Here is a 48967-nt window from a genome sequence, read left to right on the forward strand (position 1 = left end):
CTAGGGTATATCCATTAAATTCACCACTGTTATGCAGACTTTTTAGGCTAATATTTTCTGGAATATGGGGATTTGGGGATACCGGTATCCGGTCCCGGTCATACAGGTCCCAGTATTTCTTGGGCGCATTAAATGGAAGATGTGGCTTAAAAAATCCTACCCCCATAAAAAAGGGGCGTTCGCTTTCCTTGAGTTCCCTGAGTTTTGCAATGGCAAGTTCGGTGGTCAATCCATCAGGATAACCTTCGTCGTTTACTTCCCCTGCCTCATAAGGTTTTACCTGTTTCTTTAAACTTTGGCGATTTTCTCCGTTCGCATAGGCAAAGAAGGCATTCCATCCTGTGCCCCATTTGCCGGGATCGAACAAGAGTTCGTCCCAGCTATAGGGCAGTTCTCTTTTGGTAGAGACCGGTTCTTCGTAACCGTAGACCAAGCCATCGGCAGAATGGCTGATTTTGCCTATCCCTACGGTGTAGTAACCGTTTCTTTTAAAATGGTGGATAAAACTTTCGGGAATATCTTGTTCTTCATTGGCCGATATTTCATGTATTATGGCATCATTTTTCAAATGTATGGGTTTGGTGGGACGCATCCCGGTCAATAGGGCGTAACGCGAAGCCCCACATGTAGGAACCTGTACATAGTGGTTGGTGAAAACAGAACCTTCGGAAGCTATGGCATCCATATTGGGCGACTTTACCACGGGGTGGCCATATACGCCCAATTCGGTTCTTAGGTCATCAACGGAAATGAAGAGGACATTGGGCTGTTTTTGCATCTGCCGGCATTGCAGGTTGCTCGTTAGGAAAACAAGGATTGTAATTGTGGAAAATAATTTTTTAAAAACTTTCGGCATGGTAAAACGTGGTTGAAGGATTATTTTTTTCAAATATAACGGCTATTTCAGTATTAGCTCAAGAGGTCCGAATCTTTGAGGAAATCGAGAATCAATTTATCAGCTTCCGGGATGTTTTTTCTATCCCGGTACTTTAGCCAGACAATTTCCCCCAATTCAGGGTCAATGGATATCTCCCCCTTATATTGGGAGGAGTAAGCGGTTTTTCGAACTAAAATTCCGGGTGCTGCACTATCGCCCCGTGCTTCAAAAATACCAATGTATATAAAAGAGGAAATATCCAGGGCAATGTTCCAACCTTCCTTTATTTTTTCGGAAAGTGTCATTGCGTCGGACACTTTTGGCTCCTTTTTTGCTCCGGGAAGCATAAATCCGGTCTTTCCCTTGGGCCTATAGGCCAAAAGCTTTTGGTCCACAATATGGATCCATACCAATTGGTCCAAAATTTCATCTGAAGGTTCAATATAATAGTCGATTGAATTCAAGGAGTGGTTTTTGTCCAAGAAATCCAGGAGCTTGTCAATTGCACCGCCAAACTTGGTAAGTGTTCCCAGTTGGTTGTTTCTGCCAAGGGCACTGGAAATGGTCTCGTCCCTATTTCCAAATTTATAGCCCCCTTTTTTGATCCACAGGACGTTTAAAAGATGTTGCATCCCTACATTTCCCAATTGATCTATTGAGATGGCTATTTTTAACAAATACTCGCCCAATCCTACGATGCCCTTTTTGAGCAGTCCATGAAAAATACCGTATAAAAAGCCAATGGGTAGGGTGAATATGAACAAGAGGATGGAGATGAGGAACAGAAGGATCCCGATCAGTGGGTTCACCTTTTTGTCTACCTTATAGACCTGTTTTTTTAGAATCATCGGCTTTGGTTGGTGGTTTAAAGATATAAATTTATTTTTCCCGGAGGGAAGGGTTATGTAAAGGGGGTTGGAAATTGAAGAAAATGAAATATTCCCCAATAATTAAATATCGAACCATTAAACAATCAAATAAATGCTATATTTGGAGAATTCAAAATTTTGGGATGGCTCTGTACAACGAGGTTTGTTCTTTAGTTATTTTTGCTTCCAATAGTACTATGTATAATTTAAGCTTCTCCATTAAATCCAAATAAAATCCTTTTAATAATTTATTTTGATGAAAAATTACATTACCCTTGTTCTTGGTGCGTTGATTATTTTCTTTTCCTCCTGCACTGGCAATAAAAGAGAGGGTGAACCGCGAATTTTGGTTTTTTCCAAGACAATGGGCTTTCAACATTCTTCCATACCCATGGGCATGGAAGCGATCCAAAAGTTGGGAGCGGAAAATAACTTTCTTGTAGATACCACCAAGAACTCCGAAGTCTTTACCGATGATGACTTGGCAAAGTATTCGGCCATAGTTTTTTTAAGTACTACCGGTAATATTTTGGACGCCGGGCAAGAAGCTGCATTTGAAAGATATATTCAGGCAGGGGGTGGTTTTGTAGGCGTACATGCGGCCACCGATACCGAATATGATTGGGGTTGGTATGGAAGATTGGTAGGGGCTTATTTTGAAAGTCACCCGGCAGGCGCACCGGAAGCCGACCTTATTATTAAGGACAATACTTTTGCGGCTACCGAGATGTTCCCGGATTCCGTTTGGCACCGTGCCGACGAACTCTATAATTTTAAAAAAATAAACCCGGAGGTCAACGTTTTGATGACGGTAGACGAAAAGTCTTATGAAGGGGGTAAAAACGGAGACCATCATCCCATGAGTTGGTACCACGAATACGATGGTGGCCGTGCTTTTTATACGGCCTTGGGCCATACGGAGGAAAGTTTCTCCGAGAATCTGTACTTAAAGCACCTGCTGGGAGGCATAAATTACGCCATTGGGAAGAACCAAATCCTTGATTATTCAAAAGCAACAACACAGATTCCTCCGGATACCGATCGTTTTACAAAGGTTCCCTTAAAGTATGGCGAATTTTTTGAGCCTACAGAAATGGCCATATTGCCGAACAATGATGTTTTGATTTCCCAAAGAAGGGGTGAAATATTGCTTTACAAGGCAACCACCAAAGAGTTGTCGCAAGTGGGTTATTTGGATGTATATAACAAAACCTTAAGAGGAAACGCCAATGCAGAGGAAGGATTAATGGGTTTACAGAAAGATCCCGATTTTGAAACCAACCATTGGATCTATTTGTACTACAGTCCAACCGGGGATAAATGGGTAAACCGTTTGTCCCGATTTAAGTTTGAGAACGATATTTTGGATACGGCCTCGGAACAGATTATTCTGGAAGTGGAAAGCCAGAGGGAGATATGTTGCCATACCGGCGGGTCAATAGCCTTTGGTCCGGATAATATGTTGTATCTGTCCACCGGGGACAATTCTACCCCCTTTAGCGAAAAAGGAGTGAAATATGTTAACAGTGGTTATGCTCCTTTAAATGATCTCCCTGGAAAGGAACAGTACGATGCCCGTAGATCCTCCGGGAATACCAATGACCTCCGCGGCAAGATTTTGCGAATTAAGGTAAATGAGGACGGCAGTTATAGCATTCCGGAAGGGAATTTGTTCCCAAAGGGCACCCCCAAGACCAGACCCGAAATATTTACCATGGGACATCGAAACCCGTATAGGATTTCGGTAGATCCCAAAAAGGGATATGTGTATTGGGGAGATGTGGGGCCTGATGCGAGAGTGGATAGTCTGGATACTAGAGGGCCTAGGGGATATGACGAAATGAACCAGGCCAGGGAAGCCGGAAATTTTGGTTGGCCATTGTTTGTTGCGGACAACAAACCATACCGCAGTTATGATTATGCTACAGGGGAGAGCGGGGAAGCCTTTGATCCGGAAAGACCTATCAACGATTCGAGAAACAATACAGGACTTAGGGAGCTTCCAAAGGCAATGCCGGCCTATGGTTTTTATCCGTATGTGGCATCCCAGGAATTTCCGCAGACCGGAACCGGTGGCAGGAATGCTATGGCGGGACCTGTATATTACTCCGATCTTTACCATGGTCCCAATGCCCTGCCAGTATATTACGATGGCAAAGTTTTGGTCTACGATTGGATACGGGGCTGGATGATGGCCGTTAGCTTGTTTCCCAATGGGGAATTTAATAAAATGGAACCTTTTGCCGATCAGATTAAAGTAAATAACCTGATCGATATGGAGGTAGGTCCGGATGGAAGGGTCTATCTCTTGGAATACGGTAGCGGTTGGTTTTCAAAAAATGACAATTCGGCCCTAAGTTATATTGAATATAATGGAGGCAACAGGCCTCCTGTAGTAGAGCATGTTACTATGGACAAAACCTCTGGAAAATTGCCGCTCACCATTACCGCCAAAGTTGAGGCCAGTGATAGGGAGCAGGACGCCATGACCTATACCTGGGATTTGGGGAATGGGGAAACCAAGGAAACCACCGGTCCGGAAATTACCTATACCTATGAAAGTGCGGGGGACTATTTTATATCGACTACCGTAATAGACAGCAAGGAAGCTTCGGTTACAAGCGAACCCATTAATGTAGTAGTAGGAAATTCGAGGCCTGAGGTATCCATAGATATCAGTGGGGGCAACACCTCATTTTTTATGCCGGGGACGGCTCTAAAGTATAAGGTTTCCGTTTTGGACCCGGACGGTTCCCCCATTGATGAAAATAACATATTTGTCTCCGTAGATTATTTGGAAGGCATGGACGAAGCCTCCCTTTCTTTGGGGCATCAAGAGGTTTCCGCTGCCGTTACCGGGAAAGCTTTGACTTTGGCGTTGGACTGTAAAACCTGCCATAAGGAAAAGGAAAAGTCCGTAGGACCTACATATAGGGATGTTGCCGAAAAATATAAGAATGAAAAAAATGGATTAAGCTATTTGCAAGGAAAGATAATTGCCGGGGGAAGTGGTGTTTGGGGAGAGGTTACCATGCCTGCCCATCCCAATCTTACCAAGGAGGAATCCAAGCAGATTGTTATATATATTCAATCTCTGGCCAGTAACGCGGTACAGAAGAAATCCTTACCGGCTACCGGAACCATAATGCCAAACCCGGCCAAAGGGGCTAGCGTAATGGTAATAACCGCCAGTTATACGGATCAAGGGGGGAACAATGTGAAACCTTTGACCGGGAGTAAGTCCGTTGTATTGCAAATGGATGGCGGTAAGGATAGTGCCGAAACTAATTAATATTTATTTTTGGTTGTTGGCGTTTTTGAAGTTACAAGCTGGTGTTGTTGACCTGGAGTTATTGATTATGGATGAATTTTATGTCAGTGATTCATCCAATTTTTAAATTCGGCGGCTTTCGCCTTGCTTACAATTAGCTGTTCTTTATGGGGTGGCATTACATTAATGGTTAGCTTCCCGTTAAAGTATTGCTTTATTCCTGCAATGGAATCCCTATGAACTATGAACTGCCTATTGAGCCTGTAAAAGTTGGACGGGTCCAGGTCGGTTTCAATGTCCTCCAATTTCTGGTCGATTATATGGGCCTGCCTGTCCTTTGTTACGGCTTTAACTATTCCGTTTTCTATAAAAAAATAGGCAATCCCATCTGTTTTCAATGGAATTAGTTCATCCCGATAACTCACTAAATATCTGGATTTATAGGTCTTTTTCTGATCCTTTATTAGGCTCAGGAGGCCTTCCACCTGGTTGGTGATGAGCCCTTTGCCCTTTAATAGCCCTTTGTATTGTGACAGACTTACTTCCAATTCATCCTCATCTATCGGTTTTAATAAATAATCAATACTATTTAGTTTGAAAGCTTTCAGGGCATATTGGTCATAAGCAGTGGTGAAAATAATGGGAGCATCAATTTTAACCGCATCAAAAATTTCAAAGGAAAGTCCATCTGCGAGATGAATGTCCATAAAAATAAGGTCGGCTTCCCAATTTTTTGAAAAATAATCAATAGCGGTTTTCACCGAATCCAAAACGGCCAATACCTCAAGTTCATCCTGTAGGTTTTTTAGCATATAGGCCAGATTTTCACTTGCCGCCAGTTCATCCTCTACAATTACTACTTTCATACGTTTAAATTTTTTTAATTATTTGGAAATAAACTAATTAAAAAACCCGCCTGAATGGCCAGTCGGGCAGGTTGAGAACGTATGTAACCGCTACGCTCTCACATTAAACCTGCCTGCCGGCAAGGCAGGAATTTTAAACATTGCCTTTTGTGAAGTAATTTTTAAAATTTATTAATGTTCGTTTCATCTGTTGCTATTTATTGTCCGCCCGGTGCCGGTGCGGACGGATTTTTAATGGGTCCGACCTGCCCGACTTTTTCGTTCCCGTCCGTACCGGAACAGGCGGACAGGCGGGTGTAATTACTCACATCAATTCTATCATTAATGAGTTCGTGAACCTTTTCGGTTTCACCTATCAATATTTCGGTGGATATCCAGAATTGTTATGGCTCATTTCATATCATTTTGTTCAAGGGGAGTTTTACTCTAAAAATATCACTCTTTTTGTCTATAATAATCTGTTGTTTGCGAATCATATAGTAACGTTTGTACAAATTTAGAAGTCCTGTCCCGGTACCCTCGGCCAGGGTAGTGCGGGTACGTACTTTATTCTCCACGTAAATACAATCATCTTGGAAATAGATATTGACCTTCAAAGGGTGTGTTTCCGAAATTTCATTGTGTTTCACTGCGTTTTCTACCAATAATTGCAATGCCAAGGGAGGTATTTTTCTATCCAGATAACCATCGTCTATGGCAATTTCAATTTGAAAGCGGTTCCTGTACCTGGTCTTTATCAAATACGTATAACTGTCGAGGAATTTAAGTTCTTCCTTTAGGGCAACCAGGTCCCTGTCCCCGCTCTGCAATATATAGCGGTACATAAAGGAAAGCTTTTTAACGAACATGGTAGCCTCCTTGTTGTCTCGGATAAGGGAATTTAGGGAGTTGAGGGAATTAAAGAGAAAATGGGGGTTAATTTGATTTTTAAGGGCAGAAAGTTCATTTTGAAGGTTCTGCTGTTTCAAATGTTCGTTTTCCAATATGTTCTGACGCTGAACAATCTGAAGCCTTAAAATTCTGGAAATGAAAATAATGATAACAAGGACAACGATGAAAATAAAAACTTGAAAGTCCTCTTCCCTACTGGAGATGTTCTTGTCCACCAAATATGGATATATGAAATCTAAAAGTAGAATGGTGGAGACCAAAATTCCCATATTGCCTGAAATCCACAATAGCCAAACAATTAAGCGTTTCCTTTTTGGAATACGATATATCCAATTGGTGTTGAATTGCAGTACCGACCATGAGAAAAGGAAGAAAAACCAAAACTTTAAATCTAGATCTACAAACAGGTCACTGGAAAAGATGGCCTTGTTGAAACCCGTTGTCCCGAAAAAGGATATGGTTAACGGAAGGGTCACCAGAACAGCGATCAGTAGGGCAATCTTAATAATTTCAAGCTGTTTTACCGGTTTTATTGTATCCATGTCAACTTTGTTGTTTTAAATATACTTCTTTACAACTCCCTATCATAGCTCTTTGGAACGATTTTGATACTCTCCCGGATGGGAGTGAAACAAAAAGCCCCTGAAAGAATCAAGGGCTAGTGTATAATATACCTAATGTTGCTGTAGCTATTTGGCATAGGCATCGAATCCTTTGGGCAAATAGTTCATAACATCAAAACCCAAATGGACTTCTTCCTCCAATTCCTCAACAACTATATCGTTCAGGTCCAGTTCCATGCCCGTATAGGCATTGAAGCCAAGGGGAAGGTATTGGGCCGGATCAAAGCCCAGGACAATTTCTTCTTCCAATTCCTCAATAACAATTTCGTCAAGATCCAATCCCATCCCGGCATACGCGTTGAAATGCAACGGTAAATAGGGGGCAGGGTCAAAATTTAGGACAATCTCTTCCTCTATTTCAATAAGGTCTATATCCTCCAGACTTAAATTCCTGACTTCTTCATCCATAAGCAAGCCTTCCTTAAATGGGTTACGGGGGTCGTATGAATTAGTTGTTGGGCAATCGCTATCTAAAATATTAGGACATCCGCCGGTTCCTGAAAAGGAAAGCAGAAAAAAAGAGGTGAGTACAGTACCCAATAATAGAACTGAATTTCTCATGATGTTTAACTTTTGTATTATTTTGATTTGCATTTAATTTAATTTCTTGTGCAAATATAGTGGCCGCGATGGGGCATAACCGGCAAATTTCAAGTGAAGCGGACAAAATTGGAGGTGAAGTGTCCTTGGGAGCTACCCAACTGAACAGGACACTAGTGTCGTGTCAATGCTACTGTGTCGTTTAAGTTATGGTTATTTTTTATCTGGGCAAGGCGCAAAAAAAATGAGCATGGCCATAGCTACCTGAGATTTTTTGCAACGCAGGCCAGGTGAAAAAGAACAAGACTTGGGATGGCTAAAGTAGGGTTAACAGGAAACTATATTGCCCGTTGAATTACCTCGAATACCTTGTTGCCATCACATTTCAGGGTTTTGGAGGGATATTTTAGAATAAGGGCATAGTCGTGGGTGGCCATAAGAATGGTCCTTCCCGTTTTATTGATATCCTGAAGCACCTTCATCACCTCCACGCTGGTCTGGGGGTCGAGATTTCCAGTGGGCTCATCTGCCAAGATTAGATCCGGGTCATTGAGCAGGGCCCGGGCAATGGCAATACGCTGCTGCTCCCCTCCGGAAAGTTCATGGGGAAATTTGAAGCCCTTTGTTTTCATACCCACTTTATCCAGGACATCCTCAATCTTGGCGTTCATTTCACTAAGGTCTTTCCAGCCGGTAGCCTTTAGTACAAAAAGGAGGTTGTTGTTTACATTGCGATCCGGTAATAATTTAAAATCCTGAAAAACAACGCCCAGCTTTCTTCTCAAATAGGGTATTTCCTTTTCCTTCAAGGTAGTAAGATCGAAATCTACAATATGGCCGCTACCTTGTTTTAATGGCAGGTCGCCGTATAAAGTTTTCATAAAGCTGCTCTTTCCACTGCCCGTCTTTCCAATAAGGTATACAAATTCCCCTTTCTTTATTTCAAGGCTGATATCGTTCAATACCAAATTCTCGCCCTGAAATACGGCTACATCCTCCAACTTCAATATGCTTTCGCCCATAGTTTTTAATGTTGATATAAAAGTAATAAGTTCCTTTGGAATTAAATCAAATCTTCTTTAAAAATCTTTTTCTTTATCATATACTTAGGGACAATATTTATCGTTATATAATTTAATTACGGTAATTCTTAACTTTTAGAGAACACTATGCTAAGAAAAAAAACCGCTGTAATACTGTGTTTTGTCGGGTCTTTATTTTACGTAAACGCCCAAGAATCGGAAATCTATACTTTTGACCAAAAGGACTATCAGGAAGCTTTGGCCTTGTATAACAACAAACAGTATCAAGCAGCCCAGACTATCTTTGAAAAAGTAAAAAATAGTACCAGGGATGAAGAGACCCAGGCCAATAGTGCGTATTATGCTGCTACAGCGGCAATTCGCCTTAACCAATTGGGGGCCGACAGGTTAATGGAAGACTTTGTTGAAAAGTATCCAACTTCCACCAAACGCAATTCGGCCTACCTCGACGTTGCCGATTATTATTTTGCGACCGGAAAATATCCCTATGCCCTAAAATGGTATACCAAGGTAGATCAAAGCTCCATGTCCAGAAAGGATAAGGAACGTTTCAATTTTAACAATGGTTACGCCTTGTTCTCCTCCAATAAGCCGAAAGAGGCCGAGCGGTATCTGAACCAGGTGACCACCTCCCCTACCTACGGTTCCCAAGCCAAGTATTACTTGGGCTATATTGCCTATCAACAAGATGATTATGCCCAGGCCAATCAGCGTTTTGATCAGATCACCGACCAGGAGTTGTTGGAGGAAAAGCTGTCCTACTACCAGGCCGATATGAACTTTAAATTGGGCAAGTTTGAAGAGGCCATTGCCTTGGCAAAAAAACAATTGCCAAAATCTGATCGAAATGAAGTTTCGGAACTCAACAAAATAATAGGGGAGAGTTATTTCAATCTAGAACAATACGCCAATGCCATTCCTTATTTAACCGAATACAAAGGGAAAAGGGGAAAGTGGAGCAATACGGACTATTACCTTTTGGGCTATTCCTATTATATGCAGGGCGATTATGCCAATGGGATACAGCAATTCAACAAAATAATAGACGGTAATAACGATGTTTCCCAGAATGCCTATTATCATTTGGCGGAATGCTATCTAAAGCTGGATAAAAAACAGGAGGCCCTGAACGCCTTCAGAAATGCGTCCCAAATGGATTTCAATCCGGAAATTCAAAAAGACGCCTATTTAAATTACGCCCGATTGAGCTACGAAATAGGGAATGCCTATGAGCCAGTACCCAAGGTATTGACCAATTATTTGGAGAAGTATCCCAATGATCCCAATACAGGTGAGATGCAGGAACTTTTGGTGGATTCCTATATCACTTCCAAAAATTTTGCCGGGGCTATGGAACTTTTGGAGAAAAATAAAAATTTTGCCAGTAAGGCTACCTATCAAAAAGTAGCGTTTTACCGCGGTGTGGAATTGTTCCTAGAAATGAATTATGAGGAAGCATCGGCCGTCTTCAAGAAATCTTTGGAGAATGCCGAAGACCAATACTTTAAGGCCAGGTCCAGCTATTGGAAAGCGGAATCGGATTATAATATGAACCATTTTGAAGAGGCCGTTGCCGGATATCTTCAATTTAAATCAAATCCGACTGCCAAGGCAACTCCGGAGTTTAAGGACGTGGACTATAATCTGGCTTATTCCTATTTCAAATTGAAAAATTATAATAACGCCATAGCGGCATTTTCTGATTATGTGGAAGCCAACAACGGGGATAACGGAAAACTAAATGATGCCTACCTGCGCCTGGCGGATAGTTATTTTGTTAGCAGCAAGTATTGGCCTGCCATAGAAACGTATAACAAGGCAATAGCACAAAACAGTAGTTCGAGCGACTATGCTGCCTACCAAAAGGCGCTGAGCTATGGTTTTGTGGATAGGAGCGCTACCAAAATAGAGGAGCTTTCCAATTTTGTCTCCAGGTATCCCAACTCCACATTAAAGGATGACGCCTTGTTTGAACTGGCCAATTCCTACGTGAGGGCCAATAATACGGAAAGAGGGTTGCAACTTTACGATCAGCTTGCAATGGACTATAAGGGCAGCTCCTTGGTACCACAGGCCATGTTGCGCCAAGGATTGGTATATTATAATGCCAGCCGAAACGAACAGGCCCTGGCCAAATTTAAAACAGTAGTAAGGGACCACCCAAATACCCAGGAAGCCCTTCAGGCAGTAACCACGGCCAAGCTAATCTATATGGACCTTGGCAGGGTGGACGAATATGCGCAATGGGTTAAGGGCCTTGATTTTGTTGAGGTGACCGATACCGAACTGGACAATGCTACTTTTGAATCTGCGGACAAACAATATATAGAAGGCAATAAGGATGCGGCCATAAAGGGATATGAGGCCTATGTTAAACAATTTCCAAACGGCTTGAATACCTTAAAAGCCAATTTTAATTTGGCGCAATTGTACTTTGGTAAGGGCGAGAAGGATAAAGCTTTGCCGTATTTTAAGAATGTGGCAGCCAAAGGGGCCAATGAATATGCCGAGCAGGCACTCACCAGGGTATGCGAGATCTATGTAGGTAAAAATGATTATGTTACTGCCGTTCCCTACTTGGAAGAATTGGAAGCCAAGGCGGAAATTCAGCAGAATATCACCTTTGCCCAATCCAATCTTATGAAGGGTTATTATGGGCAGTCAGACTACACTAAGACCATCCAATATGCCACTAAGGTACTGTCCAGTCCCAATATTGATAACCGTATAAAAAGTGATGCGCAAATAATGATAGCCAGATCTGCCATTAAGACCAAGGATGAAAGCAGGGCGGAAAAAGCGTATTCGGAAGTAGTTAAAATTGCCACAGGCGATTTGGCGGCAGAGGCACTTTATTACGATGCCTATTTTAAGAACAAGGCCCAAAATTATGAGGCTTCCAATGTTTCGGTCCAAAAATTGGCCAAGGATTATGCGGGCTACAAGGAATGGAGTGCCAAAGGCTTGATCATTATGGCCAAGAACTTCTATGCCCTGGGCGATGCTTTCCAGGCCACCTATATTTTGGATAGTGTTATCGCCAATTTTGGGGATTATCCAGAAATAGTGGCCCAGGCCAAACAGGAATCTTCCATTGTCAAAGCAAAAGAAGCCCAAAGCAATTCCTCCATTAATCCAGAGGGAAATTAAAATTTCCTTGCAAAAAGAACACAGTATGCACATGCACATTAAAATATCCATATTTGCTATTCTAGGTTTTCTACAGATCGGATCGGCACAGGAAGATAAAAAAGACTTAGGAACGGAAACGGTGACAGTGGTTAAGGCCTATGCACCTACCATTTCGGACGCTTTCAAGCTGAAGTCGGTACCTACTTTGAACGACTCCATAGTTCTGCAAAAAAAACCGATCGATTACAGCATATTTTCCGTTCCCGTTGCCTCCACTTTTACTCCTTCCAAGGGGAAGGCTTCCGGGGTGAAAAAGCTTCCGCCCGAAAAAATATATAATTCCTATGCATCCGTAGGCCTGGGCAACTACAACAACGCCTTGGCAGATTTTTATACCAGTAGCGCCCTTAACAGGGATGAACGGCTGGATGTAAGCCTAAACCACCATTCCTCTAGGGGGGAAATAGACGGTACCGCTTTGGATAACATATTTTACAACACCAAATTGGACGCCAATTATACCAAAAGTGACAGGGATATACGTTGGGGAGCCAATATAGGGGGGCAGCACCAAATGTATAATTGGTACGGAATTCCCAATGGGTATTATACGGAGGAATTGGTGAACGGCATAGATGAAAAGCAGAACTATTTTAATGTATATGCCGGGGGATCTGTGGAAGTGGAAGATTCTTTTTTTAAAAGTGCCGAGCTATGGTACAGGCGGTTTTGGGATGCTACCAAATCTGGAGAAAATAGGGCAGTGCTAAAACCTGCCTTCCAATTTCCTTTGGGCGATGAATTTTTGATACTCAAGGCCAAGGTAGATTATTTGGGAGGTAAGTTCAAGAATGGCCAGGTAGGGAACGACTCCAACCTGCCAGGAATAGATTATTCGCATTTGCAATTTGGGATAAATCCCAGCATCAACATTCTAGGGGACGATTTTTCGCTTAATCTGGGCGCAAATTTGGTGTATGGTATGGATTTGGAAAACAGTGAGGGCAATTTCTATATTTATCCTACTATAATGGCATCCTATCGTTTGTTGGATGAGGTGGCCATTGCCTATGGTGGGGTAGAAGGGGAGTTAAAGCAGAACTCCTTCTATGGTTTTGTGGAAGAGAACCCATATGTTTCCCCCACCTTGGACATGCAACCTACAGACCAACAGTACGATGCCTATATTGGCATAAAGGGACAGCTGCTGCCCAATCTTAGCTATAATGTTAAGGGATCCTATATGGCGGAAAATAGAAAACCGTTATTCTTACTAAATCCGGAAAACACCTCCAGGACAGATGAAAAAGGATATTATTACGGAAATAGCTTCCAGGTGTTTTATGATGATGTAAAGACCTTGGGAGTTTTTGGAGAATTGAACGTAGATATAAACCGTAATTTTAGTTTAGGGATAAATGCCCAGGTCTATGATTACGACACGGAAACCGATAATCCCGCCTGGAACCTGCCAGGTCTTACCGCTTCTATGTTTATGGATTATCAAATAGGGGAGAAGTGGTTTATGGGTGCCAATCTATTTTATGTAGGGGAGCGTGATGATCTATACACTGTGGCCTCCCCGGGAACTTTACCGGAAGACTATGCAATGACCCCGGTGACTTTGGATAGCTATTTTGATGCCAATGCGCATATTGGCTATCGTATTAATGAACAATTGTCCGTTTTTGCAAAGGCAAATAATATTGCCGATCAGAATTATATGCGCTGGAACAATTATAGGGTACAGGGTTTTCAAGTCTTGGCCGGAGCCACCTACAAATTTGATCTATAGATAAAAACAATATTTGGATTTAGCGGTTGGTCATGATCTACCAAAAACCCCGTGGTATTTTATGGTCGCCTTAAATGTACCTTCTGCCTTTAAACTTCCCGACAAGAGAGGCAAAAAGGCAGCAAGGTATTTTTGATTTAAGGAGTACATGTCCCATTCGTCACGCATTGGGGCATTTAATCACAGAATGGAAAAAAAGGATACTTTTTGTTGTTGATTAACCTAATTTTGTAGATCACTTCAATTATAAACTATTTGGAAATGAAAAATTTTGGAAAATTGATTTGCGCTTTTACTTTTTTTGCTTTCAGTAGTATGCCACTTTTGGCTGTAAACTTGAATAATGGTACTTATGGTTCCATTGATCCGATCAATATAGCTGAAATCATGTACCGTTCACCAATTGGAACATGGGAATATACCGTGGAGGATGTTCCTTATGAATATAGTTCCGGAGTGTTGATTATTACCAAGGAAAAAGGGGAATATGCGGTTGTTGTAAATGTCAATAACAATAAACTTACGGCTTCGGATGTTACGGTCAAGGATAATACGGTGAGCTTTTCGGTATATATTGAAGGGGGAAAAGTACAGGTTTCCCTACAGGTGAAGGATGATATTATAAATGGCAGGGCAAATTCTGTGGACGGTTCATTTTTATTAAAGGGAAAAAGAAACAAATCATAAGGGATATAGACCTTAGGGCCGTATTTGGCTGCAGGGGTTACCATTATCCCTGATTATATGGGTGTTTATTTATTTCCAGTTAAAGGTTAAAACTGTGTTCTCGATCGCTTTAGGGATTTGTTGCTATAATTTATAGGTATCTAAAGTCGGTAGTGGCTGTTTGCAGTCGGCAAAAATGTTCATCACTGCTGTTTAATGTCAACCGTTAATTGTCGACTTGGCTCCCAGTCCTTGCCAAGGAATTCCATTCCGGCAGGGATGTAATTTAATTGCAGTAGTTTAGTTTTGATAAAATATACCTAAACCTTTTGCTCGTTTGGAATGGTTTTGGTCTCCAAGTTTTACCCATTAATTTACAACTCTCAAGTATTTTGAACATTGAAATCAATGGATAATAGGACAATTTGGGTACTTTTTCCTACAAAAAGAACCTCGCACAATGGGATCGTGCAAATAGGTGTACTGAATTGGGTTTGGCCGTACGGAGAATTGGCTGGAATAGATATGGAGCAGCGCAACCTATGGGAAATAATGGGGATGAAGAGGGTAGGGCACCTAATGGAAGCGTTGGGTTTATAATTTCCAAACCCCTTGAAAAGTAGGCCTTTAAAGGGATAATCGAGTTTTTTTTTGATACTTGTTAAAATTGTTGGCTATAAATGATTGTGGTTCAAACTTTTGGAACTATATTTGACTTATAATAAGTAATTAATTTAAATTTTAGTAATGAGTAGAGGAACAGTAAAATTTTTCAACGATGCCAAAGGATTTGGGTTCATCACAGAAGAAGGTTCTAACAAAGAACATTTTGTACACATCTCTGGTTTAATCGACGAAATTCGCGAAGGCGATGAAGTTGAGTTTGAACTAAAAGAAGGAAAAAAAGGATTAAACGCAGTAAACGTTAAAGTTATTTAATATATACTTTTTTAATTTCCTAAGACCTGAGGCCTATCGAATGATAGGCTTTTTTTATTCGTAAGACCCGGATTTCAAAAGCCGATGGCGCATTGAAATACGTTGGTCGAACGAACCCCGCCTTTTGGCGGGGTTTATAGTTTAACGCCCCGAGTCTTGAGACGGTTTAACGCCCCGAGCTTCAGGTATGTTCCATATAGAGGGATACAGTATTTGGTTTAGGTTTTAATGCATATATTGCCTTATGCAATTAGAAATTAGGGCTCCGCAGGCTAATGATGTGTCCTTAGACTTTTATTCATTATATTGTTTCATATAAACATGTATAGTAGATTGGGAAGGTTGCCCCAATATCCATTTAGTAGTTTCATTATTTAGCTTATATGCATTTCTCCCTATGTTCGAATACTTGGATAAAATAAGTTTACTGATCAATAAAATGGCTGCAGACCAGAAGGATAAATTGGTCAGTGCCGCTAAAATTGTGGCCGACGTTATCAAGAACGATGGTATTATCCATACCATAGGTACCGGCCATTCCCAAATGATCGGAATGGAAATGTTTGGTAGGGCCTCCAATTTGGCCAATGTAAATGCCATTATGGACGATATGGTCCTTATGGCCAATGGGGCAAGAAGATCTGCTGAAATAGAGCAGATCAGTGGACTTGCAGAAATACTTTGGAAGAAGTACCAATTTAATAAAGGGGATGTATTGATCGTTGTTTCAAATTCGGGAAGGAATACCTTGCCCCTGGAGATGGCCATGAAAGCAAAGCAGCAGGGTTTAAATACCATAGCGATCACTTCCATGGAGCAGTCCAAAAAGTACCCTTCCAGACATTCTAGCGGGAAGAAATTGTTCCAGATTGCGGATTTGGTAATTGATAATTGTGTTCCTACTGGAGATGGGGTGATGTCTATTAACGATCTACTTATAGGTCCGGCTTCCTCGGTCTTGGGAATGATCATTGTAAACATAATCTCGACCGAAGCCATCAAGATTAATTTGGAACAAGGTGTGGATGTCTCTATTTTTCAGAGTCAGAACATAGACGGGGCAGACAATGAAGCGCTATATCAAAAATATGAATCCAGGGTAAAACACCTGTAGCAAATGGGGGAATCGAAGGACCTTTTCTTTTTTTTAACGCCTCTATTTTATAATTTAGGAAGTTTACGCAACGAAAGGTCTTTTATAGGCCATGGACAGAAGTTTAAATGGGTTCATAATCAATTGAACTTGAAACCACCACTTATGAACTTAAAGTATAGGCATTGTATTTTTCTTTTAATGATTTTGGGGCTCACTTCCAGCGGCTATGCACAGAAGGATAAACGTCCCAATGTAATTTTGGTGATTACGGATGATCAGGGTTACGGGGATTTGGGATTTACTGGAAATCCACATGTAAGGACACCGGTCATTGATGCCTTGGCACGCGAAAGTGTTAGGTTCAACAATTTTTACGTTTCCCCAGTTTGTGCACCCACCAGGTCCAGTTTAATGACGGGGCGTTATTCTTTGAGGACGGGTATGAGGGATACGTACAATGGGGGTGCCATTATGGCTTCCTCCGAGGTAACCATTGCCGAAATGTTGAAACAGGCAGATTATAGCACAGGGGCATTTGGAAAATGGCATTTAGGGGATAATTACCCCAGCAGGCCCAGTGACCAGGGCTTTGACGAGTCCGTTATCCACCTATCGGGCGGTATGGGGCAAGTTGGTGATATTACTACCTATTTTAAGGGGGATAGAAGTTATTTTGACCCTGTGCTTTGGCACAACAACCTACAGGAATCCTATAAAGGGTATTGTTCCGATATCTTTACGGACCAGGCCATTAATTTTATTGAAAAAAATAAGGAATCCCCTTTTTTTTGCTATTTGGCGTTTAATGCCCCGCATACCCCCTTACAGGTGCCGGATTCCTATTATCAAAAGTATAGGGATGTAGATCCTTCTGCAGGGTTTGGCAAGGACGGGAAGCCATTTTCAAAAATGAGCGAAAAGGACAAGGAGGATGCCAGAAAGGTGTATGCCATGGTAAACAATATAGATGACAACCTAGGGAAGCTCTTCAATAAATTGGATGCTTTGGGGATATCTGAAAATACCCTTATAATTTTTATGACCGATAATGGTCCCCAACAGACCAGGTATGTAGGTGGTATGCGGGGACGTAAGGGCGATGTGTACAATGGGGGCGTTCGCGTGCCATTTTACTTGAAATATCCGGCATTTTCCAAAGACAACAAAGAGGTGGAGACCATGGCGGCACATTTGGACGTACTGCCTACCCTTTCGGAAATATGCGATGTGGACATGCCCAAGGACAGGGTAATGGACGGTAAAAGTTTGGTTCCATTAATACAGGGCCGGCCAGTGGATTGGGAAGACCGTTCCTTATTTTTTTATTGGTCACGTAGGTACCCCGAACTATACCATAATATGGCGATTCAAAAATCCGGGTATAAGTTGGTGGGAAAAACGGACTACAATGCCGGGATAGAAGATTTTGAACTGTACCAGCTTACCAAGGATCCCTACGAACAGCACAATGTATTAATGGAAAACAGAGCATTGGCCATAGACCTAAAAAAAGAGCTGGATAAAATATATAAGGAATTGATCGTTTCCGAAAACCTGGTCGACCCTCCAAAAATTTTGGTCGGTACGCCTCATGAGAACCCTATTATTTTAAATAGGAACGATGCCGGGGGGGAACGTGGTATTTGGAATCAGGAGGAAGTTTATGGCCATTGGGACACTGATGTTGAAGAGGGCTATTATAATATTACCTATAAGTTTGTTAGGCCGGTGGCCCCTGAGGGGAGAATGGTTTTGGAAGCCAATACCCTTGTTTGGCAAATGGAGAACAAAAAAGGGAATACCGATATTATCCGGATGGAGAAGGTTTTTTTTCCAAAAATGACAGCTAAACTTATACCCTTTTATGCAGTGGACAACAAAAATATCTTTCCTTTTTGGATGGAAATGGAAAAAGTGGATTAGGATCCAACGGGTTTTTTAGTCACTCGTTTTCAAGAAAATGAATGATTTTTTAGGCTTGTAATTTTCCTGATGAGGTACATTAAATAATTGTTGTACAAGACCATTATTGATGTACATTCGCACAAAATTTTAATGTCCATGGAAAGCAGGGTAAGAGCAGTTGAGGCATTATTTGCCGGTTTGGATAGGGAGATAGCTATCTTTCAATCCGAATCGGGTCTTGGCTGTAAAGCAGGATGCGGCAAGTGCTGTACCTATCCGGATATTGAAGCTTCCCCGCTGGAATTTTTGCCATGGGCCTTTTATCTTTTTTTAAGCGGGAAGGCAGAAACTACTTTGGAGGAATTAAAGGTGGGCAATAATTCCATTTGCCATTTATATCGGCCATTGTCCGTTTTGGATAGCAATAGTGGCAGATGCGGGGATTATAAGTACCGCGGACTAATTTGTCGTCTATTTGGTTTTGGGGCAACTAGGGATAAAATGGGAGAACTCCGTTTGGCCACCTGCAAGATTATAAAGGAAAACCAGGCGGAGCTTTATGAAAATTCCAAGGTTGCCATGAAGAATGGATTATACGTGCCCATTTTTACGGACTACTATATGAATTTAAATCAGATAGATTTTAGGATGGGCAATAGTATTCTTCCTATCAACAAGGCTTTGAGGGCCGCCATTGAGGAAGTACTCCAGTATTATGCCTACCGTCCCTTCCCGGAAGGACATAAGGTTATTGCGTAACCTTAATTATGAATTTTATAGCCTATTTTTAAACCTTTAGATCTATTTCTTTAAGGTTTTCGATTCTGTTGCGTACCAAGAAGGCATCTATGGTCTCAAAATGTTCTATAACGCGTTTGTCCTTAAATTCGAACACCTTTTGGGATAGGCCTTGAAGAAAATCCCTGTCGTGGGAGACCAATATCAAGGTGCCGTCAAAGGAAAGCAAGGCCTCCTTAAGTACGTCCTTGGATTTTAGGTCCAAATGGTTGGTAGGTTCATCCAAGATCAACAGATTCACCGGTTCAAGAAGTAATTTAACCATGGCAAGACGGGTTTTTTCCCCTCCAGAAAGTACGCTCACCTTTTTTTCGAGGTCGTCCCCGCTAAACATAAACCTGCCTAGAATATTTTTGATCTGTGTACGAACGTCCCCTTCGGCCACTTCATCCACGGTCTGGAAGATGGTGAGTTCAGGGTCTAACAGGGAGGCTTGGTTTTGCGCAAAATAACCTACTTTTACATTGTGTCCCAACCTGCATTGGCCCTCTACTTCAATTTCGCCCAAAATAGCCTTGATCATCGTAGATTTTCCTTCGCCGTTCCTTCCTACAAAAGAAACCTTTTCCCCTCGTGAAATAGAGAGATCGGCATCCTTGAAAACCACATGGTCGCCATAACTTTTGGACAGCCCTTCTGCGGTAACCGGATAGTCGCCCGAACGTATGGAAGGAGGGAACCTCAGTTTTAGGGCCGCTGTGTCTACCTCATCAATTTCTATGATCTGTAATTTTTCCAGCATCCTTTCACGGGAAGTTACTTGGTTGGTTTTGGAATAGGTGCCCTTGAACCGGTCTATAAAGGCCTGATTGTCCGCAATAAACTTTTGCTGTTCCTGGTAAGCTTTTATCTGGTGGCTACGTCTGTCTTCCCTCAACTGCAGGTAGTGGGTGTAATTGGCCTTATAATCATAGATTCTACCCATGGTCACTTCTATGGTTCTGTTGGTAATATTATCTATAAAGGTCTTGTCGTGCGAGATGACCACCACCGCCTTGGCCTTGTTCAGCAGGAAATCCTCCAGCCAGATTACGGATTCGATATCTACGTGGTTGGTTGGCTCATCCAAAAGGATGAGGTCCGGTTTTTGCAATAAAATCTTGGCAAGTTCTATTCTCATCCGCCACCCCCCGCTAAACTCACTGGTAGGTCTATGGAAATCCCCGCGTTTAAACCCTAGGCCTCTCAAGGCTTTTTCTACCTCTGCCTCATAATTTATTTCTTCCAGGGCATAGAATTTTTCTCCCAGGTCCGATACTTTTTCAATGATGTTCATGTAAGCATCCGATTCATAATCGGTACGGGTTTCCAATTCCTTGTTCAGGCGCTCCATTTCATCGCGCATGCTAAAAATTTCCTTAAAGGCTTTGGAGGCTTCTTCAAAAACGGTACTGTTGTCATCTGTAAGCAAATGCTGGGGCAAATAGGCAATTACCGCGTCTTTGGGATAGCGGATATGGCCCCGGGTAGCTTTCTGCTCCCCTGCGATTATCTTCATCATGGTAGATTTTCCGGCCCCGTTCTTTCCCATCAGGGCAATCTTATCGTTTTCATTGATAACGAAGGAAACATCGCTAAACAAGGTGTCACCACTAAATTCTACGGCAATTGCATCTACAGAAATCATATTTCAATTTTAAGTCTGCAAAACTATAAAAAAAGCCGTTCAATTAGTTTGAGACGGCTTTTTTAAAATCTTGTTCCGAAAAAGACCTGCTTTTCCAGTACTCCATTATTATTATTTAATTTTCTATATGCAGATAATTTTCCTTAAAAGGTAATTGGCAGGGATACCCTTGTGTTTCCCCATCCCAATACCATATGGGTGCCATTGTCCACATCCTTATAGGCAATGGAAAAGGCGTCCAATGTTTCGGATACATTGCTGGCACTGGCAGGTACTCGAACTACATCGGCATCTTCCTGGTACGAATAGGCGCCCCATTGATTTAAATTTTTGTTCAATATTACGGTCCATTCCTTATCACCTGGGATGGTAAATAGGGAATAGGTGCCGGCGGCCACCGCTTTGCCACCCACGGTAGCGTCCTTATAAAAAATGATTTCAGGGGCCTCATTGGCTCCGGTTCTCCATACCTTCCCTGCCGGGGCAAGCTCCGAAATGGAACGTCCTTTTAATTGTGGTCTACTGTAAGTTACCCGAACCAATTTTTCCGAAACCTTATAATCGGTAGGATAGGATGCAATGTCCGCAGGACTCTTGTCCAAGCCGCTGAATTTCTGTGCAATAGCTTTGGAGCTAAAGGTCAAGGCAATGACCATAAGTGCAATCGTAAATAAATTTTTCATTTTTTTTAGTTTTAGAGATTGTCAAATTTAAGTAGTATTCCTATTAATCCGAATTAAAAGTCGGTAAATTTTAGACTCCTTACAAAATAGCGAGTTGATGTGAGCGAAATCATTTATATGATAACAGTATATTAGTATTTTACTATTTATTGTTTTAAATTATAATTAATTATACATTTTATGTTTTGTTGTATTAATATTAAATGGATATTTGCTTTAAAATTGACATAAATATTATAGTATGTGTGGAATTGTATGTGCCTTTGATGTAAAAGAGAGTACCGAGGTGTTAAGGCCTCAACTGCTGGAAATGTCCAAGAAGATTAGACATAGGGGTCCGGATTGGAGTGGGATATATGCTGATGGGAAGGCTATTTTGGCCCATGAACGTTTGGCGATCGTTGACCCTGCTTCGGGAAAACAACCTTTGTTCAGCCCGGACAAGAAATTGGTATTGGCCGCTAATGGTGAAATATATAACCATAGGGAATTGCGCAAGCAATTTGCCGGCACCTATAATTTTCAGACAGAGTCCGATTGTGAGGTAATTTTGGCCCTATATCAGAAGAAAGGAGTTGATTTCTTGGATGAAATGAACGGTATTTTTGGCTTTGCCATCTACGATTCTGAAAAGGATGAATATTTTATAGCAAGGGACCATATGGGAATTATTCCGCTATATGTAGGTTGGGACATTAATGGTACCTTTTATGTGGCGTCCGAGTTAAAGGCATTGGAAGGAACCTGTACCAAGATACAGTTGTTTCCTCCGGGACATTACTTGCACAGCAAGGATGGCGAATTTAAAAGATGGTATTCCCGGGATTGGATGGAATACGATGCGGTAAAGGACAATGAGACTAGCATACAGGCCATTAAAGAGGCTTTGGAAGCTGCCGTTCATAGACAATTAATGTCCGACGTACCTTATGGGGTATTGCTTTCCGGGGGATTGGATTCTTCGGTAACTTCTGCCATAGCAAAAAAATACGCCCAGAAAAGAATTGAGTCGGACGACACTACCGATGCCTGGTGGCCGCAATTGCATTCCTTCTCGGTGGGACTTGAAGGTTCCCCGGATTTGGCCGCTGCCCAAAAGGTGGCCAAGCATATCGGTACCGTGCACCACGAAATAAAATTTACCATTCAGGAAGGTTTGGACGCCATTAAGGATGTGGTCTACAACTTGGAGACCTATGATATTACTACTATTAGGGCTTCTACCCCCATGTACCTTATGGCCCGGGTTATAAAATCTATGGGTATAAAAATGGTCTTGTCAGGGGAGGGGGCGGATGAGCTTTTCGGGGGCTACCTATATTTTCACAAGGCACCAAGTGCAAAGGATTTCCATGAGGAAACGGTCCGTAAATTGGACAAACTTCATATGTACGATTGTCTAAGGGCCAATAAATCCTTGGCCGCTTGGGGTATAGAGGGAAGGGTTCCATTTTTGGACAAGGAATTTATGGACGTGGCCATGAGAATTAACCCCCAGGATAAGATGATCAACGGGGAGCGCATGGAGAAATGGGTGGTTCGTAAGGCTTTTGAGGATATGCTGCCCGAAAGTGTTGCATGGAGACAAAAGGAACAATTTTCCGATGGAGTTGGTTACAGTTGGATAGATACCCTAAAAGAAGTGGTTAAGAAGGAGGTTACGGACGATCAATTGGCTAATGCCAAGTACAGATTTCCATTACAGACCCCTACGTCCAAAGAAGAGTTCTATTACCGTTCTATTTTTGAAGAGCACTTTCCATCGGATGCGGCGGCATTGTGTGTTCCCCAGGAACCATCCGTGGCATGTAGCACCAGAATTGCCTTGGAATGGGACGAGGCCTTTAAGAACATGAACGATCCGTCCGGTAGGGCGGTATCCAAGGTACATTCCGATGCTTATGTAAAGTAATGCTGCCGGAAGAGTCAATAAGGTATTAAGATTTAGTTTTAGTTTTAGTTTATTTGTGCATAGGAGGCATTCTTTATAGGGTGCCTCTTTTATTATTTAGTTAAAGGTTAAAACCCCGCCTGAACGTAGTCGGACAGGCCTGCCTTTGTCGACAGGCCTAAGATTTCATTGTAGTTACTTTGGTTTTTATAAACCTTGGGTGTCCACAGTTGACAAAAGCCAGAGGGCATAAAATTCATTTTTTTGTCTATAGCCTATAGCCTATAGCTTACAGCTTACTGCCAACCTAACCATCCAGTCCGTTTCAAGATATTTATTATGTTTTGTAAGATAATTTAGTGTCCTTGTTTCCTGTTTGTTTTGAGCTGTTAACGGGGTAGGTGGATGTTGGAACCGGGCTCCCTGAAATCAATTATATCGATTGGTATTTTTTCCACAATTTTTGTTGATAACTTAGCGACTTATATTGGCTACAAACCCTATATTTCATGGGGTATTGCGTATATTTGTAGGATTGCTAAAATTATAATGAAATAAGTATTTATTTATGAGCGAAGAAGCAAATAAAGACGAGCAAAAAAAGAACAATTATTCCGCAGATAGTATCCAGGCCCTTGAGGGTATGGAACATGTGCGTATGAGGCCTTCCATGTACATAGGAGATGTAGGGGTACGTGGTTTGCACCATTTGGTCTATGAGGTGGTGGATAACTCCATAGATGAGGCAATGGGCGGCCATTGTGATGAAATTACCGTAACGATAAATGAAGACAATTCCATTACTACCCAGGATAACGGTAGGGGTATCCCTGTAGACCTTCACAAAAAGGAGGGCGTTTCGGCCCTGGAGGTCGTAATGACCAAAATTGGTGCCGGAGGTAAATTTGATAAGGATTCCTATAAGGTGTCAGGTGGTCTGCACGGGGTTGGGGTATCGGTAGTGAATGCACTATCCAACCATTTGAGGGCTACGGTTTACAGGGATGGAAAGATATGGGAACAGGAATACAGTAAGGGCAAAGCGCTTTATCCGGTAAAAAGTATCGGGGAAACCGATAAGAGGGGTACCATCGTTACCTTTACACCTGACGATACCATATTTACCCAGACAGTGGAGTACAGCTACGAGACCTTGGCGAATAGAATGCGCGAGCTTTCTTTCTTGAACAAGGGCGTGGCCATTACCTTAATGGACAGACGGCAAAAGGATAAGGACAGCGAAAGTGGTTTTGCCACCGAACGTTTTTATTCCGATGAGGGACTAAAGGAGTTTATCAAGTTTTTGGACGGAAATCGCGAATCCCTAATTCGCAGCGTAATTTCCATGGAGGGGGAGAAGAACGATATTCCTGTGGAAGTTGCCATGGTATACAATACTTCTTATACGGAAAACCTGCATTCTTATGTGAACAATATTAATACCCATGAAGGTGGAACACATTTGGCCGGATTTAGAAGGGGGTTGACAACCACTTTGAAGAAGTATGCCGATGCCTCCGGAATGTTGGAAAAATTAAAATTCGAAGTTCAGGGGGACGACTTTAGGGAAGGTTTAACGGCTATTATCTCCGTAAAGGTTGCGGAGCCACAGTTTGAAGGACAGACCAAGACCAAATTAGGGAACAGGGAGGTGTCTGCGGCAGTGAGTCAGGCAGTCTCGGAAATGTTGACCAATTATTTGGAGGAGAACCCGGATGATGCCAAAACGATTGTCCAAAAGGTAATTTTGGCGGCCCAGGCCCGACATGCAGCTACCAAGGCCCGTGAGATGGTGCAGCGTAAAACGGTGATGAGCATTGGTGGCCTGCCCGGAAAGCTATCGGATTGTTCGGAGCAGGATCCCACCTTGTGCGAAGTGTTTTTGGTAGAGGGAGATTCTGCGGGAGGTACCGCCAAACAAGGAAGGGACAGGGCTTTTCAGGCCATTCTTCCTTTAAGGGGTAAAATTCTGAACGTGGAAAAAGCTATGACCCATAAGGTTTTCGAAAATGAGGAAATCAAAAATATATATACGGCCTTGGGCGTTACTATAGGTACCGAGGACGACAGTAAGGCTTTGAACCTCGACAAGTTGCGCTATCACAAAGTAGTGATTATGTGTGATGCGGATGTGGATGGTAGCCATATCGAGACCCTGATATTGACCTTTTTCTTTAGGTATATGCGCGAACTGATCGAGGGAGGGCATGTCTATATAGCTACCCCACCACTATATTTGGTGAAAAAGGGAACAAAGAAACGATATGCCTGGACGGATAAGGAACGCGATGAAATTGCCGAGAGTTTTAATGGTAGTGTGGGGATTCAACGTTATAAGGGTCTTGGAGAGATGAATGCCGAGCAGTTGTGGGATACTACGATGAATCCGGAATTTAGGACCTTAAGGCAGATTACCATAGATAACGCCACAGAGACGGATAGGGTGTTTTCCATGTTGATGGGGGATGAGGTTCCACCTAGAAGGGAGTTTATTGAGAAAAATGCCGTCTATGCCAACATTGATGCATAAAAAATAGGGTTTACACAACAAAAACTCGCTCCATTGGGGCGAGTTTTTTAGTTTTAACAAAAATCTATATGTTATGAAGTATGTATCTTTAGTAGGTGTTTTGTTTATAAGTGTAACTGGATTTTCACAATCCAACCTCAATGAGCTATTTGCCGCAGGGATCAATGATGCGGAAAAATTTTCGGACAGTTATTTTGGTCCGGTGTCCGAGGGTGCCATATACAGTTTGGCCAATGGCTGGTACAATTCGGCCGATTCCAAACCCTTGGGAGGTTTCGAGATTTCCATTATAGGCAATATGACCTCTTTTAAAAATAGGGAGGATAAAAAGACGTTTGTTCTAAATACAGCAGATTATGAAAATCTGCAGTTTTTGGATGGAAGTACCTCCAAACCGGTCTCCACAGCTTTGGGGGATCTGGAAGGCATACAGGTATTTGTAGAAGGGGAGGTAGGACCCATTACCTCCAGGCAGGAAATTGAATTACCTACCGGATTGGCTTCGGAAAACATCAACTTTATTCCCTCGGCCTTTTTACAACTAAGTGTGGGTTTAGTGAAAGGGTTGGAAGTCAAGGCCCGGTTTTTGCCCAAAATTAATACGGAAGATGTGGCCTTGGGGTTGTACGGAGCAGGGCTTCAGTATGATTTTTCCAAATTACTGCCAGCGGACAAAATATTACCTGTGGCCCTATCTGCCGTGGTTGGGTATACTCATTTAAATGCCTCCTATGATTTTACTGACAGTAATATTGTGGATGGTAGCGATCAAAAGATAGAAGTGGATATGAATGTCATATCAATGCAGGCCGTGGCCTCTACTAAGCTTCCGGTCATTAATTTTTATGGGGCTATCGGCTATATATCCGGAAAATCCACAACAGATGTTTTAGGTACCTACCAGGTACAATCGGGACCATTTCAGGAAACCTATATAAATCCTTTTTCTTTGTCCAAAAAGGCCAGTGGAGTTACGGGAACCTTAGGGGCCAAGCTGAAACTTGGTTTCTTTAGGTTACATGCGGATTATTCCCTGGCAGAATTCAACAACTTAACGGTGGGTGTAAATTTTGGATTTAGGTAAACTACCTCGGGGCAATCCCACGAGGCATTGAAAGGAAATTCAAGTTTGATTTCGGCGCCCGCCTGAACGGAACGGGCAGGCAGGCGTCGGAGCACCTGCCTGCCACAGGCAGGTTTAAATCTTGATTATCGAGTAGATCCTATTCCCTTATTGCCAATACGTTGCCATCGTAGTCGGCCAAAAAAATCCCTTGATCGGACTCGCTCATGAGTACTATGTCCTCCTCTTTGTCAAGACCGGGATAGGAAATAATGTAGGTACTATCCTTATGGACCCATTTAAAATCTGAAATTACCGTTAAATTATTGTTGTGGTAGGTATGGTATCTGCCCAGGTAGGCATCATTAAATATCCACTCCTGCCTAACGGTGATATCCTGTTTTTGGGCAAGGCCCCCTCCATCAGAAGAGATATGGGACCATATCCCGATAACCGGATCGTTGTTCTCTGTAATTCTGGTGCAATTACTGGCCAGTAGGATGCCAACTATTGCCAAGAATGAAAGTAATTTTTTCATTTTGTAGGATTTTTCTTAGATTTGGATACTACCTATCTAACGTACGGTTTCAATTTACTATTGTATAAATTCGATGTATGGAACAGTATTTTAACTTTTTTCGATAAAAGGGCTTTTTATTACGTTCGGTACACACTTGGATCAGGCTTTAATTGCAGCAGCTTTTTGGAAATCCAAAAAAAAAGGACAATGTCTTGCTCCAGATAAAATTTAGCGGGTTTCTACGGATGTGGTGATATTGTTCTGTTAAAAATCAGTACTTTTGAACGATAAAATTTAACTTAAAATAACCTTATAATGAAAGTTACCGTTGTTGGAGCAGGTGCTGTTGGCGCAAGTTGTGCTGAGTACATTGCTATTAAGAATTTTGCATCTGAAGTAGTTGTGTTGGATATTAAGGAAGGTTTTGCCGAGGGCAAGGCCATGGATCTAATGCAGACCGCTTCATTGAATGGTTTTGATACCAAGATAACAGGAGTTACAAATGATTATAGCAAAACAGCAGGAAGCGATGTAGCTATTATAACTTCCGGTATTCCGCGCAAACCGGGCATGACCCGTGAAGAGCTGATAGGTATAAATGCAGGAATCGTAAAAACGGTTTCTTCCAATTTATTGGAACATTCCCCCAACGTAATTTTGATCGTAGTCAGTAATCCGATGGATACCATGACTTATTTGGTACACAAGACTACCGGTTTGCCGAAGAACAGAATTATAGGGATGGGCGGTGCTTTGGACAGTGCAAGGTTTAAATATAGATTGGCCGAGGCATTGGATGCTCCAATTTCCGATGTGGACGGTATGGTCATTGGCGGTCATAGTGATACAGGGATGGTACCTTTAACTGCACATGCGACCAGGAATAGTATTAAGGTATCCGAATTTTTATCCGAGGATCGCCTTGCCCAAGTCTCCGAGGAGACCAAGGTAGGAGGGGCCACGCTTACAAAATTATTGGGTACCAGTGCTTGGTATGCACCAGGTGCTGCCGTTTCTTCCATGGTGCAGGCCATTGCCTGTGATCAGAAGAAGATGTTTCCATGTTCCGCATTTCTGGAAGGAGAGTACGGTCTTGATGATATTTGCATTGGGGTACCCGTACTTTTGGGCAAAAATGGGATAGAAAAAATTGTAAAAATAGATTTGGCCGAGGCAGAAAAAGCAAAAATGCAGGAAAGCGCGGAAGGTGTAAGGAAAACAAATAGCTTATTGACCCTATAGTTTATTGGGGCTAACAAATTTTAAAGGCATCCGCCCCTATTGTTTCCGAGTACCATCGGAGCGGGGCGGATGCCCTTATTTTATAAAACTGATAAATATATTGTTAGTTCCTATGGGAAATAATATATTTGCACGCTATTTACGAATACCATTTAATTAATATATAACCAATGCAAAATAAAGGACTTATAAAGCTTTTCGCTTTTTTGTTTGGGCTAGTCAGTATTTATCAGCTATCCTACACATTTATTACCAATAAAGTAGAAAAGGATGCCACTGTCTTTGCTACCAATAAAATTTCAGAATCCGAAGAGGATTACCTAGCCAAAAGGGAAGCACTGGAAGCACAATATTTAGACTCTATAGGGGGTAATTCCATTTTGGGATTTACCAATTATGACGAAGCCAAGAAAAAGGAACTGAATAAGGGTCTGGATCTAAAGGGAGGGATAAATGTTACCCTTCAAATCTCTGTAAAGGATATTTTAAAAGGCCTTGCCAATAATAGCAAGAACCCGGTTTTCAACAAGGCCCTGGCAGATGCCGATGCCGCTTCCAAAAATAGTGATGCAACCTATATAGACCTTTTCTTTGAATCTTTTGACAAAATAAAGGGAGATACCAAATTGGCCTCTCCGGATATTTTTGCCAATAAGGGATTGAGCGATGTCATTAATTTTCAAATGACCGATGATCAGGTAAAGCCAATAATTAGGACCAAGATCGATGAGTCCATCGTTTCTGCCTTTGAAGTACTTCGCGAGCGTATAGATGGCTTTGGTGTTACTCAGCCCAATATTCAAAGAGAAGGAAATTCTGGCCGGATTTTGGTGGAATTGCCAGGCGCAAGGGATATAGGGCGTGCTCAGGATTTATTGTCCAGTACGGCCCAATTGGAATTTTGGGAAACCTACAAACAAAGTAACCCCAGTTTAAGTAATTTTTTACAGGCCGCCAATGAGAGGTTAAAGACTTTGGTAGAGGTTGAGCAGCCGGAAGAAGTAGTGAAACCGGAGTCCGAATTGGATTCCTTGCTGTCCGATGTTGCACAGGATTCATTGGATTTTTCACAGGATGTAAATCCGCTTTTCAGTTTGCTTATCCCCGCAAATCCCAACGGAAATGCCTTGGTCAGTGCAGCTGTTCAGGATACTGCCAAAATTGGGGAATACCTAAGAATGAAGGAAATCCGCAGATTGATTCCAGCGGATATCCAATTTGTCAAGTTTGTTTGGGAGCGGCCTACCGAAGGTTCGGAAGTTGTTGAGCTGTATGCCTTAAAATCCAATAGGGACAATACCCCTAGAATTAGTGGGGACGTTGTTTCAGATGCTTCGGATACTTTTGATCAATACAATAAGCCTGCGGTTACCATGACCATGAATACCAAAGGGGCAAAGGAATGGGAAAAATTGACCGGGGATGCCTTTAATAACCAGACAGGTATCGCTATAGTATTGGACAATAAGGTATATACTGCGCCGGGTGTTTCGTCCGGGCCAATATCCGGTGGCCGCTCAGAGATTACCGGTACCTTTACCATTAACGAGACAAAGGATATTGCCAACGTACTAAGAGCTGGTAAACTGCCTGCTTCCGCTGAAATAATTCAATCGGAAATCGTAGGACCTTCCTTGGGGCAGGAAGCTATCAATAGTGGTTTTTTCTCCTTTATGATCGCCATGGCCATTGTATTGTTATGGATGGTATTTTACTATGGTAAGGCGGGTATTTTTGCCGACATTGCATTGCTTTTGAACATCCTGTTGATCTTTGGGGTATTGGTTAGTTTAAATGCCGTTCTTACCCTGCCGGGGATAGCGGGTATTGTATTGACCATTGGTATGTCCGTGGATGCAAACGTACTTATTTTTGAACGTATAAAAGAGGAATTGGCAAAGGGCAAGGGGCAGAGCCAGGCCATTGCGGATGGTTTTGGAAATGCACTTTCTTCCATTCTGGATGCCAACATTACTACTGGTTTAACTGCCTTAATTCTATTTGTCTTTGGTTCCGGACCTATTAAAGGTTTTGCCACCACTTTATTGATAGGTATAGTTACTTCCCTGTTTACGGCCATATTCATTACCAGACTTTTGGTGGATTGGTACGTTAGTGGAAAGGGAAGAAAATTGGATTTCTCTACGGCACTGACCAAGAATTTGTTCAAGAATATCAATATCGATTTCTTGGCCAAAAGAAAGATTGCCTATATTGTTTCTTCCATTTTAGTGGCAATAGGCCTATTTTCATTATTGACCCAAGGGTTGCAACAAGGTGTCGATTTTATTGGTGGCCGTTCCTACACGGTACGATTTGAGAAAATGGTAAATCCGTCGGAGATCGCTTCGGAATTGAATACCGTTTTTGGAAGCGGTACCAATGTTAAGACCTATGGGGAGGCCAATCAAATAAAAATTACCACTCCTTATAAAGTGGATGTAGAGGGGATAGAGGTGGATAGTGAGATACAGAACAAACTGTATACTACCCTCCAAAAATATCTGCCGGACGGTACCAGTTTTGAAGATTTTACCATAGGTAGCGGTGAAAAATCCATAGGCATCCTTCAGTCAGTAAAGGTAGGTCCTACCATTGCGGATGATATTAAAAAGAATGCCTTCTTGGCCATTATAGGTTCTTTGGCGGTAGTCTTCCTTTATATCCTATTTAGGTTCCGCAGATGGCAGTTCTCCTTGGGAGCCGTGGTAGCCGTATTCCATGATATTATGTTGGTGTTGGGCGTGTTCTCCATCTTTGGAAAACTAATGCCATTTAATATGGAGATCGATCAGGCCTTTATTGCAGCTATATTAACGGTTATCGGTTACTCCTTGAACGATACCGTGGTAGTGTTCGACCGTATTAGGGAGATTATTGCAGAAAAAGGGTGGAAAGCGGGCGAGAATACCAATTTGGCCCTTAACAGTACTCTGAGTAGAACGCTTAATACCTCCATGACTACCTTGGTAGTGTTATTGGCCATATTCATCTTTGGGGGCGAATCCCTAAGAGGGTTTATGTTTGCCATGATCATAGGGATTATTGTGGGAACCTATTCCTCTTTGTTCATTGCCACTCCGGTAATGTACGATACCTTGAAGAAGAAAATTCAAACAGGTAAGCAAGAATAATCACTTACCAACTATAGTATAAAGGGCCGCTTAATAGCGGCCTTTTTTATAGTACTATTCCACGGGATCCTTCCGGGGATGTCTGTAGCTCATAGATATATTGGGGCTCCAATCCCGGTTCCTTCCTATGGGAAACAAAGACAATGGCAGATTTGCTTTCCTTGGCAATTTTATTGACAAGGGATATAAATAGCAAGGCACTTTCGTCATCCAGCCCGGCAGTAGGTTCATCCAAAATTAGTAAGGGAGGGTGTTTTATCATGGCCCTGGCGGTCATAACCATACGCTGTTGCCCGGCCGATAGGTCGGCAAAAAGAACGTCCCTAAGGTGCCACATATCCAAAATTACCAACCATTCCTTGGCCAGGGCCTTCTGGTTTTCGGTAGCCCTGAGATAAAGTCCGACCGAATCGTTCATCCCTGAAATAACCATGTTATGGCAGGAGTGCAGACCCGAAAATTTGTCGGTCATTGCCGGGGTATAGTACCCGATCCTTTTCTTGATATCCCAAACACTCTCGCCGGTCCCCTTGCGTTGGCCAAATAGGTACAGATGCTGTCCGTAGCCTTTATGATTGTCACCGGTTATCATTGAAAGCAGTGTAGACTTTCCACTCCCATTTGGTCCGATAAGTTGCCAAAACTCCCCTTTTTTAATGGTCCAGTTAATTTTATCCAGAACTTTTTTGTCCCCATAGGTTACACTTATGTCCTTGCACTCTATCAGGGTGGAGCCTTTATAATCCTCAGCCATGATGGGCATGGGAATGCTCCCGGTAAAAAAGGAACCTATGGGCGGATCGTCCTCCTTATTTGCTTGATTTCCACTGGCAAGCCGCCTTATGGTGGATCCTTCCAAAATCATCTCCTGGCTTATAAACGGTAGAATATCCTCTTTTCTACTTATAAGCTGAATAATAAAAGTGTTCTTTGAAATAGCATCCAGAGTGGTTTTTAAGTCTTTTTGGGCGTCCTTGTCCAGATTATCGAAGGGATTGTCCAAAACAATATAATCGGGCCTTAAATGGAAGATATGTTTCAACAGGGCCTTTTTTTGTTCACCACTGGACATGGTCTTGAGCGGTTGTTTGGAATTTTTATTGATAATCTGTATCCCATGCCTTTCCTCTTCGTCTATAAACTGGTTTAAGGTTATTTTGGAAAATAGGGCCCCGTTCAAGTTCTTGAGGACGTCAAATTCTCCAGGGAGGGGTCCTTCCAATATATTTTTTATAAACTGGTCCTTTCGGGAACTGTTGTTGATAAATACGGCCCAGTGTATTTTGTTGTTCATGATGAATGGTGTTTTTAAAATTCAAGGGCAAAATATGATGAATTTGATTTTTTACAAATTTTGGCCTTATTTATTGAACCAATAAGTGAATTTTAATGTCAAGGCCCAATTTCTTCCTTCCAGGGGTTCAATAAGGTAGTTGTTGCTGTACACCAAAAATAGGTCGGAGGCCGGTTTATATCGCCACTGGAACCGCGAATTTAGATTAAAGTTTTTGGATTGTTCATTGTATTGGAACAAGGTGGCGAAGAATAATTTATTGGTAAAGGTAACATCTATCTCCGAGCCGATCAGCCAAAATTCTGTATTGTTCCATGGCGCAGGTAAATGGATATGGTTATAACTTAAATTACTGCTTAAACTTACAAATGGTTGAAAACGGTATCCCAGTTCACTGATTAGGCTCGTTCTATTGCCTTCGGAATAATATCCGCCAAAACGCCCGCCAACAGAATAGGTAAACATACTTTGCGGCTTCGAAATAAAATCGAAGGTATAGGCGTTCCAATGGTGTCTGGTTCCAACATCCAAGGATTCCTTGCCCGATACGGTAGGGTCAAAAGGGGATAATAGTTCCACATACTCATCGGTTATCCCAAGGTTTAATTTGGAACGGTCCCTAAAATCGAACAGGTATTCAAAAAGATTGATATTGTCCGTGCGCTCCATTTTTTCATTAAAAAAATAACTGGTACTAAATTTGGGCCCATGGCTCAAAACCGTACTTTTTTTTGGAAAGAACAGATGTCCTATATAAGAGGTTATATTGACATATCCATTTCTAGGAACATATCCAACTTCGGCGGTATAATCGTCTTCGACCGATTCTTCCTGTATACGCCAATTCCATTTGCGGCTTTTGTATTCCAAATGGGCCGCCTGGGTAAAACCGTTACCGTTTTTGTTGGGAGCGAAGGATTTTAAGAAAAACGCTTTCCCTGTCCATTGGTTATTGGGAGAGGCCAAATTGTATTCCAACCCTACATTCCGATTAAACTTTGGAAAAATGGTTCTTAAGGAATCCGTATCCTGGGGGTAATTAATAGATTCTTTGTTTACGAACATCAGCCCAATGCTGGATCGGGCAAAAACTTTTCTTTGTAGGGAGAGTACGCCAAAATTCTGACTGGGCAGGCCTGTTTCGTCAATGCTGGCCGTTTGCATATCCATGAGTCCCAAACGCCATTTTTCATTAAGGTTTCCGCTAACCCTGGCCCCTGCCCTTATGGGTACGCCCAGCCCAATTCTCCTAGAGAAGAAGGGGCGTATGGTGGCATAACCAAAATTGGCGAACAGATCCCCGTTCTCTAAAAAGAATTGTCTTTTTTCAGGAAAAAAAAGCTCAAATCGGTCAAGGTTGGTTACTTGGCGGTCTACTTCCACCTGTGAGAAATCCGGATTAACGGTGAGGTCCAGATTCAAGGAAGTACTTAGGCTAAACTTAACATCGCCACCAATTTTTTTGTCATATCGGGTACCGGAGTTATTTTCCCTGTCCTCGTTAATGCTGCCCAATACATAAGGGATAATGGAAAAATTTGTTTTAGGGGAGGGCGGCGGGGAATCCCAGACCAAAGTCCCGGTATAGGCCAGGGAAGCGGTAGGGAATTGTCGTGGAATGGGCGTCCAACTCGATTTTTCCCCCGACTTTAAATCCAGTCGACTAAAGTTGATTCCCCATTCGTTAACCCCGTCTTCATAGCGTATGGATTTGAAGGGGACGGCCATTTCAAAGACCCATTTTTCATCATCGTTTGTTACTGCCGAGATCCATTTACTGTCCCAATTTAGGTCTACGCTTCCTCCACTGTGCATAGTGCCGTCCCATTGGGCACCTGCTGCGTTGGAACCAAAAGAATAGCCGGTAGTTTGGTTGTTAAATGGATCCATAAACAATAAAAAGTTATCGTTTTTCCCAAAAATGAAATCGCGCCGTAATGATTCTACATAATAAGGTCCTTTAGTGGCGTTGTAAAATGTGGCCAAAAGGTAGAGATTGTTATCGTCATAGGTCATCCGGATTTCAGAGGGTTCATTGGCCATGCCAGTATCCATGGGCAAAACCATGTAGAAGTTGGTGGCTACATCCGTTTCCTGCCAGGCCATATCGTTCCCTATTCCATCTATTTCTATAGTTGCGGAAGTCTTGCGTATATGAAGTTGAAAGGATTGGTTTTTTTTTTGGGCCGCAAGGGGTAGGCTCAAGGTCAGGGCCAAAAGAGCTAGGGCCACTTTTTTATGGGCAGACAATGGAATGGTTTTTTTTGGTGGTTGAACTCACTGAAATTGGTATTTTATCGGGTGTGCACCATTTGGTGTATCTTTCTTTTAACCCTGACTACATGGATCATATCCTATAATTATGGTGTTTTCCTGTAGATAACGGAATCCCCTACGGATAGGGACCATTTGTCCGCCATACCCGCATTTACTTCCAGAACGTATTTTACGGGAACTTTTGATGAAAGACTATTTTCATTCATGGGCCGGGCATTTTTTTGAAAACTGGCAATCTTCCTTTGGTCGTCCACAAAAATGAGGTCTAAGGGAAACTCCGTATTTTTCATATAAAAGTAATGCATGGAAACATCATCAAACACAAATAGCATGCCTTGACTTTGTTCCATGGAACTACGGTACATGAGTCCGGTTTCCCTTTCGTAGTCGGTATCCGCTATTTCAATATCCAGGGTGGTCAAGAGTGAATCCGATTCTTTTTTCAGGATGCGCAGATCTCCTTCCTTTGTAAAAGTGACCGGAGCTGTTTTTATAGCTTTTTTAGGTTCTTCCCTACAGGAAAACAGGATAGCTAAACAAACAACAAAGAGGAGATAGATTTTACAATTTCCCATTTTACAATTTATGTTTGGTGTTGGTTCCTTTAATTGTTGCCAACATACTATTTTGGGACGCCCGATTTTGGTCTAAGGATATAATAGAACCCGACCAAAATAAACGGTATGCTCAACCATTGACCGGTGGACAATAGACCGAGCGACTCTTCAAATCCGCCCTGACTTTTCTTTACATATTCCACAAAGAAACGGACCGTCCATAGCAGTACTAGGAATACCCCAAAAAGATACCCAAGTTTATTCTTCCTATCGGTTTTCCAATATAGATAATACAAAATGGCAAAGACAAAAATATAACAGAACCCTTCATAGAGTTGGGCCGGATGCCTATAAGGGATGGCTTCCAGATACTCGGAAAACCGAGGGTCTTTCTCAATAAGGTTATAAGCGGCATTCACTGTTTTTTCTTTGGTAATGGATAAGGCCTTGTATGCCGGCATGTCGTCCGAATCGCGCACGAACCTAGTGGCAAGGGCAAAAGATTTTTCTACCGGTTTCCCGTTGATCTCCGAATTGAAGAAATTGCCCAGCCGAACACAAAAAGCACCTATGGACACCGGAATAACAATGCGGTCCAGAATCCAAAGAATTTTAAATTCGGGATATTTTCTGGTGTAAAGGTACATGCCAATGATAATTCCAATGGCCGCTCCGTGACTTGCCAAACCGGTAAATCCTGTAAATTCATAGCCATTGATGAATCCAAAAAGGGTGCTATCGGCACTTTCCCTGATGGGCAATAAAATTTCCAATAAATGGTTTTGGTAATAGTGCCAATCATAAAAGAACACATGGCCCAATCTTGCTCCCAACATGGTAGCCAGAACAGTATATATGAAAAGGGAGTCCAACTGCTCCAGGGATTTGTTTTCCTTTAGAAATATTTTCTTCATGAGATACCAGCCCAATGCAAAAGCGATTATCCAAAGAAGATTGTAATATTTTATTTGTATTACCCCAATTGTAAAAAGGGTATCGGCGGGATTCCAAGTAAAGCCTAAAAAGTACATCTCAATTTTTTAAGGGACTAAGATAAGTAAATACTGTAAAGAATAGCGGACTGGAATAGGTTAATTTGGAAATGTGCTAATGTACCAATGAATCAATGTGCCAATGTATCAATGTACCAATGAATCAATGTATCAATGAATCAATGGGCCAATGTACCAATTGTAGCTATGAGGAAATAAGAAACGAGAAAAAGAAGCCAATAGCCAATGGCCATAAGTTATATGCTTTAAGCCATAGGTTATAAGTTGTAGAAAAGAGTAAGGACCATCAAGGAACCGGGTCATAACCTTTCCCTCCCCACGGGTGACAGCTAAAAATTCTTTTTAAGGCCAACCAGCCACCTTTGAACAGGCCATGTTTTTGTAGGGCTTCCAAAGTGTAATGTGAACAGGTGGGGGAATAACGACATGCGGCAGGAGTAAGTGGGGAGATAAAATTTTGGTAAAACTTCACCAACAGTACAAAAGGGGCAATTAATATTTTCTTCATCTCTTCAAAAATTCGGTATTCATTTGAAAATGAACTCAATAAAAATTTTCCGATAGATAAAACGCTATAATTTGGAATTAAAATAGCATTATTATGATTATTTCCATTCCATAAAGGCCCAACTTAGTTGAGATTGAAGGTAGTGCCATCTTTTCCATCATTCAATTGAATGCCCATCATTGCCAGTTGGTCCCTTATTTTGTCCGATGTGGAAAAATCCTTATTGGCCCTTGCCTCGTTGCGCAACTGTATCAGAAGTCCGACTACACTGCTTAATTTGTCGGAATTATGCAATGCATTACCTTGATTTTCCAAACCTAATATATCAAAGACAAAACTTTTCATGGTTTCAATAAAAAGTTCCTTATCCTTTTCGGTAATAGTGTCCTTGCCCTCTTTTATTAAATTGATGCGTTTCACCGCTTCAAATAAATTGGCCGTGAGCATAGGGGTGTTGAAATCATCGTTCATAGCATCGTAGCCTTTCTGTCTCCACTCCTCCACGTTATAGCTGGATGTTGCAGCCGTACTCAGTTTTTCCATACTGCCAATGGCATCCATCAATTTTTGGAACCCTTTTTCAGATGCCGAAAGGGCTTCGTCACTAAGGTCCAGTATACTGGTGTAGTGTGCCTGCATCATAAAAAAGCGTACCACAGATGGTGTATAGGGTTTGCTGAGTATGTTGTTCTCCCCGGAAAACATCTCATTGGGCAAGATGTTGTTTCCGGTAGATTTGGCCATTTTTTTGCCATTCAGGGTCAGCATATTGGCATGTAACCAATATTTTACGGGAGCATGTCCGTTGCAGGCTTCTGCCTGGGCTATTTCACATTCGTGATGTGGAAATTTAAGGTCCATCCCGCCACCATGTATGTCAAAGGTTTCTCCCAGATACTTGGAGCTCATGGCGGTACATTCCAAATGCCAACCGGGAAAACCGTCTCCCCAGGGGGAAGGCCAGCGCATGATATGTTGGGCCTCCGCTTTTTTCCACAACGCAAAGTCCTGCGGACTCTTTTTTTCGTCCTGAGCGGACAATTCCCGGGTATTGGCGATCATATCCTCCAATTTTCTGCCGCTTAATTTACCGTACTCATAGGTCTTGTTGAATTTCTCCACATCAAAATAAACAGACCCGTTAATTTCGTAGGCATACCCTTTTTCGAGAATATTCTTTATGATTTCAATTTGTTCAATAATATGTCCGGTAGCGGTAGGTTCTATACTTGGCGGCAATAAATTGAACTTTTGAAGTATACTGTGGAAATCCAGGGTATATTGTTGCACCACCTCCATGGGTTCCAATTGCTCCAATCTCGCTTTCTTGGCAATCTTGTCCTCCCCGTCTTCCGCATCGTTTTCCAAATGTCCGGCGTCCGTAATATTCCTTACATACCTCACTTTGTACCCCAAATGTTTTAAATATCTGAAGATCATGTCGAAAGACATGAAGGTTCGGCAGTTGCCCAAATGTACATTGCTGTATACGGTAGGCCCGCAGACGTACATGCCTACGTGCCCCTCGCTTAAAGGTTCAAAAACTTCCTTTTCTCCCGTTAGGGAATTGTAGACTTTTAATTTTTGGGTTTGGTACAAAGACATTTTTAAGCGGGACAATTAGAATTTAGTATCGATATTTATATAGTCCAAAAATTCCCGTCTAACGGCCTCATCCTTAAATTTCCCCCCGTATTCTGCCGTTACGGTACTACTTTCAATATCGCGGATACCCCGGGAATTTACACATAAATGTTTGGCATCTATAACACAGGCAACATCTTCGGTACCCAGTACCTCTTGGAGTTCCCGTACAATCTGAATATTCAATCGTTCCTGCACCTGTGGTCTTTTAGCGTAATAGTCCACTATCCTGTTCATTTTGGATAATCCTACAACGGTACCTTTGGAAATATAGGCCACGTGGGCCTTCCCCACTATAGGTAATAAATGGTGCTCACAGGTAGAATAAAGGGTGATATTTTTTTCTACCAACATTTCCCCGTACTTATACTTATTGTCGAAGGTGGAAGATTTTGGTCTTTTTTTAGGATTTAGACCTCCAAAAATTTCTTGAACAAACATTTTGGCTACCCTATTGGGAGTTCCCCTTAAGCTGTCATCATCAAGGTCAAGTCCCAAAGTCAGCATTATTTCATTTACACTGCCCCTTATACGTTCTATTTTTTCTTCATCACTTAACACAAATGCATCCTTACGTAAAGGTGTGTCCTCGGCAGCTGAGACGTGATCGTCCCCCAACTCTTCAAAATGCTTTTCCAATGCGTTGTCGATTTTCATTAAAATATTGCTTTTTAAGGCAGCAAAGATATACATTATATGCCACTTTATACCAAGTTTGCCCCATTACACAACATAAATTAGTGTTAACTAAAGTGGGTCGCTAATTTTGATATTACCAAATTTTATAGGTATTCATGAACAGGTCGACCCTCATTTTTGCTGTTATTTGCTGCCTGTGCATTGCCTTGGCCAAGGCCCAGGTGGCTCCGGATTGCTCAAATGCGGTACCTATTTGCAACAATACCCCGGTAAATGGAGGTACTAATGACTATGGTTCCGATGATTTTAAAGGCGCCGATAAATCCGGTTGTTTGGAAAAAACGCTTTCCGGAGCAATCGAATCCAATGCTGCTTGGTATAGATTTAGGACAGGGGCTTCGGGACAACTGGGATTTAATATTGGTTTCAACTCCAATGAGGATTGGGACTTTGCCCTGTATAGATCCAGTGATTGTAATTCCTTGGGCGACCCCATCCGTTGTAATTTTTTTGACAATAGGGATGCCAATAGCTTTATTGGTGTTGGAGTAGATCCCCAGGGGACTGCGGATAATGTTCAATATGAGGACTGGTTGGAGGTTTTGCCCGGGGAGGATTATTATTTGTTGGTGAACAATTTTAGTAACAATAATTCCGGATTTTCCATACAGTTCAAAGGGCAGATCTTCTTTACCAACCCTTATGACGCATTGGATTGCTCTATTGTCAACAATCTTTTGGGACCCCCGGTTGCGGCTTGTAGCAATGACAATATAGTTTTGGATGCCACCACTGCAGATGCGATAAGTTATGCCTGGTATAGGGATGTAGGATATGGTTATGCCGTAATTCCCGGGGAAGTTTCCGCTACGTTACAGGTACTGGAAGCTGCTTTTTACCGAGTGGAGGTGATAACCCAGTCCCAGAATAATATTATAAGTGATGTGCAGGTGGGTTTTTCCCCAGCGCCAACAACAGCTCCTGTAGGTGATGAATTCCTTTGTCTGGATTCTGAGTATTATTATTTAAGTGACAAGGATGAAGAGGCCTTGGGCGGACAATCCGGAAACGAAGCAATTATTTCCTACCATTCCAGTTTGGCCGATGCGGAGGCAGGGGTAAACGCCCTGCCTACGGAATATAAGTTGCAAATTGGGGAACAACGGATTTATATTAGGGCCAGCTCCGCACAGAACCCCAGATGCTATGATGCTTCGGAAAATTTTAAATTAACCGTCCACCAGCCTCTGATTCCCAATTTCCCCTTGGAGGTTTTTCTTTGTGAAGGGGAAGTAGGTGCAGAAATAGGGGAGATGGTCCCGGACCCAACATATAATTATCTGTGGGATACCGGCGAACCCACTTCCCATATCACCGTTGTCCAAAAAGGGGAATATACCTTAACTATTAGCGATGAGCTTGGTGTTTCCGTATGTGACAATACCTTTGTCATTAAGGTCTACGCCTCAAGGACACCCCATATAAAGGAGGTGTTAATTGAAGATCTTCAAGATAGCAATACCATTACGATAGTTCCCGATGGGGAGGGCGATTTCGAATATCGTTTGGATGAAGGCGCCTATCAGTCGGTTAATACATTTTATGAGGTACCTCCCGGGGTGCACAGGGTTACCATGAACGATTTGAATGGATGCGGAATGGCCATGGAAAGCATAGTTGTGGTAGGGTTCCCTAAGTTTTTTACCCCCAATGGGGACGGGGCAAACGATGTTTGGAACATAGTTGGTATTTCTACTTTGGAAGAACCTATATTAACGGTTTATAACAGGTATGGAAAGTTGCTTAAACAATTTTCCCAAAACAACATAGGTTGGGACGGCACCTATAATAGAGTGGCATTGCCCTCGGACGATTACTGGTTCAAATTAAGTTATAGGGATCAGGATGGGCAGCGGATAGTGGCCAAGTATATCAATAATCATTTTGCCCTAAAACGATAAGAATAGTTTACATTTTGGTTATAGCAACGTATCGCTACGGATGTAACTGGCCAAGACTTCTTTAAATGCCCTGGTAAAGGTTCGGCCAATTATGATAAAATATACCCCTATTATACTAAATCTTTTTCCTAAGAGTTATTATACTTGATTTAAGTATATATTTAGCCTCAATTTTTATGCGGACACCTATCATTGCTATATGTGTTATGTTGCTGTTTGTCAGTAATATATTTGCGCAAAATTCACCCGATTGTAGGAGTGCCATTCCCGTTTGTGCCGATGCTCCCGTTATGGGTACTGCGGACGGTGGCGGCATCGATGATTTTGATCCGGATGTAGTTCGCCAAACGGGCTGTTTGGAGAAAGGGAGCAATATTTCCGCCAATATAGAGAACAATAGCTCATGGTACGTGTTCAGGGCCGGAACGGACGGACAGATCGGCTTTGATATTGAGGCCCTGCCGGTTACCGGCAGTACTATTACTGCGGAATGGGATTTTGCGGTCTACGGCCCGGATGTGGATTGTTTGGGAATAGGAACCGGTAGTATTGAGCCCATTCGGTGTAATTACGAAACCAATAGTACCCGTTTTACGGGAATAGGTATTAATCCGGAGAACGGGCAGGTGGGAGCTCCATTTTTAAAACAAAGTCAAAACACCTACGATGAATGGTTGGATGTTAGGGAGGGTGAAATCTATTATATTCTCATAAATAACTGGAACACCAATTTTGATGATGATGCGGAATCCTTTATGTTGACCTTTACGACCAGATCTGTAGATGATGATCCAAACGATGTTTTGGATTGTACGCTTAGGGATGAGTTTTTGGGATTGGATATTATAGCCTGCGAAGATGACCCCGATATTGTTTTGTCCGCTTTGAATTCTACTGCCGGACCCAATATTGCCAACATTACATGGTCCGTTGATTATGACGATGATGGTGTTTTGGATGATCCCAATTTGGCTTCAGGCCCTACAGAATTTGAATATACGGTAACAAGTCCCAATTCCGGAAGATATTTTGTGGAGATTACCACCTCCGAGACTCCTTCGAGAGTGATAGAGGATGATATTTTGATCACCTACTTCGGAACTCCGGTTTTACAGGAAGTAATCGTCAGGGACGATCTTTCGGATAACAATATTGTGGAAATAGTGGTGGCCGATCCGGACGGTAATTACGAATACGCCATTAACGGGGGGCAATTTCAGGACGACCCTGTTTTTAATAATGTACCTCCAGGGGTAAATACGGTGATCATAAATGATAAAAATGGTTGTGGTATTACAGGGCCCATCGAGTTTTTGGTGGTAGGGTATCCAAAGTTCTTTACGCCCAATGCCGATGGAATTCATGATCGTTGGAATGTGTATGGTATCTCTACCTTGATAGATCCTGTAGTATTTATATTTGATCGTTACGGCAAGCTCCTAAAACAGATCGATGAAACTACCATTGGGTGGGACGGCACCTTTAATGGAAGGCCTATGCCTTCTTCGGACTACTGGTTCAGGATGGAGTATTCGCGTGACGAAGTTGGAATTATAGTGGCCCGATCCGTTAGGACCCACTTCACCTTGAAGCGATAATCGAATTATTCTAAAATAACGTGAGTTCGATATATATTGTATTTAAAATCAGTTTTTTATATAATACCTGTGTCCGGTCGAGCGCAGTCGAGACCTCATTTTAAAGGCGTTATGGTACAATAGCCTCTCGACTCCGAGGGGACAGTAGCATTTTTTTAATTTACACGAAATCAATATCTTGTAATTATTTTTATGACGAACTCACGTTAAAATACAAAGGAGACGGGTAAATCCCGTCTCTTTTATTTATTAAATTATGTACTTTAAAAGTTAAGGGTGTATCCCAAACTTACTACGGAGTTCTTGTTGGTAATATTGGCCGGTGTTGGTAGGCCAACATCGAACAATTGTTTGTTTATGTCCTGAGTGGAATAGTTATAGGATAGGTCCAGCCTACTTCCTCCAAAATTATAGCCTATACCCCCCGAATAACCATTTAGATCGCCAATGGTCCCCCCATTGGCATACGGACTCTGTTCAAATCTGTACCCTGCCCTTAGGCTCAGGGCCTCAATACGGTATTCCCCGCCCAATCTAAATGTTGACACTGTACTTAAGGTATTGGAGATATAATCGTTCTCGGAAGCAAAACTAGGATCCGAACCTGGTCTTAACTCTGCTTTGGACATGTCCTGATAGCTATAGTCGAAACTAATAAGGCCGTTTTGGCCAAAAATCATAGCTAGGCTTCCCGTTAATTTTCCGGGGATTTTAATGGTATAATCCTCAAAAACATTAATGATATTAAAATTGATAAAGGAAATATCGCTATCAGCCAGATCGGAATAAATTTTTTGGGAAGTTTCATCCGATAAATTGTACCAAGTAGGGGATTGATAACTACCTCCTATTCTAAAAAATTCAGTTAATTTACCGATGGCTCCCAAACTAAAGGAAAAGCCATTTCCCTGGGTCCTGAGCAAATTGTCGAAGCTTATACTTTGAATTTCGGAATCGGTATCAAATCCCCTTTCGGACAATTGGGTAAGTTTGTCCAGGAATACGCTGTGTATGTTAAGGGAGGCTCCCAAATATAAATTGTCCCCGTACTGTGTGGCCAGGTTGGCGGTAAATTTACCGTTATACCCTGAGGTGGTCTGGGAGTAATCCTGGATGACATTACTGTACTTGGCGTTGGAGATATAGTCGGTATTGTTGTCATCTTCGAAATCCACAGGGTCTATTATGCCCCCGTAATATCCCAAAAATGCTTGTTGGTCCACAAATCCCAAATTGGCCCCTATATCCAAATAGGCTTCCTCTATAAATTCGTCGTCCTGTATTAGGAGCGGTCCAAACGGTACGCCATTGGCCAAATTTAAAAAGTAGTTATCTATGCCCTGATCACTATTGCCGGTGACAAAAAGATCATCGTCAAAATTATTGATCATATCATAGTTGAATGCCAAAGCAAGTTTTTTCCATGGGGAACCGTTACTGGTGCTTTTAAATACAAACACACCTCCAATCTGGTTAAGGTCCAATGAGTTTAGGGAGGTACTGCCGCTACCGTTAAAATAGCGGGAATCATTTTTAACATTGTAATTGGACCCCGTTAGGGATAACAAACTGTTATTGAAAACGGCCGACCCTGCAGGGTTTATATTTAAGGAGGATAAATCCCCGCCCAAGGCACCAAATGCGCCATTTAATCCTTGAAAACGTGCGGTACCATAGGAACCCTCTCCGCCCAGTCTTAAAACATCATTGATGTTCTGAGCGCTGGCAAAGGCACATAACAATAGTAGAATGAAAGTGTAATTCCTTTTCATTTTATTCAATTTTGAAAGTTTTTATTAAAATATGGGACCATGTTTTTAGTTGCGCCTACCACTACTTCGGCTGCCGGAGGACGATGATCTTGAAGAAGAACCGCCAGAGCTTCTTATGCTGCCACTGGAACTGCTGGAACTGCCCGAACTTCTATAGGTGCTGCTCGATGATCTTGTTGGGGTACTACTGGAGCTGCTTCTGTAGTTTCCGCTAGAGGACCTTGTTGGAGTTGAGCTCCTATAGGTACTGTTGGAAGACCTTGAAGAAGCGCTACTTCTATAAGTAGAGGTTCTTGGAGCAGTGCCTCTATAGGTTCCGCTATTGGACGAACTGCTCCTGTATGTTTGATTGCTTCTGGAACTGTTGTTGTAATTGGGTACCGCCCTAGTACTTCTGCTGGTCCGGTACGATCTGTTTCTTTCCAATGCATCCACACCAACATTACTGCGTGCGGCGGAACTTCTATATCGGCTACTGCCTGTTCGGTCTGCAGTAATGTTCGACCTTCCGCTCAGGGCAGTGCTCCTAAGCCTGGTATTGGAGTTGTAGACACCTCTTCTGCTGGCATTGTACGCGTAGCTCCTATTGTAGAAATTGCCAAACCTGTTGCGGGAATAGTGGTAAGGGTAGTAGTATCCGCCCCATCCGTAGCCTCCCCAGCCCCAATTATTCCATCCATAGCCTCCCCAGCCCCAATTGTTCCATCCGTAGCCTCCCCAGCCCCAGTCGTTCCATCCATAGCCATATCCAAAGCGGTTCCATCTCCAGGGATTGTAAAATCCTCCGTAGAGACCGCCATAAAAACCACCATATCCCCATGTAAAGGGAGCGCCTCCCCAACCCCAATCGTCATAAATATTGATATTCACATTGGTGGCATTGTCCCCCCATGATCCGTATCCATTATAGTCGTTGTTGGGGGCGTTATAACTTAGATCTTGGTCATAGTTAAGGCTGTCGGTTTCCATATCGCTATAATAACCATCAACATCTGTGAACACCTCACTATCCAAAATTTCTCCATAATCATTGGCCTTTTGGCCAAAATAATCGCCATAGGCATTCGGTTTTGGGGCGGGCTGTTGCGCTCTTGGCCGTTGTTCGGTTACCCGAACCTGTTCTGAATTATTGGAGTAGATGCCATCATTATCGTAATATGAGGCTTGCTGGTAGGACCCGCAAGATATCAATACGGAGATAAGGAGTACAACAGTTGCTGCTATATGTATTCTTCGGTGGGGTAGAGAATGTATCATCGCTGTAAATTTAATTGTTGAACATTGTAAAAATAGTTAGTTTTGCCGAACTATTTCATTTAAATATAAAGTCGCAAGTTTTGTGCCAAACTTACTGGTATGGGTAAAAATTTAACGAAAAGAGCAGAGGATTATTCCAAATGGTATAATGAACTTGTTGTAAAGGCGGATTTAGCAGAAAATTCGGGGGTTAGGGGTTGTATGGTCATTAAACCTTATGGTTATGCCATATGGGAAAAGATGCAGGCCCAATTGGATAAGATGTTCAAGGAAACGGGACATGAGAATGCCTATTTTCCATTGTTCATACCCAAGTCCTACTTGAGCAAAGAGGCCAGTCATGTGGAAGGTTTTGCAAAGGAATGCGCTGTAGTGACCCATTATAGGTTAAAAAATGCCGACGACGGCAGTGGTATTATTGTGGATCCCGATGCCAAGCTGGAGGAGGAACTAATTGTTAGGCCAACATCGGAAACGATTATTTGGGATACTTATAGGAGGTGGATTCAATCCTATCGTGATTTACCTTTGCTTATCAATCAATGGGCCAATGTAGTGCGTTGGGAAATGAGGACCCGACTTTTTTTGAGAACTGCGGAATTTTTATGGCAGGAGGGGCATACTGCCCATGCTACCGAAAAGGAAGCCATTACGGAAGCGGAGCAGATGATGGAGATATATGCCGAATTTGCAGAAAATTATATGGCGGTACCCGTGGTAAAAGGAACCAAAACGCCTAGCGAACGTTTCGCCGGTGCCCTAGAGACCTACTGTATAGAGGCCTTAATGCAGGACGGTAAGGCTTTGCAGGCCGGGACATCCCATTTTTTGGGACAAAATTTCGCCAAGGCTTTTGATGTGAAATTTGCTAACAAAGAAGGGGTGCAGGAGTATGTTTGGGCAACTTCTTGGGGGGTCTCCACAAGATTGATAGGGGCCTTGATCATGGCCCATAGTGATGATAACGGATTGGTATTGCCGCCTAAATTGGCGCCAATACAAGTAGTAATCGTACCTATTTACAAAGGAGAAGATCAATTGGACGCAATTTCTGAAAGAGTGGCCCCTCTTGTAAAGGAATTACGTTCTAAGGGAATCTCGGTAAAATATGATAACAGGGATACCCAGAAACCGGGATTTAAGTTTAATGAATACGAACTGAAGGGGGTGCCTGTCCGTTTGGCAATAGGGCAGAGGGACATGGATAATGGGACCTACGAAGTAGCGCGAAGGGATACCTTTGAAAAGGAGACCGTAAAGGGTGATGAGGTAGTGTCCAAAATTGAGTTTTTGTTGGAAGATATACAGGCCAATATTCATAATAAGGCCTTGGAATATAGAAAAACACATATCACCGAGGTAAATTCCTATGAGGAATTTAAGGAGGTTTTGGAAAGCAAGGGGGGGTTCCTATCCGCGCATTGGGACGGTAGTGTAGAAACGGAAGAGTTGGTGAAAGAGCAGACAAAAGCTACCATTCGCTGTATTCCCATAGATGCCAAAGAAGAGGCCGGAGCCTGCATGGTAACGGGAAAACCTTCCTCTAAAAGAGTGCTTTTTGCCAAGGCATATTAAAAGATTTTAAAAAAAATAATTTAGGTCTTGCGATAGTAAAAAATAATTGTATTTTTGCATCCGCAATTATGCAATTTAATGGTCCGTTCGTCTAGGGGTTAGGACGCCAGGTTTTCATCCTGGTAACAGGGGTTCGATTCCCCTACGGACTACTAAGGTTATTTTGAAATTTTGGGGTACCGATAGCATCTTAAAAATGGTGTCCGTACCTGAAACCAAAAAATGGTCCGTTCGTCTAGGGGTTAGGACGCCAGGTTTTCATCCTGGTAACAGGGGTTCGATTCCCCTACGGACTACACAGTAAATTTAGGGGTATATCCCAATAAAAAAATTAATTAAATAGAAAATGGCAAATCATAAGTCAGCATTAAAGAGGATTAGAAGGAACGAAGCGGTAAGATTACGTAATAGGTACCAGCACAAAACGACCCGTAACGCTATCAGAAAATTGCGTACCGAGGAGGACAAGAAAGCTGCTGAAACTTTGTTGCCAAGCGTAGTAAGTATGATCGATAGATTGGCCAAGCGCAATATTATCCATTCCAATAAAGCTGCAAACTTAAAGAGCAAGCTGACCAAACAGATAGCTGCATTATAGGTTTTATAATTTATATAAAGGAACGCCCCTCGAAAGAATGGGCGTTTTTTTGTTTTTGCTATCCGCTATATTTGGTATGATATAGGATCATGACTAATTGTTGTGTTTATTCAAAAAATCGGAAATAATTAGAATAGACATGTTTTTTGATTTTTAGTTTTTTATACAAAGTAGTATCTACGAAGATCAATGATCAAATTATTCTTTCATTTTACTCAATTGGTTTCTATTGTTTTTTAACGGTTTTCGTGAATCTTCGATTTCTTTGCTTGT

Annotated in this window: 37 protein-coding genes and 2 tRNA genes (1 of these 39 only partly in view); 20 read left to right on the plus strand and 19 right to left on the minus strand. The window is 42.2% G+C overall.

The window, feature by feature from the left end; translation table 11 throughout:
• Positions 1 to 778: the 5' portion of a sulfatase gene (locus D0S24_RS15990; protein ID WP_251795807.1), read on the minus strand. 626 nt of this gene lie to the left of the window's left edge; 778 of the gene's 1404 nt are visible here — the first part of the coding sequence; its start codon is at positions 776 to 778; the stop codon falls past the left edge of the window.
• A 131-nt stretch (positions 779 to 909) separates the two neighbouring features.
• Complete coding sequence (locus D0S24_RS15995) at positions 910 to 1725, minus strand: NUDIX domain-containing protein (protein ID WP_117020871.1); 816 nt, start codon at positions 1723 to 1725, stop codon at positions 910 to 912.
• A gap of 277 nt (positions 1726 to 2002) precedes the next feature.
• On the opposite strand from D0S24_RS15995, the gene D0S24_RS16000 reads away from it, so the two are divergent.
• Complete coding sequence (locus D0S24_RS16000) at positions 2003 to 5038, plus strand: ThuA domain-containing protein (protein WP_117020821.1); 3036 nt, start codon at positions 2003 to 2005, stop codon at positions 5036 to 5038.
• A gap of 83 nt (positions 5039 to 5121) precedes the next feature.
• Here D0S24_RS16000 and D0S24_RS16005 read toward each other — a convergent pair whose 3' ends face one another.
• From D0S24_RS16005 to D0S24_RS16020, 5 genes are all read right to left on the minus strand, one after another.
• Complete coding sequence (locus D0S24_RS16005) at positions 5122 to 5883, minus strand: LytTR family DNA-binding domain-containing protein (RefSeq protein ID WP_117020822.1); 762 nt, start codon at positions 5881 to 5883, stop codon at positions 5122 to 5124.
• Positions 5884 to 6080: 197 nt separating this feature from the next.
• A complete protein-coding gene (locus tag D0S24_RS21175) occupies positions 6081 to 6242 on the minus strand; it encodes a hypothetical protein (RefSeq protein ID WP_181938120.1) in 162 nt (53 codons plus the stop codon).
• 36 nt (positions 6243 to 6278) lie between these two features.
• Positions 6279 to 7316: a sensor histidine kinase gene (locus D0S24_RS16010; protein ID WP_117020823.1), complete on the minus strand. Its 1038-nt coding sequence runs from the start codon at positions 7314 to 7316 to the stop codon at positions 6279 to 6281.
• Between the two features lie 147 nt (positions 7317 to 7463).
• Positions 7464 to 7958 (minus strand): hypothetical protein, encoded by a 495-nt coding sequence (locus tag D0S24_RS16015; protein ID WP_147321472.1) that lies wholly within the window; start codon positions 7956 to 7958, stop codon positions 7464 to 7466.
• 317 nt (positions 7959 to 8275) lie between these two features.
• A complete protein-coding gene (locus D0S24_RS16020; protein WP_117020825.1) occupies positions 8276 to 8959 on the minus strand; it encodes a cell division ATP-binding protein FtsE in 684 nt (227 codons plus the stop codon).
• Between the two features lie 147 nt (positions 8960 to 9106).
• On the opposite strand from D0S24_RS16020, the gene D0S24_RS16025 reads away from it, so the two are divergent.
• From D0S24_RS16025 to D0S24_RS16060, 8 genes are all read left to right on the plus strand, one after another.
• On the plus strand, positions 9107 to 12130 hold the full coding sequence (locus D0S24_RS16025) for a tetratricopeptide repeat protein (protein WP_117020826.1): 3024 nt from the start codon (positions 9107 to 9109) through the stop codon (positions 12128 to 12130).
• Between the two features lie 25 nt (positions 12131 to 12155).
• A complete protein-coding gene (locus D0S24_RS16030; RefSeq protein WP_117020827.1) occupies positions 12156 to 13907 on the plus strand; it encodes a TonB-dependent receptor in 1752 nt (583 codons plus the stop codon).
• Positions 13908 to 14168: 261 nt separating this feature from the next.
• Positions 14169 to 14594: a hypothetical protein gene (locus tag D0S24_RS16035; RefSeq protein WP_117020828.1), complete on the plus strand. Its 426-nt coding sequence runs from the start codon at positions 14169 to 14171 to the stop codon at positions 14592 to 14594.
• A 387-nt stretch (positions 14595 to 14981) separates the two neighbouring features.
• Entirely contained in the window at positions 14982 to 15173 is a 192-nt protein-coding gene (locus tag D0S24_RS16040) for a hypothetical protein (protein WP_147321473.1), read from the plus strand.
• A 147-nt stretch (positions 15174 to 15320) separates the two neighbouring features.
• Positions 15321 to 15512, plus strand: coding sequence for a cold-shock protein (locus D0S24_RS16045; protein WP_031442744.1), 192 nt, complete (start codon positions 15321 to 15323; stop codon positions 15510 to 15512).
• Between the two features lie 397 nt (positions 15513 to 15909).
• Positions 15910 to 16626: a sugar isomerase domain-containing protein gene (locus D0S24_RS16050; RefSeq protein WP_117020830.1), complete on the plus strand. Its 717-nt coding sequence runs from the start codon at positions 15910 to 15912 to the stop codon at positions 16624 to 16626.
• A 144-nt stretch (positions 16627 to 16770) separates the two neighbouring features.
• Positions 16771 to 18531 carry an arylsulfatase gene (locus tag D0S24_RS16055; RefSeq protein ID WP_117020872.1) on the plus strand — a complete coding sequence of 587 codons (1761 nt, stop codon included), beginning with the start codon at positions 16771 to 16773 and terminating at the stop codon, positions 18529 to 18531.
• 138 nt (positions 18532 to 18669) lie between these two features.
• Positions 18670 to 19272, plus strand: coding sequence for a YkgJ family cysteine cluster protein (locus D0S24_RS16060; RefSeq protein WP_309545104.1), 603 nt, complete (start codon positions 18670 to 18672; stop codon positions 19270 to 19272).
• A 28-nt stretch (positions 19273 to 19300) separates the two neighbouring features.
• On the opposite strand, the gene D0S24_RS16065 is transcribed toward D0S24_RS16060, so the two are convergent.
• Together D0S24_RS16065 and D0S24_RS16070 are read right to left on the minus strand one after the other, a co-directional pair.
• Positions 19301 to 20938 (minus strand): ABC-F family ATP-binding cassette domain-containing protein, encoded by a 1638-nt coding sequence (locus D0S24_RS16065; protein WP_117020832.1) that lies wholly within the window; start codon positions 20936 to 20938, stop codon positions 19301 to 19303.
• A gap of 143 nt (positions 20939 to 21081) precedes the next feature.
• Entirely contained in the window at positions 21082 to 21621 is a 540-nt protein-coding gene (locus D0S24_RS16070; protein WP_117020833.1) for a DUF2911 domain-containing protein, read from the minus strand.
• A 241-nt stretch (positions 21622 to 21862) separates the two neighbouring features.
• On the opposite strand from D0S24_RS16070, the gene asnB reads away from it, so the two are divergent.
• From asnB to D0S24_RS16085, 3 genes are all read left to right on the plus strand, one after another.
• Positions 21863 to 23533: an asparagine synthase B gene (gene asnB, locus D0S24_RS16075; protein ID WP_117020834.1), complete on the plus strand. Its 1671-nt coding sequence runs from the start codon at positions 21863 to 21865 to the stop codon at positions 23531 to 23533.
• A 547-nt stretch (positions 23534 to 24080) separates the two neighbouring features.
• On the plus strand, positions 24081 to 26042 hold the full coding sequence (gene gyrB, locus D0S24_RS16080; protein WP_117020835.1) for a DNA topoisomerase (ATP-hydrolyzing) subunit B: 1962 nt from the start codon (positions 24081 to 24083) through the stop codon (positions 26040 to 26042).
• A gap of 73 nt (positions 26043 to 26115) precedes the next feature.
• Complete coding sequence (locus tag D0S24_RS16085; protein WP_117020836.1) at positions 26116 to 27126, plus strand: DUF6588 family protein; 1011 nt, start codon at positions 26116 to 26118, stop codon at positions 27124 to 27126.
• A gap of 139 nt (positions 27127 to 27265) precedes the next feature.
• On the opposite strand, the gene D0S24_RS16090 is transcribed toward D0S24_RS16085, so the two are convergent.
• Positions 27266 to 27643 (minus strand): hypothetical protein, encoded by a 378-nt coding sequence (locus D0S24_RS16090; RefSeq protein WP_117020837.1) that lies wholly within the window; start codon positions 27641 to 27643, stop codon positions 27266 to 27268.
• 297 nt (positions 27644 to 27940) lie between these two features.
• Here D0S24_RS16090 and mdh point away from each other — a divergent pair, with 297 nt between their 5' ends.
• Positions 27941 to 28867, plus strand: a complete 927-nt coding sequence (gene mdh / locus D0S24_RS16095; protein WP_117020838.1) for a malate dehydrogenase — start codon at positions 27941 to 27943, stop codon at positions 28865 to 28867.
• A 170-nt stretch (positions 28868 to 29037) separates the two neighbouring features.
• The gene (secDF, locus tag D0S24_RS16100) at positions 29038 to 32001 is read left to right on the plus strand and encodes a protein translocase subunit SecDF (protein WP_117020839.1); all 2964 of its coding nucleotides are present in this window, start codon (positions 29038 to 29040) and stop codon (positions 31999 to 32001) included.
• A gap of 46 nt (positions 32002 to 32047) precedes the next feature.
• Here secDF and D0S24_RS16105 read toward each other — a convergent pair whose 3' ends face one another.
• The 7 genes from D0S24_RS16105 to folE form a co-directional block, all read right to left on the minus strand.
• Positions 32048 to 33295, minus strand: coding sequence for an ATP-binding cassette domain-containing protein (locus tag D0S24_RS16105; protein ID WP_117020840.1), 1248 nt, complete (start codon positions 33293 to 33295; stop codon positions 32048 to 32050).
• Positions 33296 to 33361: 66 nt separating this feature from the next.
• The gene (locus D0S24_RS16110) at positions 33362 to 35545 is read right to left on the minus strand and encodes a DUF5916 domain-containing protein (RefSeq protein WP_117020841.1); all 2184 of its coding nucleotides are present in this window, start codon (positions 35543 to 35545) and stop codon (positions 33362 to 33364) included.
• 110 nt (positions 35546 to 35655) lie between these two features.
• Positions 35656 to 36147: a DUF192 domain-containing protein gene (locus tag D0S24_RS16115; protein WP_117020842.1), complete on the minus strand. Its 492-nt coding sequence runs from the start codon at positions 36145 to 36147 to the stop codon at positions 35656 to 35658.
• Positions 36148 to 36194: 47 nt separating this feature from the next.
• Positions 36195 to 37160, minus strand: a complete 966-nt coding sequence (gene lgt / locus D0S24_RS16120; RefSeq protein ID WP_117020843.1) for a prolipoprotein diacylglyceryl transferase — start codon at positions 37158 to 37160, stop codon at positions 36195 to 36197.
• A gap of 268 nt (positions 37161 to 37428) precedes the next feature.
• Positions 37429 to 37650: a membrane protein insertion efficiency factor YidD gene (gene yidD, locus D0S24_RS16125; RefSeq protein ID WP_117020844.1), complete on the minus strand. Its 222-nt coding sequence runs from the start codon at positions 37648 to 37650 to the stop codon at positions 37429 to 37431.
• Between the two features lie 123 nt (positions 37651 to 37773).
• Positions 37774 to 39255 (minus strand): cysteine--tRNA ligase, encoded by a 1482-nt coding sequence (gene cysS, locus D0S24_RS16130; RefSeq protein WP_117020845.1) that lies wholly within the window; start codon positions 39253 to 39255, stop codon positions 37774 to 37776.
• A gap of 15 nt (positions 39256 to 39270) precedes the next feature.
• Entirely contained in the window at positions 39271 to 39951 is a 681-nt protein-coding gene (gene folE / locus D0S24_RS16135; protein ID WP_117020873.1) for a GTP cyclohydrolase I FolE, read from the minus strand.
• A 137-nt stretch (positions 39952 to 40088) separates the two neighbouring features.
• Between folE and D0S24_RS16140 the strand changes: the two genes are divergently transcribed.
• Both D0S24_RS16140 and D0S24_RS16145 read left to right on the plus strand, forming a co-directional pair.
• Complete coding sequence (locus D0S24_RS16140; RefSeq protein WP_117020846.1) at positions 40089 to 41894, plus strand: T9SS type B sorting domain-containing protein; 1806 nt, start codon at positions 40089 to 40091, stop codon at positions 41892 to 41894.
• A 176-nt stretch (positions 41895 to 42070) separates the two neighbouring features.
• Entirely contained in the window at positions 42071 to 43492 is a 1422-nt protein-coding gene (locus tag D0S24_RS16145) for a T9SS type B sorting domain-containing protein (RefSeq protein ID WP_117020847.1), read from the plus strand.
• A gap of 263 nt (positions 43493 to 43755) precedes the next feature.
• Here D0S24_RS16145 and D0S24_RS16150 read toward each other — a convergent pair whose 3' ends face one another.
• Together D0S24_RS16150 and D0S24_RS20950 are read right to left on the minus strand one after the other, a co-directional pair.
• Positions 43756 to 45264 (minus strand): OmpP1/FadL family transporter, encoded by a 1509-nt coding sequence (locus D0S24_RS16150; RefSeq protein WP_117020848.1) that lies wholly within the window; start codon positions 45262 to 45264, stop codon positions 43756 to 43758.
• A gap of 45 nt (positions 45265 to 45309) precedes the next feature.
• Complete coding sequence (locus tag D0S24_RS20950) at positions 45310 to 46521, minus strand: hypothetical protein (protein ID WP_147321474.1); 1212 nt, start codon at positions 46519 to 46521, stop codon at positions 45310 to 45312.
• A gap of 99 nt (positions 46522 to 46620) precedes the next feature.
• Between D0S24_RS20950 and proS the strand changes: the two genes are divergently transcribed.
• From proS to rpsT, 4 genes are all read left to right on the plus strand, one after another.
• Positions 46621 to 48096, plus strand: coding sequence for a proline--tRNA ligase (proS, locus tag D0S24_RS16165; protein WP_117020851.1), 1476 nt, complete (start codon positions 46621 to 46623; stop codon positions 48094 to 48096).
• A gap of 80 nt (positions 48097 to 48176) precedes the next feature.
• A tRNA-Glu gene (locus D0S24_RS16170) sits at positions 48177 to 48248 on the plus strand.
• A gap of 72 nt (positions 48249 to 48320) precedes the next feature.
• Positions 48321 to 48392 (plus strand) — tRNA-Glu (locus D0S24_RS16175).
• A 50-nt stretch (positions 48393 to 48442) separates the two neighbouring features.
• On the plus strand, positions 48443 to 48694 hold the full coding sequence (gene rpsT / locus D0S24_RS16180; RefSeq protein ID WP_117020852.1) for a 30S ribosomal protein S20: 252 nt from the start codon (positions 48443 to 48445) through the stop codon (positions 48692 to 48694).
• The last annotated feature ends 273 nt before the right edge of the window (positions 48695 to 48967 follow it).

Source organism: Arenibacter sp. P308M17, from assembly GCF_003426735.1.
In the GTDB taxonomy this organism is placed as follows: domain Bacteria; phylum Bacteroidota; class Bacteroidia; order Flavobacteriales; family Flavobacteriaceae; genus Arenibacter.

Bases quoted from the DNA above. Each gene is read 5' to 3' on its own strand.
- D0S24_RS15995 (WP_117020871.1), bottom strand. From the start codon at position 1,725: ATGATTCTAAAAAAACAGGTCTATAAGGTAGACAAAAAGGTGAACCCA.
- D0S24_RS16000 (WP_117020821.1), top strand. From the start codon at position 2,003: ATGAAAAATTACATTACCCTTGTTCTTGGTGCGTTGATTATTTTCTTT.
- D0S24_RS16005 (WP_117020822.1), bottom strand. From the start codon at position 5,883: ATGAAAGTAGTAATTGTAGAGGATGAACTGGCGGCAAGTGAAAATCTG.
- D0S24_RS16010 (WP_117020823.1), bottom strand. From the start codon at position 7,316: ATGGATACAATAAAACCGGTAAAACAGCTTGAAATTATTAAGATTGCC.
- D0S24_RS16015 (WP_147321472.1), bottom strand. From the start codon at position 7,958: ATGAGAAATTCAGTTCTATTATTGGGTACTGTACTCACCTCTTTTTTT.
- D0S24_RS16020 (WP_117020825.1), bottom strand. From the start codon at position 8,959: ATGGGCGAAAGCATATTGAAGTTGGAGGATGTAGCCGTATTTCAGGGC.
- D0S24_RS16025 (WP_117020826.1), top strand. From the start codon at position 9,107: ATGCTAAGAAAAAAAACCGCTGTAATACTGTGTTTTGTCGGGTCTTTA.
- D0S24_RS16030 (WP_117020827.1), top strand. From the start codon at position 12,156: ATGCACATGCACATTAAAATATCCATATTTGCTATTCTAGGTTTTCTA.
- D0S24_RS16035 (WP_117020828.1), top strand. From the start codon at position 14,169: ATGAAAAATTTTGGAAAATTGATTTGCGCTTTTACTTTTTTTGCTTTC.
- D0S24_RS16040 (WP_147321473.1), top strand. From the start codon at position 14,982: ATGGATAATAGGACAATTTGGGTACTTTTTCCTACAAAAAGAACCTCG.
- D0S24_RS16045 (WP_031442744.1), top strand. From the start codon at position 15,321: ATGAGTAGAGGAACAGTAAAATTTTTCAACGATGCCAAAGGATTTGGG.
- D0S24_RS16050 (WP_117020830.1), top strand. From the start codon at position 15,910: ATGTTCGAATACTTGGATAAAATAAGTTTACTGATCAATAAAATGGCT.
- D0S24_RS16055 (WP_117020872.1), top strand. From the start codon at position 16,771: ATGAACTTAAAGTATAGGCATTGTATTTTTCTTTTAATGATTTTGGGG.
- D0S24_RS16060 (WP_309545104.1), top strand. From the start codon at position 18,670: ATGGAAAGCAGGGTAAGAGCAGTTGAGGCATTATTTGCCGGTTTGGAT.
- D0S24_RS16065 (WP_117020832.1), bottom strand. From the start codon at position 20,938: ATGATTTCTGTAGATGCAATTGCCGTAGAATTTAGTGGTGACACCTTG.
- D0S24_RS16070 (WP_117020833.1), bottom strand. From the start codon at position 21,621: ATGAAAAATTTATTTACGATTGCACTTATGGTCATTGCCTTGACCTTT.
- asnB (WP_117020834.1), top strand. From the start codon at position 21,863: ATGTGTGGAATTGTATGTGCCTTTGATGTAAAAGAGAGTACCGAGGTG.
- gyrB (WP_117020835.1), top strand. From the start codon at position 24,081: ATGAGCGAAGAAGCAAATAAAGACGAGCAAAAAAAGAACAATTATTCC.
- D0S24_RS16085 (WP_117020836.1), top strand. From the start codon at position 26,116: ATGAAGTATGTATCTTTAGTAGGTGTTTTGTTTATAAGTGTAACTGGA.
- D0S24_RS16090 (WP_117020837.1), bottom strand. From the start codon at position 27,643: ATGAAAAAATTACTTTCATTCTTGGCAATAGTTGGCATCCTACTGGCC.
- mdh (WP_117020838.1), top strand. From the start codon at position 27,941: ATGAAAGTTACCGTTGTTGGAGCAGGTGCTGTTGGCGCAAGTTGTGCT.
- secDF (WP_117020839.1), top strand. From the start codon at position 29,038: ATGCAAAATAAAGGACTTATAAAGCTTTTCGCTTTTTTGTTTGGGCTA.
- D0S24_RS16105 (WP_117020840.1), bottom strand. From the start codon at position 33,295: ATGAACAACAAAATACACTGGGCCGTATTTATCAACAACAGTTCCCGA.
- D0S24_RS16115 (WP_117020842.1), bottom strand. From the start codon at position 36,147: ATGGGAAATTGTAAAATCTATCTCCTCTTTGTTGTTTGTTTAGCTATC.
- lgt (WP_117020843.1), bottom strand. From the start codon at position 37,160: ATGTACTTTTTAGGCTTTACTTGGAATCCCGCCGATACCCTTTTTACA.
- yidD (WP_117020844.1), bottom strand. From the start codon at position 37,650: ATGAAGAAAATATTAATTGCCCCTTTTGTACTGTTGGTGAAGTTTTAC.
- cysS (WP_117020845.1), bottom strand. From the start codon at position 39,255: ATGTCTTTGTACCAAACCCAAAAATTAAAAGTCTACAATTCCCTAACG.
- folE (WP_117020873.1), bottom strand. From the start codon at position 39,951: ATGAAAATCGACAACGCATTGGAAAAGCATTTTGAAGAGTTGGGGGAC.
- D0S24_RS16140 (WP_117020846.1), top strand. From the start codon at position 40,089: ATGAACAGGTCGACCCTCATTTTTGCTGTTATTTGCTGCCTGTGCATT.
- D0S24_RS16145 (WP_117020847.1), top strand. From the start codon at position 42,071: ATGCGGACACCTATCATTGCTATATGTGTTATGTTGCTGTTTGTCAGT.
- D0S24_RS16150 (WP_117020848.1), bottom strand. From the start codon at position 45,264: ATGAAAAGGAATTACACTTTCATTCTACTATTGTTATGTGCCTTTGCC.
- D0S24_RS20950 (WP_147321474.1), bottom strand. From the start codon at position 46,521: ATGATACATTCTCTACCCCACCGAAGAATACATATAGCAGCAACTGTT.
- proS (WP_117020851.1), top strand. From the start codon at position 46,621: ATGGGTAAAAATTTAACGAAAAGAGCAGAGGATTATTCCAAATGGTAT.
- rpsT (WP_117020852.1), top strand. From the start codon at position 48,443: ATGGCAAATCATAAGTCAGCATTAAAGAGGATTAGAAGGAACGAAGCG.